Here is a 57,671-nt window from a genome sequence, read left to right as displayed (position 1 = left end):
GCGATCCTGAGGATGAGTTCACGCAGGGTGGGGTCGTCGGGGGCGTCGGCCTGGGCACGCACAATCTGTGTGGAGGTGATCATCGCATGCGCAAGATGCTTGTGCCGCAACAAGTTCCGGCACGCCGCCACCATCAGCGCGGCGATGTCACCGACCGGGTCACCGGTCGGCGGGGGTGGACGGAAGCGGGCCACCTGCTCGAAGAGCACTGCCGCGAACACATGGTGCTTCGAGGGGTAGTAGCGGTACAGGGTGCGCAGCGCCACACCGGCGTCAGCGGCGATCTCCTGGGCCTGGATGCGGTCGATTTCCTTGGCTGCCCCCAGCCGCGACGCCGCGGTCAGGATGGCGCCACGACGATTCTCCTGATCATCGGTCGCCGGGCGGGCCGGCGCCCTTGGCTCTCCGATCCGCGGCACGGTTCCCAGTATCGGGCATCGGTCACGCCACCGCGCTGCTGTACCGATCAGCGGGACCATCCTCACCGGCCCCGTCTCGACGGGTCACGATCGGTGCGTGTCGTATGCCAAGTACGGGCCGTGGGCCGTGATCGCGGGCGGATCCGAAGGTGTAGGTGCCGAATTCGCCCGGCTGCTCGCGCAAGCCGGCGTCAATCTTGTACTGGTGGCCCGCAAGCCCGAACCACTGGCCGCGACGGCGGCGAAGTGCCGGCAGCTCGGCGTCGAAGTCCGCACGCTCACAGCCGATCTCGTCGATCCGGCAGCGGTGGAGGCGTTGACGTCGGCGACCGACGGGCTCGACGTCGGGTTATTCGTCTACAACGCCGGCGCCAACACCTGCAGCGCCGAATTCCTCGACGCCGACCTGGCCGACTTCCAGCGGGTGATCGATCTCAACATCACCACGATGATGGCGTGCGCGCAGCATTACGGCCGATTGATGCGCGAGCGCCGCCGCGGCGGGATCCTGCTGGTCGGCTCGATGTCGGGTTATCTGGGCTCGGTACGCCACACCGTGTATGGCGGCGTGAAGGCCTACGGCCGGATCTTCGCCGAGGGGTTGTGGCTGGAGTTGCGCGACCACGGCGTCGACGTCCTGGAACTGGTCCTCGGGGTGACACGGACTCCGGCGATGGAGCGGGTGGGACTGAACTTCGACGTTCCGGGCATGCGGGTGGCCGATCCGGCCGAGGTGGCCAGGGAGGGTCTGGAGCAGTTGCCCCACGGCCCGGTCTATGTGGCCGGGGGCAACGCCGAAGACGTTGCGCGCCGCAATGATCCGGACCGCGCCAAGGTGGTGGCCGGTGCGCATCGGATGATGCAGCGGCTGATGGGATTGACCTGACGTTGCGACCGCGGCAGGCCGGCTCGGCGGACTAGCGCGAGCCGCCCGCCAACGCTCGGGCGACCTGGGCCGCCGCGGCCGAGACCACCGGCTGACAGCGCTGGGCGAGGACCCGGTCGGAGGTGACGATGCCGATGGCCGCGCGTGAACCCACCGTGGCGGCAACCGACACCGTCGAATGGGTGTAGTCGCCATGGCGCACGACGACCCGCCGGCGGACCTGGTGCAACTCGCCCCACCAGGCCGGGTCGGGCTCCCAGCCCTGGACGTGATCCAACTCGGCGACCACGTCCTCGGGCGAGAGCCCGGCCAGCGCGGCCACGCCGAGCGCCACCCGGTGGGCGGGAAGCCGCACACCGACCGAGGTGGGCACCTGCCGCGCCGAAGGCCCGCCGAGCTTGTCCAGGTGCACGATCTCGCCGCGGTCGAGCAGTCCCAGGTGTACGACGGCACCGGTCCGCAGCTGCAACTCGTGCAACACCGGCGCGGCGACCGAACGCAGCCGCACGTCGGCGGACTCGCCCGAACCCCACGCCGCGGTGCGCGCGCCGAGCCGATAGCCACGGCCGGAGTGGGTCAGCCACTCCAGTCGCACCAGCTGATCCAGGATGCGGTGCGTCGTGGAGCGCGGCAGATGGGCCCGCGCGGCGATCTGATCCAGCGTCAGCCCCGCGGACACGTCCTCGAAGGCGTCGATGATCGCCGTGAAGCGGTCGAGCATCGAGGCGGGAGCAGCGTCGCTCAGCGCCGCGGTCATAGGCACTCCTGTCCGGCAGACGAGAATTCGTTCTACCGCACCGTAGCGGTCTCGATCACCGAGACGCAAGCATTCCGGCGGTGTGGCGGCCGATAGAACAGCACTGTGCGGATCGGACTATCGACGCCGATGGTGATGCAGTTGCCCGGGGTGTCGTCGTCCTGGAAGGAAGCCGTCCGCATAGTGCCCACCGGTTGTGCCAGCTCCACTATGAGCGGCTATGGTCCGGGCAGTCGGTCGCCGCATCGCAAGCCAAATGGCTGGACACTTCGCCGGCTCGCCTCGCAGTTCGGCGCCAGCGATCACTCCGTGCGCGCAATCCTGCCGACCGCACGCGGAAACACCTGGCCTGAGGGAGCGCCAGGGTCGGTAGTGCGGCCCGGGGAACAACTCGACTGATCCGATGTCGTCGGCAGCCTCCGTGCAACCGCCCGCTCGCTGCGGCGATGACAAGGGTTAGAGCCGATCCGGCGGCCACCGCGCGGTCAACACTGGTGGAGTCCACTGCGGCCAGCTGGGGACGCGACATCGAGTGCAGCACGCACAATGCTGTCGGTGTCCAGGCCGTGGTAGCGGTATACATCCTCGAGCGAGCCCGCCTGCCCGAACTTTGACACACCCAACGCGGTGGCGTTCACTTGCTGGACGTTGCCTAGGAACGCCAAGGTATGGGGATGCCCGTCGAGTACGGTCACCATTGGTTTCGCCCGGTCGGCGGGAAACAGCTGATCGAGGACCCACGGGTTGCCACTCGCGCTACGACCTTGACGGGTCTGCCACGCGTCGAACAGCAACCCTGGGCTGGTCACGCAGATGACGTCTGCCGGCAATCCTTGACATTCGAGACGGTCCGCTGCGGCAAGTGCCTCGGTTGTGACCGCACCCATCGTGGCGATCGTGACTCGTGCATTCTGGCTCAGCCGCAGCGAATATCCGCCGGCGACGGCCTGGCGGCGTCGACGTTCGCGGGCGGCAGGGTCGGTCGGCACGTCGGCGAGCGACTGGTCAACGGGACGTGTCGACAACCTCAGGTAGGCAGAACTCCCGTCGGGGCGTCCCAGTCGCGCGATACTGGCCAACAGGGTCCATTCGACATCGATAGCGAATGCCGGTTCGTAACTAATGCAGCCGGGTTGTTCGATGCCGATCGATGGTGTCTTGATCGACTGGTGGGCCCCGCCCTCGCCAGACAGCGTGACACCCGACGGAGTACCAATGAGAATCGATTGCCCCCCGGCATAGATACCGAACGACCACGGCTCCAAGGCCCGTTCCACGAACGGGTCATACAGCACACCAAGGGGGAACAGCGGTTGTCCCCATCGACTCCAGGTTGCACCGAGCTCTCCCAGCAACCCCACCAGGTTCGTCTCGGCGATGCCGAGTTCGATGTGCTGTCCGTTAGGGCGCTCGTTCCAGTGCATGATGGTCTCGGAATCATCGGCGAACCAGTTCCGGCGTTCAGCGAGTGACCACACACCCACTTTGTTGACCCAGCCTCCGAGATTGGTGGTTGAACTGACGTCAGGGCTCACAGTCACCACCCGTTTGGCGGCCTCGGGCGCTTCGCGGATCAAATCGAGTAGGACACGGCCGAGCGCAGCCTGCGTCGTCGCCGTGCCCTTCGGGGTGCGCCCAATATCCGTGGGCACCGCAGGGGGTATGGCACCGTCGACGGGACCACGTTCCAGCCGCGCGGCAGTCTGCGTGCACAGGCGCCCTGGTTCGCTGTCTAGGGCGAACCGGCTCCACGGCTTCTGCGCATCCATACCTAAACGTTCTGCAAAGGAGTCGAATTCGTCGCGTGACAGTAGTGCGGAATGATTCTGGGGATGCCCTTCGGTGGGCAATCCGTATCCCTTGATGGTGTAGGCGATAATCACCGTTGGCCGAGTGTCATCGATCTCCCGGTACGCATCAGTAAGCGCGGCAAGATCGTGACCCCCAAGGTTACGGATCGCAGCGACGAGGGCAGCATCATCGAGGTCGGCTATCAGCGAGGCGATCTCGACGGCGCGGTCGTCGTCGCCGGGTAGCCGAACCCGGATCTCGGCGGCGCTGCATCGCAACAACCGCTGATACTCCGGATTGGGCATATCGAGTATCCGCGACCGCAACGCGTCCCCCCCGCGCCGGCCGAACAGTTCCTCGAGGACTCGCCCAAACTTGACCATGATGACCTGCCAGCCCGCTGCCCCGAACATCTTCTCCAACCGACCCGCAGCGATATTGGGCACCACCCGGTCCAGCGACTGCCGGTTGAGATCGACAATCCATACCACTTCACCCAGTTCGGCAATGCTGGGATCGAGAATGGCCTCCCATACCGCACCTTCATCCAACTCGGCGTCGCCGACGAGGGAATACTGGCGACCGCTGCCTCCGGAACCGAACTGTGCATCAACGAAGCGTCGAGCCACCGCGCCCCAAATTGGTGCTGTCGCCCCGATACCCACCGATCCTGTCGAATAGTCCACCGGGTCCGGGTCTTTGGCGCGACTCGGGTAGGACTGGAGGCCTCCGAACTGACGCAGGGTCGTCAAATACTTCTCGTCGAGCCGGCCCAGCAGATAGTTCAGACTGTGCAGCACGGGCGAGGCGTGCGGTTTCACCGATACCCGATCACCGGAGTTCAGCTGTTCGAACCACAGCGCAGTCATGATCGTAGCGATGGAGGCGCTCGATGCCTGGTGACCACCGACCTTCAGGCCGGATACGTTTGGCCGCACTCGGTTCGCGTGATGAACGATCGCTGTCGACAACCACAGCACCCGTTGCTCAATGGTTCGCAAAACGCTGAGCCGAGTATTCCCAACTGCATCTTCCAACGCCACGGTGTACATCGCGTCCTGCCTAACTTGCTATAGCGGATTGATACACAGCTCGCGCACGAGCTGTTGCCAATGGGGGAAGGCTGGCGCAAACCAACCACCGAACTACCATTGCGGGCACGTATACATCACCCGTTTGCGCACAATGCGGTCCCTGGCGCGGGTTACTTCGCAGAACGTGAGCACTGCGCCTACACCACGGTACCTGTTCGACGACATCGAGCTGCGGATCCATGGCGCGCTTCCCACCGCGCCGCGGGCGATCGTCGTAGTCCCTCTCACGTAACAGATCTCGCGGGGAACATGATCCATACGCGTCTGGCCTGACTCGGAATCGATGCTGTCGTCCTCAGATCGTTCGACCGCAGAATAGATCCTGCCGCGCCGGGCTCTCCGCTGACCGCCTGCGTCATGGCCGTCGTCACCCAGCGCAGACTGCCCAACATCGCGTGAGCGCTTGGCGACGTTCCGGAAGTGATTGAGGTGCAGGGACTCAGCCGAGCCAGCGACCGGGGCTTGGCCGACTACCGCATCAACCGCGTGTTTGACTCCAAACCGTCGTGATATCACCTGTGCCCGTCCAATTCTGCGGCGCGACGGAATATCTGCGTGTGTGACTCTTCGCGCGTTCGCGGTACGCGATCGAGAAGTGCCTCCGCAGCTCTGCTACGTGCTGTTCCCTGGTAGCCACTCAGCCACGTGCGCACCACCACCGACAGCGGGGCCGACAATTCGACGCCATGTTGTGCATGAGAGGCAAGCAGGTCCACGATCGCGTCTTCAACATCGCCGGCGCCGATTTGCATCCATAGCCACGATCGCTCCCCTGACAGGAGGATTGGCTTCGCGGAGTCGGTCAACTCCCACGCTAGCCGGATGACCGCAGACCGGATCATCGGCGCTTGCATTGTTCGATATTCCGGCGTCGAGCCAATGCTGGTCCTCTCACTTTTGATCGGTCGACGGCGCCTCTACGGCCTTGCGGTCGTCAGGCTGCGGACTGCTGGTGGACCACCAATCTCAGTTCATTGAAATGCCGGAAGAACCCCGGTGCATAGGTCGGCTCTTCGACGACCTCGATGGTGGTGAGACGTTCGGCGAGCACATCCAATGCGATTAGAATCTCAGCCTGTGCCAACGGAGCGCCAACGCAGCGGTGAATGCCGACGCCGAATGACAACTGCTTTTTGGCATTCGTCCGGAACATGTCGAATTCCTCCGGGCTCTCGAAGATCCTCGGATCGTGGTTCGCCGAAGCAATATTGAGGTTGAGGAAGGTTCCTGCGCGCAGGTGGACCCCGTGGATCAACGTGTCCTCGGCAAGGACCCGCGGCATGCTCTCAACCGGGGCGTCCCATCGCAGGATCTCCTCGGCTGTGTTCGCCAGACCGTCGCGGGCGCTGCGGACTCGCTCCCAGCGCTCAGGACGTTCGAGCAGCGTGTACAGGCCCGTAGCCAGTGCGCCAGAAGTTGTCTCGTGGCCGGCCAAAATGAGGGTTTGTATGGTCGCCCAGAGTTCATCCTGGGTGAGGTCGCCACCGTTCTGTAGCTCGATCAGCTCACTAACGACATCGCCGTCCAACGGGCGACCGCGGCGATCGTCGATCAGCCTCTCGATGTAGGTGCGGAATTGCTGGTTGGCGCAGTTGGATGCCTCGATCGCGTCTGGTCCAACGGGAAGCGTCTTGGGCGACCACTCCCCGATAACACCTTCGTCCTCCCCAGGCATGTTGAGCAGCGCCATGATCACTCTCACGGGAAGCTTGAACGCGAACTCGCGACTGAAGTCGATCTCCCCTTTGACAGGGAAAGCGTCGATGAGGCGATGACACTGCTCGCGGATCATGGGATGGAGGCGCCGCGCGAGGCGTGCATTGAAGTGCCGCAAGGAATTCCGTAACCGCGTGTGTCGGGGTGGATTCATGTTGATCAGCGTGTTCCGCTGCCAATCAACCAGCGGGCCTTCACCGCCTCCAATAGCCTCGGCGACGCTCGCCTCGCCTGAGAGATACCGGTTATTGTCGACAAACGCAGCCCGGACGTCCTCGTAGCGAAGGAGGTTCACGCGCATGAACTGGTCAACTGCCAAGGGGATGCGGTTCTCACGGAGTTTCGCGAGAAACTGATAGCGCCCCTCCCCCTGATAATCACGATCAAAGTAGTTGAAGACCGGAACGGAGTCGGGGATGTCGTAGGTGATAGTTGGCAGATTCATCATCGATCTCTCTGTTCTCGACGCGTACGAGCGGTCGGCAGTGATGACCAGCTCCGTATTCTGTTCGTCACGAATCCTGCTCAATCCCGCCATGGCGGCAACGCGGCCGACCAATCAACCGCCTGCCGATAGGCAAGGACTCGGGCAGCGATGTCGCCAGATGGCACCGCAGGCGCGGGACCGTAGGCGGTCCATAACGTCTGGTAAAGGCCGTCGTAGAAGGCAATCGAATCGTGTAAATTCTGGTGGTCGTCGGGTCGCAGGACCGTCATCGCCTCGGAGAAGGCTGCCAGGGACACCGCGAGATGGAGCTGGTTGGTATCCACTGCCGGCACTTGCCTGTTCTGTGCGATCGCAATCCCGGCCTCGACAACCTCGGCCATCCGCTCGAGTTCCGCGACATTCAGCGAGTATCTCCGCAGGATCTTGCGGAAGGTGCTCCCTTCCCCGTCATGTTGCCCGAGCTCGGCACCGGGTAGCGCGAACGGCACAGCATCCGCGGGCAACTCATCTTCGGGAGCATGGAAGCCGAATGTCGCCTCGCGGTCAACGAATCTGCGGATGAGCCATGGCGACGCAACTCTGTCCAAGTGGATGTGGTTCCTAGTCACCCAAAGCATTTCGTCTACTCCTTGATGAACGCTGACGGACCACCGGGGCGCTTGGCGAAGGTGTGCCGCATCTCGCCGATGCCCTCTACATAGGTCACCAGTTCGTCGCCCGGCTTCAACAGAACCTGCGGGGACCGGGTGAAGCCGACCCCGCTAGGCGTTCCCGTGAAGATGATGTCTCCAGGCAGCATGGGGACGACGCTTGATATGTACTCGATAAGAACGGGAACGGCGAAGATCATCTCGCTAGTTCTGGCCTGCTGCATCGTCGCCCCGTTCACGCTGCACCCTAGTGCGATGTCATCAGGGTTGACGAACTCGTCTGGGGTCACAACGCACGGACCGAGCGGGCTGAATCCCGGAAAGGACTTGCCCAGCCCCATCTGTTGCGGGGGCGAGCCTTTCCACTGGGTATATCTCTCCGACAGATCCTGTCCGACAGTTAGTCCGGCGACGTGTCCCCACGCATCGTGCTCCGTCACCTGATCCGCCCCGGCACCGATGACGATGACGAGCTCCACCTCGAAGTCGACGGCGCCCTCCGGCAGGGCGATGGAGTCGTACGGACCGGCGATCGAAGCAGGGAATTTTGCGAATACCATAGGTGTAGTGGGCGTTTCGAGCCCCGACTCTTCGACATGAGAAGCGTAATTGATGCCAATGGCGAATATCTGTCGCGGCCGCGGAACGGGGCTGCAGATCGGGGTGTCAGTCGGAATCGGTCTGGCCGTCACGCCGCGCAGATCCGCCGCCCAGCGACGTAGTTGGTCCCATCGGCCGTAGAGGGCTTGCGGGTCCGAACCGAATTCGCCGCCACTGGCATCCTCGATGTCGATGACGCCACCGGCTATGCCGAGGGTGGCGCGTCCGGCAATATTATAGATACGCATGGTCTCCTTTGCGATTTCATCGGGTCGTCATGCGGCTCAGACCGCGTGGACGTCGTCCAGGAAGCGCCCGATCTCACGTGCACACACCGTCGGTGCGTCTGAGTTCATGTGATGTCCAGCGTGTGCGACCGTGATGAGTCGAGCCGCAGGCATTGCGGCAATCATGCGCGGACCCCAGAACGCCCGTGGGTCTTCCTCGCCCCACATGATCAATGCGGGACAGGTGATTTGGCTGAGCCTCTCCTCAATGCTGGTGTACGTCCCGGGCACCTGGGTCGCTAGCGCGACAGCCTGGCGGTCGTGACTCAGCATCACTGAAATCTCCTGCGCTGCCTCCTGCGGATGCTCCTGCACCCACCCCGACGCGTGGAACGCCGACTGTAGGCCTGCCGCGGCGGCGCGTCGCTGGTCGTCATCGGCTGTTTCCAAGACGCGGCCGAACGCCGCCATCGCCGCGACGGCATCGGGTGCTGGCCCGTCCGGTCCTGCTCCTTGGATGACCAGGGCATCTACCAGGTTTGGGTAGGAGGCGGCCACCCGCATCGCGACGGCTCCTCCTTGCGAGAGGCCGACCAACGTCGCCGGAGCCCCGCCGAGAATCGCTATGAGCTGCCCGACACCCTCGACAACGTCGTTGGCGGTCCAGCCCTGAGGGTTGAACCCACTGCGGCCATGACCCGGCAGGTCAACGGCCACGCACCGGTATCGTCCAGACAGCGTGGCGATCACGTCGCGGTACATTGCCGAGCTCGCTAACGTGCCGTGCAGGAACACCACGAGCGGTCCTGACCCGTAATCCGTGTACGCCCATCGGACTCCACCGATTTCCACCGCGCGGTCTGAGATGTGATCTGCGGCCGCGCTCATGAGCGCTCCACCACCGGGCTTGCACCGGCTCCTCGTACGGTGTCCAGCACCCAGCCAATGTCAGTGGGTGTGCCGTCGCCCCGCCATGCGACATGCTGGTCGGGGCGGATCAACACGAGCTCGGCCCCATAGGCTTCACGGATCGACGGCTCAGTCAGCGCAAGGACATCCAGTGGCATCCCGCGTTCCTTTGCTGCGGTCTCGAATGACGACGTGTCGACCGGTTGGTCACCGGTCACAAGCAGTGTGAATCCGATGCCGAACCGATCGTAGAGCGACGTGTCGCCGTCAAGCCAAACATGCGGTGCTCGGCATCCGGGCACAGCGGCGGGCACGTAGCTTCCCTGGTTCAGAGTCGGCGGCGTCGTACCGTCCGAGACGATGATTGGCGACCCGTGATAGTGCGACCCAAGCTGCGCTCCGAAGCTCTGGAACTCGGCGACCTTGACCGCCCTGACTTCCTTGCCGATCGCCTCGCGCAGCGCGGCTCCCTCCGGTGTGCTCGCCGACATGCCCTCTCTCACGAACGAATCTGGGCTGCGTTCAGTGTTACCAAGACACGCGTCTTGGATCCACGAGATGACGGGACGGCGTTCCTGGGCGTAGGAGTCCAGCAACGCCGGACCTCCCCAGCCCTGCAGTACGGCCGCCAACTTCCAGCCCAGGTCGGCCGCATCCCCAACGCCGAGATTCATCCCGAACCCACCCATGGGGGAGATGAGATGGGCTGCGTCGCCGGCAAGCAGCACTCTTCCGTACTGAAACTCTGGTGCAAGCAGGGAGTGTATCTTGACCGCCCCACCAGATACCGGGTTCACTTCGAACTCGAACCCTACGTTGCGGAAAAGCCCTTCGCGGGCGAAATCCCAACTCGAGGCGTCGCCTTCTCTTGAAGCGAAACCGAATTCGTAGTGGTCATCGCCTTGCGGGATCAGCATCGCGTAGTCGCGATGCTCGTTCATGAAGATGACGAACGAAGACCGACCGACTTCGATCAGGTTCCTGAGCGCGGGGGAATGGACGTTCCAGATGGTGAATTCCGCGAGGTCCGGATAGCCTTCCATCTGCACCCCGAGTGCTTTGCGAATGAAACTGCGGCTGCCATCGGCGGCAACGAGGTAACTGGCCGAAGTCGTAGCGGCCGCACCGTGGCCGTCGGTGTAGGTCACCCCGACCTTGTCATACGATTCTTCGAATCCCGTTACTGTGCAGCCGAACCGGATGTCGACGAGTGAATTGCGCACCGCGGCTTCCTGGACCGTCATCTCGATCGCGTCGTTGGGAGCCCACTCCGGGCGATCCGATGCAAACGGAATCGGCCAGTCGAACGCGAGCATCCCCGCCAGGTCGACAACGACGTGACCATTGAGCGCAGTCACGTAGGTGATGCTACGGGCGAACTCCTCGCTCACCGGATCATTCCGCCTCAGGTCGTCGGCGATGCCCCATCGGCGGAAGTGCTCCATTGACCGCAGGTTGGTCAGGTTTGTACGGGCTCGGTTGTAATCACCGCGATTACGCGCTTCCAGTACCAATGTGGGCACGCCGTGACGGGCCAGTTCCAGGGCTGTGCAGATGCCGACTGGGCCTCCGCCTGCGATGACGACCGAGTCCGTCTGCGCGCAATCGCTACCAGTCACGATGCACCTTTCTTGTATACGTTGTGTCAGTTCTGAGGCTCAAGATGGGCAAGCACCACCGACGGATGCGGAAGCCCAGGGCCTGCCAGGGCCCATGCCCGGTCGGTAAGTTCGGCAACACTGGCTCCATTGGCCCGTGCCGCTACCATGCTGTCCACGTCGAACTGTGGCCCCCACGAATCAGCTTGGAATTCCGGCCCTTGCAAGAACGCTGTGGCTGCCTCAGGCGTGTCGAAGTTGTCGATCTGCAGTTCCACGAAGTTGCCGTCCGGATCGCGGTAGTACAGCGATGTCGTCACGCCATGTTGAACCGGTACCGCGGGGCGAATGCCCTCTTTGGCCAGCCGCACGTAGTTGTCGAGAAGGTCATCGAGTGATTCGAAGGTGAAGGCCATATGGTTCATCCCCGTGGCATGCGGATTCTTCGGCTCCGCATCAGCAACCTGAGCAATCGCGATGCGATGATGTTCGTCGTCGCAGGTGAGAAATGTCAGTCCACTGCCAGAGAACACGACATGTCCGTTGAGGACTTTCACGTAGAAATTGGTCATCTCATCGGGCTGGTTGGACTGCAGCACGACGTGGGCAAGGCGAGGGCCTGTGATTGACATTTGTGGACTCCTTATCCGAAATCGAGCACTTTGTTAAAACGGGTTATGGCTATGGGGAACAAGGGATTCCCGTCCAGGTCACCGCGTAGCGATCGAGGATTTCCGCGACTGCCGATTCTTCGGCCATCTCCCCTAGCTCAACGGTCGACACGATGGCGCCGTCGCAAATCGTCGTATCGACCGTTCCAACTCCGGGCACGCCGGCGAGCACGTCGACCAGCACCCGGCGGACTGCGTGAGCCCTAAGCAGCGGTTTGTAGGGCTTCCCCACGGCGGTGAGGGGCAGTGCATCCAGTACCGTGACTACCTTCGGCGTGGCGACCCGCTCCGGCACCCGGTCTGCCACCCAGGCCAGAATGTCTGCCTCCGAGATGGATTCGCCTGGCCGCAACGTGACGTAGGCCACCGGGACCTCTCCGGCATGAGCGTCAGGCTGCCCCACCGCGGCCGCAGCGGCGACACCCGGGCACCTTAACAGGGTCTCCTCGATGACCGCAGGGTCGATGTTGTGTCCACCGCGAATGATCAGATCCTTCGCCCGGCCATGAAGATAGACGAATTCATCCGCGTCGAGATGCGCCAAATCGCCGGTGTCTAGCCATCCATCCACCAGTGCGTTCAGCCCGTCGAGTTGGTAGCCATCCGCGTCCCGCCCCACCACGTACCCGGCGAACACCGTTACTCCTTGCAGCACAAGCACACCGGTCGCACCGGTCGGCAATTCCTCCCACCGCCCGTCCTCGGCGATACGGACGGTCTTGGCGCTCTGGTACGGGATACGCTGACCGACCGAACCGGCACGCAGCATGCCAGGGAAACTGAGTGCGCTGACGCACGTCGCCTCGGTCAGCCCGTAGCCTTCGACCAGCGTGAGGCCGATGCCGCGCTCGAAGCGCTCCCGGACGGCTCGCGGCAACGGGGAGGCACCCACGATCCCAAAACGCAAGCAGCTGATGTCGGCGTCGACCGGATGTTCGGCGAGTGCCGCATATACGGTCGGGACCGCGCTCATGACCGAGATCTGGTAGTGCGACACGATATTCCAGAACGAGGAGTACAGCAATGGGTCTCGATAACCCTGCGGGCCAGCCCACACGACGCAGTGCCCCTTGAACAGTGGCGTGAGCACGCCGACCACGAGAGCGTTTGCATGGAACAGCGGCAGTGCCGAGAACATCGTGGTGCGTTCCGGCAGGAGCGGAGCAGCAGCGATCATCCAGGCATTGGCGACCTGACCTGAGTGCCGATGCGCCGCCAGCTTCGGAACCCCGGTGGTTCCACCGGTATGAAGCAAAGCAGCCAGGTCCGGTCCCGTCGGCGCGATCCCGATGAAGGCGGACGAATCATGTCCGGCCGCAGCCTCATGCAGATAGCCGACCCGAACTCCGTCGACGAATGGCATCGATTCGGACATCCGTTCGCCCGGGGTGTGACGCAGCGCCAACACGGCATCCACCACACCAGCCCGGGACAGATCGACCGCGATCTGCCACGTCGACGCGGATAGCTCCGGACCGGCGGCGATCAGAACTCGTGCTCCCGATCGGCGCAATAGTTCCTCGATGTGAGACCGAGACAGGCCTCCATTGATGGGTGCTGCGATGCCAGCCAACTGTGCGGCCAAAGTTGCCACGATCAATTCGGCGCAATTCGGCGCGATCAGCGCTACCGCATGATGACGCCTGACACCGAACGAGTGCAAGAGGTTGGCGTAACGATGGACGTCGGCAAGTAGCTGAGAGTAGCTTCGCCGCAGCGGTTCTCGCCACCGTTTGGCGTCGGGCATGACCGCCAGCGCGGTTCGGTACGGCCACAGTTCGGCCGCTCGCACCAGCAGCGAATAGGTCGAGTCCGGCAAACCCCGCGCGGCCAGCGGAACAGCCTCTACGTCGACCAGGTCAGCGGAGCCTTCATACTTCGGCCACAACGCGCCTTCCGCGATCTCACGACCCTGGGCACTGCTGGTCCTTTCCGACATCGCTAGGCTCCTTCACCTGACCGGTCTTGGTGCAGCTGTGTCGAACAACACCTGTTGTTATTAGTGAAGCACAACACATGTTGTTGGGCAAGCCCCTGCCAGAGCGGACGCTCGACCCCGAGGCTCGTTGGTGGTGACGGCTTGTTTTGGACCCGTCTGCGCAACAGCGCTCGGGATATGACGACGGGTTGGAAGTAGTTGGTACTTTCGCAGATCTGGGTGATCTTGGCGTCGCGCATCATGCGTCCCACCGGGAAGTCCACCGTGTGGCTCGCGCCGCCGAAAGGCTGCACGGCATCGGTGGTCACTTCAACGGCGGCATCGGAGGCGAAGCACTTCGACGCGCCTTAAGTCGCGCCGTCCCCGTCTACCTTGGGGACCCTTGTCCGACACCCTTCCGCGCCAACGGTGTCCTTGACCAAGGCCCCGGAGGCCACACTGTCACCGTGTTCGCCTGGAAGCCATTGCGTCGGCGGTCAGACGCCGACGACGCGCCCGGGTATGCGTGTAGCTGCAGTCTCAGCCGTAGTCGTGCCAACCGCACTCCCGTAAGCGAAAGTCGCACGACCAGGCGCCCGCCTAAACCTGGAAGCGTAGGCGGACTAGCTGATGTCGTCATCGCATAACGGCTCCACCGTCGATGACGAGGACCTGCCCCGTCAGCGCTTCCGCCAGGTCAGATGCAAGGAACGCGACCGCATGGGCAGCATCGTCGGGGGACAGCGGGCGTTTCATCGCTTGCCCGGCGACCGCTGCCTCGATCTGCCCGACCGCGGCGACGCTGCGTGAGGCAGGCGTATCGGTGAGTCCCGGCGCGATCGCTGTCACGGCGATGCCGTCTGGGCCCAACGTGGCAGCGAGAGTGCGCATCACACCGAGCATGGCTCCTTTGCTAGCGATATAGGGCAAGAATGCCGGGGCCGGAGGTGACCAAAGCGTGTCCGAGGCAACGAAAATGATCCGGCCGAACCTGCGATCGGCCATCCCGGGACTGAAGGCCTGTGCCAGGAGGAGCGCTGACTCGACGTTTACGGCCTGGACGTCTCGCCACCGCGCTACATCGAAATCAGACAACGGCATGGGCTCGAACACCGCCGCGCAATGGACAAGAATGTCGCAGTGTCCGTACCTTGCCAGCACGGAGGCCGCAGCCTCCCGGGTCGACAACTCGGACGCGAGATCGCACACAACGTCTCCGACACGGTCGAGAACGACAGTCCGGTGATTCGCTGCATTAAGGGCAGCGACGATTGCTGTCCCGATGGCTCCAGCGCCTCCAGTTACCACCGCAATTCGCTGCACGGGTTCTGATGCGGACGAAGTGTACTGCGCCGCTTGGTCATCCATAATTCCGCTCCTCAAAGAGTTGCCTAATACTCGTCGCACGGTTTGGGTGACCTCCGTTGATGCAACCGGGCCACCAGCTAGCACAGCTGCTCCTCGACGCCGGATGCCGCAGCCTCATCGCCGTTGTCCCAGTACGCTTTGTGCCTGCCCGCGACCACATTCGGCAGCAGTTGCCTTGCGTCCCTCAAAGCGGTGAAGGATCGACACCCATGGAACCAGCGTGTTTCACTGCCGACACCAGAACGCGGACGCACACACCTGGGACATCTCCGTGAGGACGGTGCACACGCCAGCCGTCAGCGCCATGCCCGGCACGTGCATCGGGAACACCAACGCTATGTATAACCGGCTACCGTCAGGGCGAGCAGCGCCTTATCCGGCAAACGGGCTGCGGGTCGTCACCGCGAAAGACTCACTCCCCCTTTCACTGAGGGCGCGCAGCACCGCGCGTGACGCCAAGCGCTCGTCGGGCAGCCATAAGGCATCGAACGCTTGCTCCGAGACTCTGTGCAGTTCATGGCGTCTCCTCAAAGTGATTGAAGCGCTAGCCCAACTCTGCCCTGCATCGAAGGCTCAGTATCAGGCTAAGCAAAAAGCCTGGCCTCCACAACAGATGTTGTGGCCCACTCCGCCCAGGCTGGCGCCACCGACCTAGCACTGCGCGAGGAGCCGCCCGACTTGCAGAGTGAGCCACCCGGTATCGATTGGCCGCTCCGAGTAGAGGAGCTGGTCGATTAGCAGACCGTCCAGCATCGCGACCATCCCGGGTGCATGCGCTTCCGGATCCCCGCAGCCGACAGCGGTGAGGATTCGCGCAACAACATCGACGAAACGCTTTCGGGCAGCGCCGATTTCGCGCCGCAGGTGGTGATCGCGCGCCGATTGCAGCAACACTTCATGGTGGGCGATGTAATGGTTGCGCGCCTCGGGTTGCAACGAGTCCACCAGGTTTTCAGCAAGCAGGATGACAGCGCGGTCCTTGCTCAGCTTCCGGTCGGGTATCAGCTCGAGGGAGACTATGTCAAGTTCGAGCAATCGCTCGTTCACCGCACGCAGCAGCGCGGTGCGCGTGCTGAAGTGATTGGCCGTCGATCCCAGCGGTAGATCGAGTCGGCGATCGATTGCCCGATGCGTCAGGCCACGGCCGCCCTCAGTCGCCAGGACTTCGATCGCGGCATCAAGGATCGCAGTGCGGCGAGCTACCGGGGCGGGGGTTTCCACGTCCATGCGGGGGAATTATGCACCATCCGCTTGCCAGAACAACAGACGTTGTGCTCCAATCGCAACAACAGATGTTGTTGTGCTTCACGTCACGCCGTCATGGTGCGGCATTGAGTAGGAGAGGAAGCCTGTAGGTGTCTCTGGCTGACCCAACACTCACGCGGCCGCTTCGGGCGGTTGGCGGCTTCTTTGCGATGGCCATTGATACCCTCATCTTGATCCCGCAACGTCCGTTCGCCTACGGAGAGTTTTTCCTGCAGGCGTGGTTTATCGCACGGGTGTCGCTGCTACCCACCGTGCTGTTGGCGGTGCCGTTCGCTGTGCTCACCGAGTTCACCTTGAACATCCTGCTCGTCGAGTTCGGAGCCGCAGATTTTTCCGGCGCGGGCGCGGCATACGGCACCGTGACGCAGATCGGGCCAATGGTCACCGTGTTGGTCGTAGCTGGTGCCGGTGCCACCGCGATGTGCGCCGATCTCGGTGCACGCACCATCCGGGACGAGATCGACGCGCTGCGTGTGATGGGCATCAACCCAATGCAGGCGCTCGTCGTGCCACGAGTACTGGCTGCCACCTGTGTCGCTATCCTGCTGTCCTCACTGGTGATCCTGGTCGGTTTGGTTGGCAGTTTCTTCTTCTCGGTATACGTCCAGCACGTCACCCCCGGCGCATTCGCCGGGGGCATCACACTGCTCACGGGGATCGGGTCGGTGATGATCGCGCTGATCAAGGCGGCGTTGTTCGGCCTCAGCGCGGGACTGATCGCCTGCTACAAGGGCATGTCGGTTGGCGGCGGCGCCGCGGGAGTCGGGCAGGCCGTCAACGAGACGGTGGTGTACACCTTCATGGCACTGTTCGCCATCAACATCGTCGTCTCGGCAATCGGTATGAAGGCGATTTCGTGAGCGCGCAGCGCGCGGCGCAGCCATCGCGCCTGCACTCGCGGCTGCACGACTGGGGTATTGCGCTCGACCGGGTCGGACTGCAGACCGCGTTCTACGGCCGGACATTGCTTTCCGTAAAGGACGCGGTGGTCCGCTACCGGATCGAAACGTTGCGGCTGATCGCTGAGATGGGTCTAGGCGTGGGCGCGCTGGCGGTCATCGGTGGAACCGTCGTGATTGTTGCATTCCTAACGTTGTCGGTCGGTGCGCTCGTTGCCGTCATCGGCTATAACCAATTCTCCCAAGTTGGCGTCGAAGCTCTGACGGGATTCGCTTCCGCTTATTTCAACGTTAGGCTGCTCGCCCCGCTAATCGCCGGGGTGGCACTGGCTTCCACCATCGGTGCCGGTGCAACCGCGCAGTTGGGGGCGATGCGGATCAACGAAGAGATCGATGCGCTCGAGGTAATGGGGATCAGAGCGGTCGCCTTCTTGGCCTCCACCCGTCTGATCGCCGGCATCATCGTCGTGATTCCGCTGTACTGCGTGGCGATCCTCAGTTCGTTCTTAGCTGCGCGTGTCGGAACGACCGTCGGCTACGGCCAATCGAGCGGCGTCTACGACCACTACTTCACGACATTCTTGAATCCGGGAGATGTGTTGAGGTCGTTCGTGTTAGCAATCACGATGTCGATCGTCATCATGCTGGTTCACACCTACTACGGGTTCAACGCATCCGGCGGACCGGCAGGTGTCGGCGAGGCGGTCGGACGCGCGGTACGCACCTCGTTGGTCGCCGCGACTCTGATGACGATGTTCGTCTCCCTTGCACTGTATGGGCAATCCGGTGATTTCAACTTCGCGGGATGACGCATGAACAGTCTTAGCGGACACCGCATTAGGCCAGCGTGGTGGTCGCTGTTGCTGGGTCTGGCCATCGCCGCGATTGTGACCATCTGCTCGGCGATGTTCCAGGGCAGCTTCACCCCATACGTCCCGGTAACCCTTACGTCGAATCGCTCCGGGCTAATCATGGAATCCGGCGCCAAGGTAAAGATGCGAGGGGTACAGGTCGGTCGGGTCGCCGGTGTCGGAGGTGGTGAGAATTCAGTCAGCCTGCGGTTACAGATGTTTCCCGACCAGATCAGTCATATCCCCGCCAACGTAGGCGCACAGATTCGCTCTACGACAATCTTCGGCGCCAAGTACGTCGACCTGATTTATCCGAGTGATCCGAGTCCGGCTCAGTTGCGCGCCGGCGCGGTGCTCACCTCATCCAATGTCAGTACCGAAGTCAACACCGTGTTCGACAACGTCGTTGGCCTTCTGAAGCGGATCGATCCGGCAAAACTCAACGCCGTTCTCAGTGCCTTGGCGCAAGGAGTGCGCGGCCAGGGCCAGCGTATCGGTGAGGCGATTACCGCCGCTAATTCTGTACTGCGCGAGGTCAATCCGCGAATGTCCGCGGTGCAGCAGGACTGGCGGGCTCTCGATGCGGCCAGCGCTACATACGCCGACTCAGCGACAAACATATTGGCCACCCTGGACGCAGCGAGCACGATCAGCTCCACCATCACGGCCCACCGCGCCGATCTCGACGCGCTGCTGCTCAGCACGCTCGGCTTCGCCGGCAGCGGAGCTGACCTGCTGGCAGCCTCGCAAAGGTCGCTGGTGGACGCCGTCAACATCCTCGAGCCGACTACCGCGTTGCTGATGAAATACCAACCCGAATACACCTGCCTGCTCGTCGGTACGAAACTTCTGCTGGACAACACCCTTTACCAGAGCGTCGGCGGCAACGGGAAGTCGGTGATCCTCGATGCGGCGACCCTGCTCGGCAGCGATAGCTACGTCTATCCCGACAACCTCCCCATCGTGGCGGCCAAAGGCGGCCCGGGTGGCAAGCCGGGCTGCGGGTCGCTGCCCGACGCATCCAAGAACTACCCGGTTCGTCAGCTGGTCACAAACACCGGTTGGGGCACCGGCCTCGACTTGCGACCCAATCCCGGCATCGGCCACCCGTGGTACATGGATCTACTGCCGGTCACCCGCGCGGTTCCACAACCGCCGAGCATCCGGGGTATGGGCCCGCCGGCTATCGGCCCGGTTCCCTACCCCGGCGCTCCCCCTTACGGTGCAGCGCAATACGGCCCTGGCGGGTTGCCGTTGTATCCGCTGGCACCAACCCCCTGACACCATGGCCGAAGATCGGGATCATCATTGAACAGCATTCTGCGACAATCGCTTTGGCGCCTAGGCGCATTCACGACCGTGTGCGTGGCGGGCACCTTCGCCGTGGTCATGGTGTTCGCGCAACTTCGCTTCGCGGCTCAGCACTCCTATCAGGCGGCCTTCAGCAACGTCTCCGGTCTCAGAAGTGGTCAGTTCGTCCGAATCGCAGGTGTCGAGGTCGGGAAGGTCACCAGAATTTCGGTCAATGACAACAACACTGCCACCGTTGTCTTCTCAGCCGACGACTCCGTCGTGCTCAACGACGGATCCCGGGCGCTGATTCGCTATGAAAACATCATCGGTGACCGATATCTCGAGCTGCGTGATGGCCCCGGATCGTCGCACAGACTCCCAGCCGGAGCGACGATTCCCATCGAGCGAACCCAGCCGGCGCTGGACCTCGACGCGCTCATCGGTGGCTTTCGCCCCTTGTTCCGGGCGCTCAACCCTGAACAGGTAAACCTGCTCAGCAGCCAACTAGTCAAGGTCTTCCAGGACGAGGGAGCCACGATCAACACGTTCCTCGCCGAGACAGCCACGCTCACCTCCGCGTTGGCCGATCGAGACCGGCTGATAGGTGACCTCATCACCAACCTCAACTCGGTGCTGGGCTCGTTGAACGGGCAAGGCGCCAAGTTCGGAGAAGCCGTGACCGCCCTGTCCAGGTTGGTGGAGAGCCTATCGGCACGTCGAGTCGACATCTCCGACGCTGTGGCCCACACCGATGCTGCGACACAATCGATCGCTGGCCTGCTACAAGCAATCCGACCCGCCGTCGCCGAGACGGTGATGCAGACCGATCGCGCCGCTGGCATCGCCGTCGCCGATCACGACTACCTCGACGATCTGCTGAACACCTTGCCCGACTCTTATCGCATTCTGTCGCGCCAAGGGCTCTACGGAGACTACTTCTCCTTCTATCTTTGCGATCTGCTGCTGAAGATCAACGGCAAAGGCGGCCAGCCCGTTTACGTCAAGCTGGCCGGGCAGGACACGGGAAGGTGCACTCCGAAATGAAGTCGCTGATCGAAAGAAATCACACGATCACCGGTGCCGTCGGTGTCGGCGTGGTCGCGGTCCTCGTCGCCGCGGGCTTCTTCTACGACCAGGTGGCCTTCGTCGTCGGAGACCGTCCGCATTCAGCCTATTTCAGTGATGCCAGCGGACTGCAAGAAGGTGCTGACGTCCAGGTCGCCGGCGCGGCGATCGGAAAGGTGACCCACATCGACCTCGACGGAGCACGGGTTCGTGTGCAGTTCAACGTGGACAAACATGTGCGCCTCGGCGAGCGGTCGGAGGCGGCGATCAAGACGTCCAGCTTGCTCGGAGTGAAAGTTCTGCAAATCGTATCGGCAGGCGATGGGCAACTATCACAACCGATTCCACTAGATCGGACCAAACCGGCCTACGAGCTTAACGATGCACTGTCCGATCTCTCGACAACCATCGCAGACTTGAACACACACGACGTCAACGCATCGTTGACCACGATCGCCCAAGAATTTTCCTCGACTCCGCCCCATCTGCAGGCGGCCTTGGCCGGTATCACGGAGTTCTCCCAGACGCTCAATGCCCGTGACCAACAGCTGCGCGAGATGCTGTCGAACGCTCAGAATTCGACACAGGTTCTAGCTTCGAGAACAGACGAAGTGGTGAGCCTCATAGTCAACACCGATGCGCTGCTGGGGCAACTGGGATCCCAAAGTGCGGCGTTGGACACCATCTCCGCCGATATCTCCGCGCTGGCTCACCAGCTGTCAGCGTTCCTCGGCGAGAACCGCGCCCAACTTCGTCCAGCGCTCGACAAGCTGAACGGGGTCCTGGCCATCGTGGACAATCGTAAGGAGAAGGTCCAGGAATCGCTCAAACTGCTCAACCCATACCTGATGTCGTTGGGTGAGGCGGTGTCCGGTGGCCCATTCTTCAAGCCCTATCTGGCCAATCTGCTTCCGGGGCAGTTCATCCAACCCTTTGTCGATGCAGCGTTCTCGGACCTCGGTCTGGACCCCAATGTTCTGCTGCCCTCGCAACGCAACGACCCGCAGGCCGGCCAGCCTGGGACGCCTGCGCTACCCGTACCATATCCGCGCACCGGACAGGGCGGCGAACCGAAGTTGACTCTGCCTGACGCCATCACCGGATCTCCCGGTGACCCTAGGTATCCGTATCACGAGCCACCGCCGGCCCCGGCACCTGGAGGTCCACCGCCGGGCCCCCCCGCTCCCGCTCCACGTGTCGAACCGGACCAGCCCGGAGCGAACCGATGACTCGCCGCGGCCGAACCGTCGGTGTCCTGTCGATCGTCTTGATCACGGTCCTGCTCGGCGGCGTCGGCATCGTCCTGCGCCCTGCGTTCTGGTCGGCGGCCCGAACCCACATCACCGCATACTTCGACAACACCAATGGGCTTTATCCCGGAGACGACATATTGATTCTCGGCGTCCGAGTCGGTGCCGTCGACACTATCGAGCCGCAGCCCACGCACGCGCGGGTGACGTTCTGGGTCTACAGTAGCTACAAGATCCCGACAGATGTTCGGGCCGCCATCATCTCCCCGCGGCTGGTGACGGCTCGCTCCATTCAGCTCGCTCCGGCGTATACGTCCGGACCCGCCCTCTCCAGCGACGCCGTGATCCCGCAGGAACGCACCGCAGTTCCGGTCGAATGGGACGAGCTTCGTAAGCAACTCCAAAAGCTCAGCGACAGTCTGCAACCCGTCGGACCGGATGGAATCAGCCCACTCAGTGCATTCATAACTACGTCCGCGGCAAACCTACGCGGGCAAGGTGTGGCGATCCGCACCGCTATCCTCGAACTGGCGCAAGCGGTGTCGGCTGTCGGCGACCACAGCGACGACATCTTCTCCACGACGAAGAATCTCGCCAAACTTGTCTCGGCGCTGCAGTCGAGCACAGACCTCATGCGCCAGTTGAACCGGAACTTAGGGTCCGTGACCGAGTTGCTCGCCAATGATGACAATGAAGTCGGTCAGGCCGTGAGCGATATCGACAAGGTCGCTGGCGAGGTCCGATCCTTTGTCGCCGACAACCGGGAAGTCATTGGGACGACATCGGACAAACTGGCGTCTACCACCTCCGCACTGGTAGCAAGCCTCGACGACCTGAAGCAGGCATTACATGTCGCACCCAACACACTTGCCAACTTCAACAACATCTACGCGCCGGCACACGCGTCCCAGACCGGTGTGCTGGCCCTCAACCAGTTCGCCAATCCCATTCAATTTCTCTGCGGCGCCATCGAAGCGGCATCGCGATTGGGCGCAGAACAGGCCGCCAAGCTCTGCGTCCAATACCTGGCACCCATCGTAAAGAATCGCCAGTACAACTTTCCGCCGATCGGCCTCAATCCTGTGATCGGAGCGATCGCACGTCCCAACGAAGTCACCTACAGTGAGGACTGGATGCGTCCTGACTACAACCCGGCAGATGCAGTGGCGAGACCAGCGCCTGACGCAAGCCCCGCGGCCGTGACGGATCCGTCCGAAGGGCTGGCGGGTCTCATGGTTCCTACGGAACCAGCACCATGATCGGAGCGCTGCGGACTTGCCTTGCCGCCCTGGCGATTACGGCACTAACGGCGGGTCTCGCCGGATGTGACTGGCACGGTGTGAACTCGTTGCCACTACCGGGAACCGCCGGCCGCGGCGATGGCGCCTACACCGTCTCCGCGCAGCTACCCGACGTCACCAACATCCAGCCGAACTCACGAGTCCGCGTGGGTGATGTGACAGTCGGCAATGTCGTGAAGATCGACCGGCAAGGCTGGCACGCGTTGGTCACCATGAGGATCGACGGCGATGTCGACTTGCCCGCCAACGCGACCGCAACTATTGGACAGACCAGTCTGCTGGGCACTCTGCACATCGAGCTAGCCGCACCCACGAGTCAGCCACCCCAGGGCCGGCTGCATGACGGATCAGTGATTCCCTTGGACAACTCCGGTACATATCCGACCACCGAACAGACGTTGGCAGCTGTATCCCTATTGCTCAACGGAGGTGGAATCGGTCAGATCCAGGACATCACCGAGGCGTTCAGCACGGCGCTGAGGGGCCGTGAGAGTGACCTGCGCGACTTTCTCAGCCAGATAAGGCAATTCACGGCGGCACTCAACGCCCAGCGTGACGATATCATCACAGCTTCGTCAAGCCTCAACCGCCTTGTAGCACAGTTCGCCGAACAGAAGCCTGTGATGGATAACGCGTTGCACACCATTCCCGATGCGCTCGCCACCCTCGCCGATCGACGGGAACAGTTGACCAACGCCCTCGCTTCGCTCGGCAGGTTCAGCGCACTAACCAACGACACGGTAGGCAAGACGAAGGAGAGCCTTGTCGAGGAGTTGAAAAACATAGGCCCGGTGCTCAAGTCACTTGCTGATGCTGGTCCTGCGTTGACACGATCGCTGAGCATGCTCGCGACCTATCCCTGGCCCAAGGAGAACATCGCTAAGTGGATGCGCGGCGACTACGCCAATCTCACACTCGTGGTGGACGTTACGCTGAGCCGACTCGACGCGACATTGTTGACCGGAACCCGGTTTGAGGGCAATCTGACTGAACTGGAATTGCAATGGGGCCGCACAATCGGTCAGATCCCCAGTCCTTACAGCGCAGGTAACCCACTGACCGCTCCCTACCATCTCGACCAAGGTCGCTGATATGCGGCTACACAGACGGCTACGGATCCAGCTGGCGATCTTCGGCATCGTCGCGTTGACCAGCGCGGGTATCTTGCTATTCGGCTATCTGAAAGTGCCCGCGGTCTATTTCGGCGTCGGCCGCTACACCGTCGGCGCAGACCTTCCCGAGGCAGGAGGTCTCTACGCGAACGCCAACGTCGTCTACCGGGGTAGCACGATCGGTCGAGTGAAAGACATCGAGCTCACCGGCGACGGAGTGCGGGCCGTGTTGTCGTTGGACTCGAGTGTCAGCATTCCCGCTGACATCGCCGCCGCCGTACATAGCGTGACCGCCGCGGGCGAGCAGTATGTATCGCTGACCCCCCGAACCGACGGGGGCCCGGCACTCCAAAACGGGGATGTCATCACCGCCGACCGCACATCGATTCAGCCCGATGTCAACGAACTCCTGGATGCCACCAACCGCGGGCTGACGGCAATCCCGCACGAGAGTCTGAGCACGGTTATCGACGAGAGCTATACCGCCTTTGCCGGCCTGGGTCCCGAGCTGTCGCGCATCGTCAACGGGTCCACCAAGCTCGCGATCGACGCCGGCAAGAACCTCGAACCGCTTGTCATGCTGATTGACCAATCAAAGCCTGTTCTGGACAGTCAATCCGACTCCGCTGACAGCATAGGCGCGTGGGCGGCACACCTGGCGGACATCACCCGTCAAGTCCAGACCCACGACTCACAACTGTCCGGGATGCTGCACAAGGCAGCACCGGCACTCGACGAAGGCAAGGCGCTCTTCGACAGGATGCGAGCGACTTTGCCTATCCTGACCGCCAACTTGGCCAGCGTCGGTCAGGTCGCCGTCGCTCAACAGCCCGCCCTGGAGCAACTCCTTGTGCTGCTGCCCGCCAATATCGCCGAGGCGCAAGGGATAGGCGTCGCCAACCTGACCGACCACGGCCCGTACAAAGGCATCTACCTCGACCTCGCGTTGAACCTCAACCTTCCGCCGGTATGCAACACCGGATTCCTTCCGCCACAACAACGGCGTGCCCCTGCGATGCAAGACTCCCCACCGCGGCCGCCGGGGGATCTTTACTGTCGTATCCCGCAGGACTCCCCCTTCAATGTGCGCGGTGCGCGCAACTATCCGTGTTTAACAGTTCCCGGCAAGCGTGCCCCAACGGTGAAGATGTGCGAAGCCAATGAGACATACACTCCGCTCAACGACGGATACAACTGGAAAGGCGACCCCAACGCCACATCGTCGGGACAGGATTTGCCTCAGTTGGCGCCGGCAGAAGCGGTACCGGCTCCCCCGCAACCGGTGGCACCCGCCGCGGCCGGCGGTGACCAGGTGACTGGCGAGTATGTTGGCCCGGACGGATCGGTATACCGACAGAGCGACATTTCACAATCCCCTCAGGAAAAGACCTGGCAATCGATGCTCACGCCGTCGCCCTGAGAGCGGGCCCGCGCGGCGAACTGATCCAGCGTCAAGCGCCGCGGTCATAGGCACTCCTGTCCGGCAGACGAGAATTCGTTCTACCGCACCGTAGCGGTCTCGATCACCGAGACGCAAGCATTCCGGCGGTGTGGCGGCCGATAGAACAGCACTGTGCGGATCGGACTATCGACGCCGATGGTGATGCAGTTGCCCGGGGTGTCGTCGTCCTGGGAGGAAGCCGCCGGAGTCGCCGACCTGGCGACGGTCGCGCACACCGCCGATGAATTGGGCTTCGACCACCTCACCTGCGCCGAACACATCGCCGTGCCCGTCGGCGACGGCGACCAGCGCGGCCTGACCTACTGGGATCCGCTCTCGACGTTCGGGTTCCTCGCGGCCCATACCAGCCGGATTCGGCTGACGACGTCGGTGCTTGTGCTGGGCTATCACCATCCGCTGGAGATCGCCAAGCGGTTCGGCACGCTGGACCGGCTCAGCGAAGGACGGCTGGTGCTGGGCGTCGGCGTCGGATCCCTGGCCGAGGAGTTTGACCTGCTGGGGGCGACCTTCGACGGGCGCGGCGAGCGGGCCGACGACGCGATCGCGGCCCTGCGCGCGGCACTGTCGACCACCAGGCCCGTCTACCACGGCAGCCATTACCGGTTCGAGGGTTTCGCGGTGCAGCCCTGCGCCGTCCAGTCCCGGGTGCCGATCTGGGTGGGCGGGCGCACACGGCGTTCGCTGCGCCGGGCGGTGCGCCTGGCCGACGGCTGGATGCCGTTCGGGCTGCGGCCCGCCGACATCGCGGACATGCTGGGCACGGTCGACGCCCCGCCCGGCTTCGACGTCGTACTGGCTACCGGCAGTGCCCTTGACCCGATCGGCGACCGATCCGGAAGCACCAAGCGCCTCAACGCCTTACGCGCCGCCGGGGCCACCGCGATCACCTGTTCGGTGGCCGCCGAGTCGCCCGGACACTACTGCGATCAGCTTGCCGCACTGCGGGAGCTGGCCGACCAGCTCTGAAAGGAGAGCGCCGTGAGCGACCTACTCGAGGGTCTCGAGAGACGCCTGAAACTACTGGAAGACGAACGGGATATCGCTCGCCTGATCGCGTCCTACGGCCCACTGGTCGACTCCGGCGACGCTGACGCCGTCGCCGCACTGTGGGCACCCGATGGCAGCTACGACACCGGCGACTGGACGATGTCCAGCCGCGACGACGTCGCCGCCATGGTGCGCTCCGGGCCGCACCAGGGACTGATCGCCCGGGGCTGCTGCCACTTCTTCGGGCCGCCCGCGGTCACCGTCGACGGTGACGAGGCCGTCGCCGTGTGCCAGTCGATGCTGCTGGTGCGCCGGGAGGCGGGCGGCTACAACGTCGGCCGCGCCGGTGTGCACCTCATCCGGCTGCACCGGGCCGGGCAGGGCTGGGCGATCGTCAGCCGCACCGCCCGCCAGCTCGACGGCAGCGGCGAAGCCGCCGCATTGACCGCGGCGGGCCTGCCCGGTGCTGACCGATGAGCGGCGCACTGAACGGCCGGGTCGCCCTGGTGACCGGCGCCGGAGCCGGGATCGGTGCCGGGATAGCCCGCCGGTTCGCCGACGAGGGTGCCCGGGTGGTGGTGGCCGAATTCGACCCGAAATCCGGGGCGGCAATGGCCGAAGAGATCGGCGGGTTGTTCGTCCAGACCGATGTCTCGAAGCGCGATGAGGTCGAAAACGCGGTCGCTGCAGCAGTTTCCGAATACGGGACGATCGAGATCCTGGTCAACAACGCCTGGGGCGGCGGCGGGGTCGGACGGGTGGAGAACAAGACCGACGCGGAGTTGGCACACGGTATCGCGGTGGGCTACTACGGTCCGTTCTGGGCGATGCGCGCCGCCTACGGATACATGAAGGCCGGCGGCTGGGGCCGGGTGATCAACATGTGCAGTCTCAACGGGGTCAACGCCCATATCGGCTCGCTGGAGTACAACGCCGCCAAGGAAGCCCTGCGCACCCTCACCCGCACGGCCGCGCGGGAGTGGGCACCGACCGGGGTGACCGTCAACGCGATCTGCCCGGCCGCCAAGAGCCAGGCCTTCCTGACGGTCGCGGCCCAGCATCCCGAGATCGAGGCGATCGCCGATGCCGCCAATCCGATGGGCCGGATGGGCGACCCGTACGACGACATCGCCCCGGTCGCGGTCTTCCTGGCCAGCGCCGGCTCGCGCTACCTGACCGGCAACACGTTGTTCGTCGACGGCGGCAGCCACATCAACGGCGTCGCGTGGGCGCCGGACCTGGGGCCCTAACTAGCGCAACGGCAGGCCGGTGAGAGCGCGGGCGATCACCAGCCGCTGGATCTCACTGGTGCCCTCGAAGATCGTGAAGATCTTCGAGTCGCGGTGCATCCGCTCCACGGGGTACTCGCGGGTGTAGCCGTTGCCGCCGAGGATCTGGATCGCCTCGTCAGTGACGTACACCGCGGTCTCGCTAGCAAACAGCTTGGCCATCGACCCCTCCGCCGAGGCGAACGGCTTGTTGTTGCGCTGCATCCAGCCCGCCCGCCAGACCAGCAGCCGGGATGCGTCGACCCGGCTCTTCATATCGGCCAGCTTGAATCCGATGCCCTGGAAGTCCCCGATCTTGCGGCCGAATTGCTCACGCTGGCAGGCGTATTCGAGTGCGTATTCGTAGGCGGCCCGAGCCACACCTAGCGCCATCGCGCCCACCACGGGGCGAGTCCGCTCGAAGGTTGCCATCGCGGCCTGGGTGGAGGTACGCCGCCCTTCGCGGGCCCGGGCGATGCGCTGCTCGAAGCGCTCCATCCCGCCCAGGATCAAATTGCCCGGCAGGCGCACGTTGTCCAGCACCACCTCGGCGGTGTGTGAGGCGCGGATGCCGTGCTTCTTGAACTTCTGGCCCTGCGACAGGCCGGGGGTATTCGGCGGAATGATGAACGTGGCCTGGCCGCGGGTGCCCAGCTCAGGGTGAACCGAGGCAACGACGATGTGGACGTTGGCGATGCCGCCGTTGGTGGCCCACGTCTTCGTCCCGTCCAGCACCCACTCGTCGGCGGCCGCGTCGTAGCGCGCCCGGGTGCGCACCGCCCCGACGTCCGAACCGGCGCCCGGCTCCGAGGAACAGAACGCCGCCAGATGCGGATCGCCGGGCGTGCCGAACATCTCGGGCAGCCAGTGCCCCAGCTGTTCGGGCGTGCCGTTGGCGGCCAGTGCCGCCGCCGCCAGGCCGGTGGCCAGGATCGACAGCGCGATGCCGGCGTCACCCCAGAACATCTCCTCGAACACCACGAGCAGCCCGACGCCGGAGGGCTCGGCTGCCATCTCGGCGAACAGTTCTGGGGTGTAGAGCCCGACCTTGGCAGCCTCCTGGATCAGCGGCCAGGGCGTCTCCTCGCGCTCGTCCCATTCGGCGGCGGCGGGGCGCACCACATCGGCAGCGAACTGGTGCACCCAGTCGCGGACGTGAACGACTTCTTCGGGAAGTTCGAGGGAGAAAGTCATGGCGTGCAGGCTCCGGGTCAAGTCGTACCGCGTCGGCCGGGGTGACGACAGACTGCAGTCGGCGGGAAAGCTCGTACAGTGAACGACTGTACACCGAAGGCGGCGGGTCGATCCTGCGAGGTTCATCACAGTCCGACGCCGGTCAGCGGCCCGTCAGGCGAGCCACCGCGTCGGCGACCACGTGGTCTTCCGGCCGGGTCGAGTTGCGCAGACCCTCGACGACGCCCACACGATTGCGCTCGGGTTGGTTCTGGGACATCTTGGATTTGCCTTCGACCCGGTCGATGACCACTTCGATGCCGACCACGCCGCGTACCTGTGCGGTGACATAGTCCCCTGGCGCATCGGTGACCTTCCAGGGTGAATCCTGCTGGTGTTCATGGTGATCGGTCAGATCGGTGACCACGGTGCGCACCCACCCCGGATCGTCGTGGGACAGCAGGCGGCCATGGACGGTGAGCACCTCGTAGTTCCAGGTGGGCACCACCTTGCCGGTCTCGGCTTTGGTGGCGTAGAACCCCGGAGAGATGTAGGCCTGGGGTCCCGGGATGATCGCCACCACCGGCGCGCCGGCGGCCTTCCAGTGCGGGTTGGCGCGGCCGACATGCCCGACCAGGGAATGACTCTCGGCCCGGTAGAGCAGGGGTACCGGCGTCACCAAATAGCCGTGCTCCTCGCCGCCGTAGGTGACCAGGTGTGCCAGCACTCCGGCGGCCAGGACCGCGCGCGCCTCCTCGGGCGATATGGCGAACGCCGCCGGTATGTACATGAACCTCAGTATGTCGCCGGGGCGTCAGGCCGGCTGCGTCACGAAGTCGATCAGCTCTTCAACACGCCCGATCAGCGCCGGCTCCAGATCGGTCCAATCCCGCACCGTGGCCCGGATGCGCTGCCACGCCCGGGCGATGTCGGCCTGATCCCGGTGCGGCCACCCCAGCGCCGCGCAGATCCCGTGTTTCCATTCGACGCTGCGCGGCACCGACGGCCACGCCGCCAGGCCCACTCGCTCGGGCTTGACCGCCTGCCAGATGTCGACATAGGGATGGCCGACGACGAGGGTGTGTGCACCGCCGGGGCCGCGACGCACCGCGTCGGCGATGCGGGCTTCCTTGGATCCCGCGACCAGATGGTCGACGAGGACCCCCAGCCGGCGGCCCGGCCCTGGCTGGAACGTCGCGACGATGTCGGCGAGGTCGTCGACTCCCCCGAGGTACTCCACCACGACACCCTCGACCCGCAGGTCCTCCCCCCACACCTGCTCGACGAGTTCGGCGTCGTGGCGGCCCTCGACGTAGATCCGGCTGGCCAGCGCCACCTTGGCTCGGGCGTCGGCGACCTTCACCGATCCCGACTTGGTGCGCTGGGCCGCGGCCGGCGCCGACCGGCGCGGGGCGGTCAGGATCACCGGCTTGCCTTCCAGCAGAAAGCCGGGTCCCAGCGGGAACACCCGGCGTCGGCCCCGCCGGTCCTCCAGCTCCACCCGGCCGCCCTCGACGCCCATCACCGCGCCGACGAATCCCGACTGGGGATCTTCGACCACCATCCCCAGCTCCACCGCCTGCTCGGCGGAGCGAAGCTTGTGCGCGTTGTGCGGATTGTTGGACAAAATGTCGGCGCCATAGCGATCAGCCACCCGGCGATCGTAGGGAGGCTCGGACCGATTCCGGCCGCAGCGGCCCGGCGCGTCCGATGCGTGTCGGCATTTCGCCCCGAAACCCCGGCCGCGGCAGGACCGTGGGGCATACGCTGCCACCAGCCGGAAGGGGGCTGATGGTACTCAAGGTTGCGGTGCCGCCCGACCTGATGGGCGGCGGCGTCTCCGAGGGGTACGGCAAGGTCGCCGATGCCTTCCGGACGAATCTGGCGGCCGGGCGCGAAATCGGTGCGGCCGTGGCGGTGTACCGCGACGGGGTCCAGGTCGTCGACCTGTGGGGCGGCTACCGCAACGGCACGACCCGCACGCCGTGGCAGGCCGACACGATGGTGAACATGTTCTCGACGACCAAGGGTGTCACCGCCCTGGTCTTCGCCGTCGCGGTGTCCAAGGGGCTGCTGTCCTATGACGCGAAGGTCGCCGACTACTGGCCGGAGTTCGGCCAGGCCGGCAAGGGCGGGGTCACGGTTCGTCAGCTGCTGGCTCACCAGGCGGGCCTGCCCGCGTTGACCCCGAAGCCCACCTTGCGCGATGTCGCCGACCCTGCCCGGCTGGCACCGATGCTCGCCGCGCAGGCACCGGCGTGGCGGCCCGGTAGCCGGCACGGTTACCACGCCATCACGCTGGGCTGGTATCAGTCCGAACTGATTCGCCGCACCGACCCCGCCGCCCGGACGGTGGGCCGGTTCCTCGCCGAGGAGATCGCCGCGCCGCTCGGCCTGGACCTGCACATCGGGCTACCCGACCACATCGACCGCGACCGGATCGCGCAGCTGCACAGCTGGAAGCGCGCCGAAACGCTGCTGCACCTGCGGGAGATGCCGGCCGGGTTCGTCGCCGCGGCGCTCAACCCGGTCGGGCTGGCCGCGCGCAGCACCGCGATACCCCACGGCGTCGACCCGTTCGCCGGCGACTACAACCGCGACGACGTGCGCGCCGTCGAAATGCCGTCGAGCAACGGCATCGGCACCGCCAGCGCGGTCGCTCGGTTCTATGGCAGCGCGGCCACCGGCGGCGCCGAGATCGGGCTGCACCCGACGACGCTCGAAGAAATCGCCGCACCACCGATCCCGCCCAGCGGGGGCCTGCGCGACAAGGTGCTAAACGTCGACACGGTGTTCACGTTGGGATTCAGCAAACCGCTGCCCGGCCTCCACTTCGGATCATCCGACAAGGCTTTCGGCACACCAGGTTTCGGAGGGTCCTTCGGTTTCGCCGATCCCGACACCGGTGTCGGCTTCGGCTATGTCATGAACCGGCTGGGTTTCCATCTCTACAGCGATCCTCGCGAACTGGCGCTGCGCCAGGCCGTGTTCCGTGACGTACTGGGCGCCCGGCCGCAAACCTAACCCGCAGGCTCAGTGCGCTGCGGCCTCGGCGGCGACCTCGTCGATCACGATGTGGACGAAACGCATCTTCTCCAGCACGGGCACCGGCAGCACGAACGGGTACAGATCGTCCTTGCCCATCGACCGGTTCACCATGTTCAGCGACCACGCCAGCGGCAGCCACATCTCCAGCATGTTGTCGAAACCGCTGGGTCCCAACACGCGTCGCTCGAAGGTGGCGTTCGCCGGTGCGATCCCGAACCCGGCGGCGGTGTCCAGGGTGTCGCGGATGTGCAGGTAGTGCGCGAAGGTCTCGGCCCAGTCCTCGGCGGGATGCATAGTGGCGTAGGAGGATACGTATTCTTTTTCCCAGCCGGCCGGCGGACCCTGGCTGTAATGGCGATCCAGCGCGGCCTGGTAGTCGGCCTCCGGATCGCCGAACAACTCGTTGAACCTTTCGAGATAGTCCGGCGAGGTGCCGACCAGCCGGTAGAAGTAGTAATGGCCGATCTCGTGGCGGAAGTGGCCGAGCAGGGTGCGATAGGGCTCGTCCATCGCGGTGCGCAACTGCTCGCGGTGCACGTCATCACCCTCGGCCAGATCCAGCGTGATCACGCCGTTGTCGTGACCGGTGAACACCTTCTCCTTGGCGCTGGACAGCAAGTCGAACGCCAGCCCGTACTCCGGGTCCTCGTCGCGGCCGACGATCGGCAGCTTGAGCTCGTGCAGTTCGGCGATCAGCCGGCGTTTGGCCCGCTCGGCCAGCGCGAACGCCGCCAGGGCCGGGGCGTCGGAGTCATCTGGCCTGGTGCGGGTCAGCCGGCAGGACTCGCACAGCTGCCGGAGGGGCTGCACCTTCACCAGCCAATTACATTCGGCCAGATGAAGATTGGCGCACAACTGGTATTCAGCGGCATCCACCGCACCGCCGTGCTCGCTGTCCTCGCCGGAGGCGATCACCAGGAACGCCATGTCGTCGAGGGAGAATCCGACCGAGCTGCCGCAGGACAGGCAGACCGAGTTCTCGAAGGCCAGATGCTGCCCACAGTTCGGGCAGATGAAGTCACGCATGAAGCACACCCCCTTCAAACGGGGCCACATCGACCGAAACGTCGATGACGCTGCGCTCGGAGTCGGTGTAGATGATGCCGCGCAGCGGCGGTACATCGGCATAGTCCCGGCCCCAGCCGACCGTGATGTAGCGCTCGTCGACGAGCGCGTCGTTGGTGGGATCCAAGCCGAGCCACTGGTTTTGCGGGGTCCATACCGCGGCCCAAGCATGGGTCGCATCGACGCCGAACATTCGTTCCTTTCCCGGCGGCGGGTCAGTGGCCAGGTATCCCGACACGTAACTCGCGGCCAATCCATTGGCGCGCAGGCAGGCGATCGCCAGCCGAGCGAAGTCCTGGCATACCCCTTCTCGCGCAACCAAAACCTGGCTCACCTGTGTCGAAACCGTGGTCGAACCTGAACGGTAGGTGAATTCGGAAAATATCCGTGCGTTGAGATCGCGGAGGACCTCGACGAGCGGGCGACCCGGCTCGAAGCTGGGGGCGGCGTATTCTCGCACCGCTTCGGTGATCTCCGGTGGCCGCAGATCGAGGGTGAACTCCGAGGCCAGCACCCCATCGCGGCCGACCGGTCGGGCAGCTTCCCACGGGGCAAGCGCCGAGCCCGCGCCGTACAGGGCGGCAGGCGGCGGGTCGACCTCGACGACCGAGCGGCTGGTGACCGTCAGCGCGCGGTGGCGTTCGGTGACGTGGAAGTAGGAGCTGAGGTTGCCGTACACATCGCGGCTGGTGGACCGGTCGGCGGGCTCGGGGTCGATCTCCAGCTCGTGGCTCAGGCAGCGCTGCCGGGTGGTGTCCCGCGGCGTAAGGTGTCCACGGCCATAGGAGCTGGTCACCACGTCGGAGTAGCGATACTCGGTGCGATGGGTGATCCGGTAGCTGCGGCTGCCGATGGCCGGGGTGGGGCCGTCCGGGAACGACTCCCCGGTCATGGCACCACCCGCCGCTGGTCGGGGCCCCACAGCGGCTGCATGCCGCCGGGCAGCGAAAGCTGGGTGGCGGTGATGACGTTGGACAGATCGCGCAACGCGCGGTGCATCCCCCCCAGCAGCCCGTCGAGCTCAACCCGACGACCCTCGTCGTCGGCCTCCTCCAGATCGGCCGGGTCCAGGCGACGCAGCCGGGTGCTGATCTCGTCAACCAGGCGTTCTGGCCGCGACGAGCCCGAGGCTCCGGGCAGGGCACGCAGGTTGGTGCGCAGCCGTTCCAGCTGGTACACCAGCGATCTGGGGTTCTCCCCGTCGAACAGCACGAGGTCGGCCACGGCCGCCACACTAACCTTGCCCAGGTTGCGTCTGCGGTAGATCACCGCCGATTCGCAGACCACCAGCGCAGATTCGGTGATGGTCTGCTCGGCTCCCGGGCTGCGCTCGGTAATCAGCGTGGCACGCAACAGCGCGGTCAGCGCCAGGCCGCGTTCGATGCGCTTGCCGATGTCCATCATCGTCCAGCCGGCATCGTGCACCATCGACTCGGCGGCCACCCCGGACAGTGCCAGCATTCCGGCCAGCGTCTGTTGCTGCGCGGCGGCCAGGTGCGTGTCGTCGGCCACCCGGGACCCGCGCTGCGCACTGGGCGCCACCTCCGCCTGGTCGGCCAGGGCCCGTTCGACGGCGCCGAGCACCATCCAGGTGTCGTTGGACATCTGGTCGCGCACCGAGCGGGCGGCCAGGCCGAGCCGTTCGATCGACTGCGCCAGCGACCCGGCGCGCTGGCGATCGACCGTCAGCGACCACAGCGTGCGCTGCGCGGCGGCCACCGCGTCGGCGTAGGACCCGGCCGCACCGGTGTCGCTGCCGGTGATCGCGCCCAGCGCCGACAGCAGCACGGGCACGCACTCGCTGCCCTCCATGTCCTGGCGGTACCGGTATTCGTGGTAGCGCTCGCGGGTGACGATCAGCAGCCGGGCCAGGTTTTCCGCGCGTTCGCCGTACCGGCCCATCCAGAACAGATCGGACAGCACGCGCGGCGAGCTGATGAACCGGGTGCCGCTGGGCAGCTCCACGGACGGCACGGTCAGCGTCTCGGCCTTCACCCGCGTCGGCGGACGTACCCAAATATCCTTGGCGGCAATCGTTTTCAGCTTGTAAGCGGCGTTGCCCGGAGCCAGCACATACCCGAGTCCGCCGATCATCGGGGCATACCCGCCGCGCTGGGACACCGTGAACAACCGCATCCCCACGCTGGCCGCCGACAGCTGGCCCGCATAGTGGTCGGTGGGAGCCGAGGAGAACTGCGGCAGTTCCTGGCCGGCCCATTGCCAGGGCTGCGCCTCGATCCGCGCGGCCAGCTCGGCCCGCTGGGCCGCCGACAGCGCCGGGCCGACGATCGTCTCGGCACCCACGGTGGACTTGACCAGCAGGCTGCCCAGCCGGGCCAGCAGATGCGACCGCTCACGGTCGAACCCGCCCCAGAACCACTGGGGCGTCTCCAGCAGCGGCTTCTCCCCCAGCAGCGCCTCCCCGAGCTGCGGCAGGAAGCGTTGCAGCCCCGGGCTTTCCAGGATCCCGGCACCCAGGGTGTTGACGACGGTGACCGCGCCGCGGCGCTGCACCTCGACCAGGCCGACCACACCCAGCCGCGAGTCTGCCCGCAGATCCAGCGGGTCGGCGTATTCGGCGTCGACCCGGCGCAACACCACGTCGACCCGCTTCAGGGTGCCCAGCGACCGCATCCACAGCTTGCCGTCCCGGACCACCAGGTCGGCGCTCTCCACCAGCGGGAAGCCCAGCACCGAGGCCAGATAGGCCTGATCGAAGGCGGTCTCGGAATGGATGCCCGGGCTGAGCACCACCACCACCGGATCCTCGGCGGCTTCCGGGGCGGCCTCGATCAGCGCCAGTCGTAGCGCCTGCGCGAACGGCGAGGCCGGTCGCGGCCCGACCCGCTCGTAGACGTCGGGAACCGCGTGTGCGACCACCCGGCGGTCAGCCAGCGCGTAGCCCGCGCCAGACGGGGCCTGCGTCCAGTCGGCGTTGACCAGGAACCGGCCGTCGGCGGCCCGGCTGACGTCGCAACCGAGCATGAACAGCTGATGGCGCCCCGGATTCTCGATGCCGCGGGCCGCGCGGATGTAGCCGGGATGGCCGAACAGCAACTGCGGCGGCAGGACGCCGCTGGTGATCGCACGGCGCTGGCCGTAGAGGTCGGTCAACACGGCATCGAGCAGGCGGGACCGTTGCAGCACACCGGCTTCCAGCGTTTCCCAGTCCGCCGCCGAGAGCAGCAACGGTATCCCGTCAAGGTGCCACGGGCCGGGCATCGCGATGCCCTCGCCATTGGTGACGGCCTCACCGTGCCGGTCGATCTCGATGTAGGTGATGCCGTCGTTGTCGACGAGCCCACGCACGACGCCGCGCAGGCGCTCCAGCCCGGCCCGGCCCCGTTCGCCGATAAGGTCGCCGAGTTCCTGCCAGGACGGCCGGATGGCGCCGGTGGCGTCGACGAACTCGTCGTATCCAGTGCCGCCGAAGGTGCCCGAACCGGACCCACCGCTGCGCAGGTCGAACAGGGTGTCCTGGGCTCGGGCGGCCCGGTAGCCGGCGAGTAGACGATCGGGGTCATGGCTGGGCCGGCTGAGGTCAGAACCGGCAGCCGACAGCGACAACGGCCCACCTCCTGACTGAAGTACTCCTGCAAACCTACGAGAACGGACCGTCCCGACCACGTTCGGGTCGGCGGTCCATCAGTTCTGCAGCACGGTACGCACCCGGCGTAGGTCGAGGATCCCCGGCGCGCCGACGTCGATGGACTGCCGTGCCTGCTTCTCCCGGATGTCGGCGATGTCGACCTTGCCGGGGGTGAACCCGGTGGCTTCGAAGCGCCGGCCCCGACGGGATTCCGCCTCGACCGCATTCACCGGCGGGGTGTCGTAGGCCCGCCCGCCGGGATGGGAGACGTGGTAAGTGCAACCGCCGCGGGAGTTGCCGGTGGTGATGTCCACCAGTTCGAAACGCAACGGACCGTCGACGGTGATCGTCGGGTGCAGCGCGCTGGGCGGCTGCCAGGCGCGGTAGCGCACCCCGCCGACCTGGATGTCGGGGTTGTCGGTGGCCAACATCGGGATCGGGTAGCCGTTGCAGGTGACGATGTGGCGTTGCCGGTCGGCGCCGATCGTGCGGACCTGGATGCGCTCCACCGACGAGTCGACGTAGCGCGCGGTGCCCGTGCCGGTGGATTCCTCGCCGAGGGTGTTCCACGGCTCGATCGCGCCGCGCAACTCGATCTCGACGTGGTCGAACACCGCGGTGCCGATCCGCGGGAAGCGGAACTCGGTGAACGGGTCCAGCCAGCTGGTGTCGAAGTTGATGTCGTGCGCCCGCAGATCGGCACACACATCGGCGATGTCATGGATCACAAAGTGCGGCAACAGGTATCGGCCGTGCAGGTTGAGCTCGTGGCGGATCAGCGGCGCCCGGAGCGGTTCGTCCCAGAACCAGGCCACCAACGCGCGCACCAACAGCGACTGCACCATCGCCATCTGGAAGTGCGGCGGCATCTCGAAACCGCGCAACTCCAGCAGTCCCAGCCGGCCGCGCGGGCTGTCCGGGCTGTAGAGCTTGTCGATGCAGAACTCGGCGCGGTGGGTGTTGCCGGTGATGTCGGTGAGCAGGTGCCGCAGGGCCCGGTCGGTGACCCACGCGGCCGGGGCGCCTGAGGCCGTTAGCCGGGCGATCTCGGCGAAGGCGATCTCCAGCTCGTAGAGCGCCTCGGAACGGCCCTCGTCGACCCGCGGTGCCTGCGAGGTGGTGCCGATGAAGCGCCCGGAGAACAGGTAGGACAGCGCCGGGTGGCGCTGCCAGTAGGTCAGCAGTGACACCAGCAGGTCGGGCCGGCGCAGCAGTGGCGAGTCGGCGGGGGTGGGCCCGCCCAGTGTGATGTGGTTGCCGCCGCCGGTGCCGCCGTGGGTGCCGTCGTAGTCGAACGACTCGGTCGACAGGCGGGCCTGACGCGCCTGGTCGTAGAGCGTCTCCAGCTCGTCGCGCTGTTCGGCGAAACTCGCACTCGGCGCCACGTTGACCTCGATGACGCCCGGGTCCGGGGTGATCGACATCGACTCCAGCCGCGCGTCGGACGGCGGTCCGTAGCCCTCGACCACGACCGCGCAGCCCACCTTCGCCGCGGCGGCTTCGACCCGCGCGACCAGGTCCACGAAGTCCTCCAGCGCCTCGGTCGGCGGCAGGAACACATAGAGCACGCCGTCGCGAACTTCGGCCACCACCGCGGTGGTGGGCGCCGCCTCGGACTCCTCGGAATCCTCCACGACCGCGGCGCGGTCACTGTGGCCGACCCGCAGCGGCGCGGAGCCGCTGGAGATCGGGTCGGCGTGGAACGACGCCCGCGGGGACTGCCAGCTGATCGAGTTCAACGGCAGCCGCAGCCCGGCCGGCGAATCGCCCTCCAGCAGCACGATGCGCCCGCGGCGCAGCTGCCAGTCGGCACTGGCCCAGCCGGAGTCATCGTCGCGGCGGTGTACGGGTAGCACGTAGGCGGCCGGTTCGACGACCGACTCTTCCAACCGGGCCAGCAGCGCCGAGCGGGCGGCCGGGGTGTCGGCTTCCAGGTCCTCGTCGGGCTGCACCGGGTCGCCGGCGGGCAGCCGCACGGCGTTGGCCAACCGGGCCAGTGGGTCCTCGTATGCGGCGCGCACCTGGGTGACGGGCAGCCCGAGGCCGTCGGCGATCACGGCGAGCACCTGCTGGGCCGCCTCGGGTTCCACGTCGTGGCGTTCGGTCGCCCACGGATCGGCCAGCAGCGCGCCGTCATTCCACAGCGGCTGGCCGTCGCGGCGACGGTAGAGCCCGATCTGCCAGCGCGGCAACGGCTCTCCCGGGTACCACTTGCCCTGGCTGCGCTGGACCAGACCGTGCGGGGCCCACGTCGCCTTGAGCCGCGCGGCCAACGCCGAGGCTCGCTCCCGCTTGTGCGGCCCGTCGGCGGCGGTGTTCCATTCGTCGTCGGTCTGGTTGTCGACCGAGACGAATGTCGGCTCACCGCCGATGGTCAGCCGCACGTCGGCGTCGGTCAGCCGCCGGTCGATGCGGGCACCCAGGTCGTTGATGGCGGCCCAGGCCGTGTCGGTGTAGGGCAGTGTGACGCGCGGGTCCTCATGGACCCGGGTGACGGTGTTGGAGAAGTCCAGGGTGGCCTCGGCGACGCCGGTCGCACCGGTGATCGGCGCGGCCGAGGACGGATGCGGGGTCGCCGCCAGCGGGATGTGCCCCTCCCCGGCGAACAGTCCCGACGTCGGGTCAAGCCCGACCCACCCGGCACCGGGGATGTACACCTCGGTCCAGGCGTGCAGGTCGGTGAAGTCGGCGGCCGGGCCCGAGGGTCCGTCGAGTGCCTCCACGTCCGAGGTCAGTTGCACCAGGTAGCCCGAGACGAACCGCGCCGCCAGACCCAGCTCACGCAGGATGGACACCAGCAGCCAGGCCGAATCGCGGCAGGAACCGATCCCGCTGCGCAGGGTCAGGTCCGGAGTCTGGACGCCCGGTTCCATCCGGACGCTGTAACCGACGTCACCGTTGACCGCCCGGTTGAGGGCGACGAGAAAGTCGATGGTCCGGGTCCCGGGTGCCACGACGAAGTCCCGCACCCAGGCGGCGACCAGCTCACCGGGCCCCGAGCCTTCCTCGCCTTCATCGACCGGTCGCAGGTAGGGCTCGAGGTCGTCTTTGAGCGCCTTGGGATAGGCAAACGGGAACGTCTCGGCGTAGTCCTCGATGAAGAAGTCGAACGGATTGATCACCTTCAGGTCGGCGATCAGCCCGACCTTGATGGTCAGCTGGCGGGTGCGGGTGGGAAAGACCAGCCTGGCCAGGAAGTTTCCGAACGCGTCCTGCTGCCAGTTGACGAAGTGGTCAGCGGGCTCGACCTCCAGCGAGTAGGCCTCGATCGGCGTGCGAGAGTGCGGCGCCGGCCGCAGCCGGACAACGTGCGGGTACACCTCCACCAGCCGGTCGAAGGTGTAGCTGGTGCGGTGCTCCAGCGCCACTTTGATACCCATAGGCCGCAATCCCACCACAATCAAAAGCGACGTGCAGGCCGCAGGGCCGGGCGCGTCGCGATCAGTCGGTCATCGGAGGCGGCCGCCGTCACTGCTGGACGGTGCCGAACCGGCGTCCACCGTTGGGAAGCTCGGTGGGATTGGTGTCCCGGGCGGGCGCGGCCGGCGCGCTCGACGTCGGGGGCGCACTGGAGGTCGGCGTCGACGTGGGCACGGAGGTTTGGGTCGGAACATAGGTCGCCACGGGGGCCGGCGGCCGAGTGGAACTCGGCGGCGCAACCACCGGCGGAGCGGGTGGCGCCGGAGCGGCTGGCGTCGGCGGCGCAGCGGGAGTCGATGACGGAACCGGCACGGGCGGCCCGGGCGCAACCCAGGGCGCGGTCACCGGAACAGCCGTGCTTGTCGGCTCGGGATAGACCGATGTGTCGTCGGGCGGGCTGGGCTGATAGCGAAGCGTCGCAATGGCCAGACCGGCGACCAGAACAGCCAGGATCGTCATTACGATCCCGCGAAGTGACACGTGTTCCTTCAACTTCGCGAAATCCGTCATCCAGCCCACAGGGGCTAGACACTAGCCCACGTGCCTGCGCCCACTCTCGTGACGTCGCCGCACCGACAGGACCAGGACTCCCGCCACCGTGATACCGACCAGGTTGAGCCCCAGCTGGGCGGCCGACTCGGCGGCGATGTCCCATTCCCCCACCGAGGCGGCGACGACGGCGAAGCCGGCCGCCGGCACCGTGGTGACCGAAATGAACACCCCGACCAGGGCCGCCGATTTGGCCGAGACCAGGGAGAGCATCCCGGCCGCCCCGGCCAGTAGCGCGACGACGAACGACAGCGGGCCGACCTGGAAGATGAAGTCGACGTCGGTCAGGCTGCGGGTGCTCTGCAGCTGAATCCAGCCCAGCGCCTCACCGCCAAGCACGGCCGCCGCCGTCACGGCCATGGCCACCGGGAACCCGACGAGCAGGGCCAGCGACGCCCGGCGGGCCAGGTCGAGGCGGCGGCGCACCAACGCCACCGCGAGCGCGGCCAGCGGCCCGAACTCGGGGCCGACGACCATGGCCCCGACCACCGTGACCGGCGAGTTGGTCACCACGCCGACGGCGGCGATCATGCACGCCAGGCACAGGAACAGCAGGAAGGTGACGTTGAGCGTCGACTCCTCGCGGGTGCGGGCGACCAGTTCCTCCCAGACGATGGCATCGCCGGGGTCGCCCTCGGCCCGCTTCTCGGCGCGGTAGGCGGCGTTGGACACCACCGTGTCGACGACGTCGAGGGTGATGGCCCCGCGGCGGCGCAGGTCGAGCGCCTTGAGGTCGTCGACGACGTCGTTGGCACTTTCCCGGGCCATATCGGCGGTGATCTCGTCGCCGGGTGGATCCAGGGCCGCGCCGCGGTGCACGACGACGTGCGTGACGCCCACGTGGCGGTCCAGGACGTCGATCACCTGATCGCGGAGGTCGGCCGGGGCGATCAGGCGCAGATGCAGCACACCGGCGAGACTACTTCGATGGGGGTGCGAGAATCTCTGGTGTGGATCGGCCTAAGCCGCGCTGGGTGCCGCACTGGATGTGGCCGTTGCTGGCTACGCAGTGGTTCAAAGCTGTCCTCGTCGTCGCCGTCTTCGCCCTGCTCGCCGGGATCTTCATGCTGGTTTCCGACCGCAAGGATGGCCCCTATTGGGCCGGATACACCGACGGCCAGCGCTGGGTCGACTCAGGTGGCTACCAGGCCCACGAGGAGTCGATCAGCGCGTACTGCCAGGGCCAGGCCGCCCGCCAGCCCGCGAGCTACCAGCGCGGCTGTGTCGACGGCGCCCACAACGCCATGCGCTAGCCGGGCGACGCCGGGGACCCGGAATCGACCGCGATCGGCTGGGTGTTCTCTGCCCTGACCGACGGCCACGGCTGTGGTGCCGGGTGGCGGCGCACCCGCTGCGGCCACCAGAACCAGCGGCCCAGCAGCGCCGCGATCGAGGGTGTCATGAACGACCGGATCACCAGCGTGTCGACCAGTAGGCCCATGCCGATGGTGGTGCCCACCTGCGCCAGGATTGTCAGCTCGCTGAACGCCATTGCCGCCATGGTCACGGCGAACACCAGGCCCGCCGAGGTGACGACCGAGCCGCTGCCGCCCATCGCGCGGATGATGCCGGTGCTGATGCCGGCACCGACCTCTTCCTTGAGCCGGGCCACCAGCAGCAGGTTGTAGTCCGAACCGACCGCCAACAGGATGATCACCGACATCACCAGCACCATCCAGTGCAGGGGACGGCCGATCAGGTCCTGCCAGATCAGCACCGACAGGCCGAACGACGTTCCCAGCGACAGCAATACGGTGCCCACGATCACCGCGGCGGCCACCACGGCCCGGGTGATGATCAACATGATGATGAAGATCAGGCACAGCGCGGCGATACCAGCGATCAGCAGGTCGTAATTGGCGCTGTCCTGCATGTCCTTATAGCTGGCCGCGGTGCCGGCCAGGTAGATCTTGGACCCTTCCAGCGGGGTGCCCTTGATCGCCTCGAACGCCGCGTTCTTGATCGGGTCGACGTGGCTGAGTCCTTCCGGCGACATCGGATCACCCTCGTGGGAGATGATGAACCGCACCGCTTTTCCGTCCGGCGACAAGAACATCTTCATGCCGCGCTTGAAGTCCGGATTGTCGAACGCCTCCGGCGGGAGGTAGAACGAGTCGTCGTTCTTGGAGTCGTCGAAGGCCTTGCCCATCGCGCTCTGGTTGTCCTGCATGGCCTGGATCTGGTCGTACATGCCGGACTGCGTGCTTTCCATGGTCAGCTGCATGCCCTGCATGGACTTCATCGTCGCGATCATCGGCGGCATCAGGGTGCGCATCGAGGCCGTCAGCACGTCCAGTTTGTGCAGTTCGGGGACCAGGGTCTGGAAGTCGTCGGTCATCGTGTCGATGCCGTCGAGGGTGTCGAACACCGACCGGATCGACCAGCACATCGGGATGTCGTAGCAGTGCGGTTCCCAGTACAGGTAGTTGCGGATGGGACGCAGGAAGTCGTCGAAGTCGGCGATGTGGTTGCGCAGGGTCTGGATGTCGGCCAGCGTGATGTCCATCTTGCCGACCATGCTGTGGGTGACCGCGTTGAGATCACCCATCAGGTCGTACATCTGCGTCATGGTGTTGATGGACACCTGCATGTCGTCGCCCATTTTGAGCATGTCCTTCATGCGGTCCTGCAGGTAGGACTGGTTGAGCGTCTGCGTGGTGCCCTGCATGCCGAGAAGGAACGGGATCGAGCTGTGCTCGATCGGGGTGCCCAGTGGCCGGGTGATGGTCTGCACTCGCCCGATGCCCGGGGTGTGGAACATCGCCTTGGCGACCCGGTCGATGACCAGGAAGTCCGCCGAGTTCCGTAGATCGTGGTCGCTCTGCAGCATCAGCAGCTCGGGGCTCAGGCGCGACTCCGGGAAGTGCCGCTCGGCGGCGGCGAACCCTTCGCTGGCCGGAATGTCCGCGGGCAGGTAGTGCCGGTCGTTGTAGTCGGTGCGGTAGCCGGGCAGCGCGAGCAGACCGATCAGGCAGATGAACGTCGTCGCGACCAGGATGGGTCCGGGCCAACGCACGACGGCGGTGCCGATGCGCCGCCAGAACCGCTCCCGCGAGGCACGCTTGGGCTCGAGCATGTTGAAGTGGCTGGCGACGGTGACGACGGCCGGACCCAGCGTCAGCGCCGCGGCCACCATCACGAGCATGCCGACGAACAGCGGGACGCCCATTGAGTTGAACATCGGGCTGCGGGTGAAGTGCAGGCAGAACAGCGCGCCGGCGATGGTCAGGCCGGAGCCCAGGATCACGTGGCCGGTGCCGTGATACATCTCGTAGTAGGCGGATTCCTTGTCCGCCCCCTTGCTCCGGGCCTCCTGGTATCGCCCGAACAGGAAGATCACATAGTCGGTGCCGGCCGCGATGGCCACCATGACGAGCAGGTTGACCGCGAATGTCGACAGCCCGATCAGGTGGTGGTGCCCCAGGAAGGCGACCACACCGCGGGCCGCGGCGAGTTCGAGGAACACCATGAACAGCGCCAGCAGCACCGTGACGATGGAGCGGTAGACGAACAGCAGCATGACGGTGATCACGCCGAACGTCAGTCCGGTGATCATCTTGAGGCTGCGGTCGCCGGCAATGTGCGTGTCGGCGATCAGGGCGGAGGGCCCGGTGACGTAGGCCTTCACCCCCGGCGGCGCGGGCACGCTCTCGACGATCTTCTTTGCCGCCTCGACCGATTCGTTGGCCAGCCCCTCGCCCATGTTGCCGGCCAGGTAGGCCTGGACGTAGGCGGATTTCCCGTCGGCGCTCTGGGACCCCGCGGCGGTCAGCGGGTCGCTCCAGAAGTCCTGAATGTGCTCGACGTGCGTCTTGTCGGCGTTGAGCTTCTTGATGATCTCGTCGTAGTACTTATGGGCGGCGTCGCCGAGGGGCTGGTCGCCCTCGAGCACGATCATCACCGAGGTGTTGGAGTCGAACTCCTGAAAGGTCTTGCCGATCGTGTTCATCGCGATCGTCGATGGTGCATCGGGCGCCGTCATCGGCACCGACTGCGCCTGCCCGACCACCTCGACCTGCGGAACGATGGTGTTGGTGATCACCGTCAGGGCCAACCAGCCCAGGATGATCGGCACCGAGAGCCAACGAATCCAGTGCGCCAGGTGCGGCCGGTTACCGTGCTCGTCGGCCTGCGGCTTCTCGCCCTTGTTCAGGGTGATCATGCGGACTTGACCAGACAGAAGGTCTGAGCATTCACTCCGGTCGACGTCTTTTCGTCCTTGAGCTCACCGTTGACGGTGATCCGGCAGCCGATGGTGTCACTGTCGCCCTGGGCGACGATATTGGCCGAGGCCGCCGGCGCGGTGGTGGTCAAGGTCAGCGTCCACGGCAGCGTCACATCCCGAGCGATCTGCGGGGTGGCGTCCAGGTCGAGGTAGTTGATCGTCGCGACCGTCCCCGGGGGTCCGTAGATCTCGTAGACGACCGTCTTCGGGTTGAACGGCTTGGTGTCGTTGGCCAGACCGCTGCCCTCGCGGGTGAGTTCGGTCTTGCCGAACACACCGTGCAGGCGGTAGACGCCGAACGCGGCGATGACGACCACGATGATGATGACCAGGGGCAGCCACGCTCGCCGCAGCAGGCCCAACGGCCCCCGCCGCTTGGCCGCCTTCACCGGCGTGGACGCCGGGTGCTCGGGCGACTGGTCAGCCGCGGCCTCGGGCGTGCCAGAAGAGGCATAGGTCTGGCTGTCCAGTGTCACGACCTGTCCCCCATCTCGCGCTGCAGTTCAGCCCGTCGCTCCGCCGCCGCTGCATTTAGCACCGCTACATAGTAGAACTAACGGACTTCTGATCCTAACCCGTGTGACAAGCGTCATGAGCCCGGATAGGAGTCCGCGGCGGTCACAGCCGATCGACCCTATTCGATGGTCCCGGTCAACTCGAACTCCCCCAGGACCCGCTCGACCCAGACTTTCAGCTGGTCCTTGCTGTTCGACTGGCCGGGCTGCCACGCCGACACCGTCACCACGACGGTGCCGTTCACCTGACCGGAGGCCAGGAACAGGGTCCCCCCCAGCCGCTCCAGGATCTCGGCGGTGATCCTGGATTCGACTTGGCGCAGGATGAGAAACTCGGCGTCGGTGCCGTCGGGCCGATTGACCTGCTCATCCAGCTTCCCGAGATTGGAGCACCCGATCGGGGCACCCACCCCCAGCGCCATCGCTTCCAGGCGACGCGCCAGTGCGGTCGGGATCAGCGGGGCCAGCGCCACCGGCCCGAGCAATTCGAAGCGGGTGTCAGCCAGCGCAGCCAGATTCCTCTTGAGCTCGGCCCGGACCTCGCGCAGCCCCGCCGTGACCGTGCGCGGGTCGATGGTCAGCGTCATCCCGGTCAGGGCATTGGCCCGGGTATCCCCCTCGGTTCGCTCACTGACCGGGAAAGACAAAGTCACCATGCCCTGCCCGTCCACTCGTCCGAGCAGCTGGCCGAGCCGGGCCGCAATCCCGGCGAACAGCGAATTGCTCGTTCCACCAAGGCTTTCGGTCCGCCGAGCCCATTGTTCTTCGTCGATGTAGACGGCCAACGCCGGCACCGTCACCAGCGCCGCACCATCCAGCGTGGCCGACGGCGGGGCGGAGCGGCCGGCCGAGGATGCCAGCTCGCCGCGGTTGTTGCCGGCCAGCCGCACCGCAGCGACGACGGCCTTGGCGAAATCGGGAACCGCCCGCGCGAGCTGCACCGCGTCCTGGCGCAGCGCCTGGCCGCGGGTGCGCAAACGCGGTGGCGGATAGCCCAGATCCCAAGTCTCGCCCCGAGCCGCCCGGGCGATCGACTGGGTCAGCGCCAGTCCGTCACAGATCGTGTGCGAGGCCACCAGGGTGACCGCGGCTCCCCCCTCGGTAAACGGCTGGACCGCCAGCCGCCAGGACGGCCCCCACTCCGGGTCGACGGGGACGCGCAACTGCTCGTCGAACCAGTCCATCGCCTCGACGCGCAGCCGGGTCGTGGTAGCCAGGTCGATATCGTCCGGTCCGGTCCAGGCGACCCAGTGGTCACGACCGAACGGCAGTGGCGACCTCTCGACACGACGCCCCAGCAGCCCCCGCCCCAGGTTGTGGTGAAACCTACGCAGCGCCTCGAGATCCACGGGGTGCTCGTAGATCCAGCCGTACTGCGTGAGCGGTCCGCGACCGAGCGCCCGCAGGCCGAGGAACGAACCCTGGTCGATATACGCCAACGTGTTGTCCACACGCGTATGTTAGGCGGCCACCCGACTACTCTCGGGTCGGCGCGATGGCGCCGGTGGGCCTGATCTCCACCCCGAGTTCCGCGGGTGGTACGAGATGGCCTTGCGCGCAACGAATTTCAACACTCGCCTCGGCGCCGCAACCGAGATGGGTCAACCGAAGCCGTGAGTCGCCGGCCAGGTGCCTGCGACCCCATTCGAACATCGACCACACCACCGGCATCAGGTCGGTGCCCGCTTCGGTCAGCACGTATTCGTCGCGCACGCGCTGGCCGGGCTCGCGGTAGGGCTGCCTGGTCAGCAGTCCCGCGGCGACGAGTTCGGCCAGCCGCGCCGACGTCGCCGCCTTGGTGATGCCCACCCGGCGGGCGAAGTCGTCGAAGCGGGCGGTGCCGTAATAGGCCTCGCGCAGGATCAGCATCGCGGACTTGGTACCGATGACCGCCATGGTCTTCTCGATGGGGCATTTGCCGACGGCAGACCAGGTGTCGCGGTCGACGAGGGGGCCCTGCAGCACTGTCACGGACATCACTCCAATTCTGAGTTGTTTCGAGTATACTCAGGTGTTATAGCTGGGTATAGAGAGCTTTACTCAGCGACGAGATTCAGGAGGACGACATGGCCGGTTACTCAGGGCGTGACGCCGTCATCGTGGGTGCGGTCCGCACCCCGATCGGCAAGGGCAAGCCCGGCGGGGCGCTGCACGAGGTGCTGCCGGCCGACCTGCTGGCCCACAGCCTCGCGGAGTTGGTGGCTCGCACCGGCGTCGACCCCGCCGAGATCGATGACGTCATCGCCGGTGCGGTGACCCAGGTCGGGGATCAGGCCCTCAACATCGCCCGCAGCGCACTGCTCGGCGCCGGGTTTCCGGAATCGGTTCCCGGCACCACGGTCGATCGCCAGTGCGGCAGCAGCCAGCAGGCGATCTCCTTCGCCGCGCAGGGCGTCATCGCCGGTGCCTATGACATCGCGATCGCCGGCGGTGTGGAGTCGATGAGCCGGGTGCCGATGGGGGCGTCGGTACTCCCGGGCAGCGATCCCTTCGGCGCGCGGTTCGCCGAGCGGTACTCCGAAGGGCTGGTACCGCAGGGCATCAGCGCCGAGCTGATCGCCGCACGCTGGGGGCTTTCCCGTACCGAACTCGACGAGTTCTCCGCGGCTAGCCACGAGAAGGCGGCCCGGGCCACCAAGGATGGCTTGTTCGACACGGAGCTGGCGCCGATCGCGGGCCTGCACACCGACGAGATCATCCGCCCCGGCACAGGTGTCGACACGCTGGCCGGACTCAAGCCGGCGTTCTACAACGAGGCCGTCGCGGCACGTTTTCCGCAGATCAACTGGGACATCACCCCGGGGAACTCCTCGCCGCTGTCCGACGGCAGCGCCGCGGTCCTGATCACGTCGTCGGAGGTGGCCCGCAAGCACGGCTGGCGGCCGCTGGCCCGCATCCACACCACCACCGTGGTGGGCTCGGATCCGCTCTACATGCTCACCGGCGTGATCTCGGCGACGGAGAAGGTACTCCGAAAGGCTGGACTGACACTCGCCGATATCGACCTGTTCGAGGTTAACGAAGCCTTCGCGCCGGTGGTGCTGGCCTGGGCCCGGGACACCGGGGCTGACCTGGCCAGGACCAACGTCAACGGCGGCGCCATCGCGATCGGCCACCCCCTCGGGGCGAGCGGAGCCCGGATCATGACCACGCTGGTGAATGCGCTGGAGCAGCGCGGAGCCCGCTACGGCCTGCAGACCATGTGTGAGGGCGGCGGCATGGCCAACGCCACCATCATCGAGCGGCTCTAACGAGCGTGATTTCGGCGCGTTTACCGCCGCGTAGGGGCGGTAAACGCGCCGAAGTCTTGGACTAGGCCCGGGTGAGTTCGAACAGCGGGATGGCCCGGCTCGTCTTGGCCTGGTACTCGCCGAATCCGGGGGCCGCCGCAACGATTTTCGGATACGTCTGGTCGCGTTCGTCGGCGGGCAGCTCCCGGGCCGCTACGTCGTAGGACTCGGTGCCGATCTCCACATGCGCGCGCGGGTTGGCCCTCAGGTTGTGCACCCATGCCGGGTCTTTCGGCGCGCCGCCATAGGAGCCGACGATCAGGATGCGCCCGTCGATCGTCAGATATGCCAGCGGCGAGAGCCGGGGCTGGCCCGACTTGGCGCCGGTGGTGGTCAGCAGCACGAGGTCGGCCTCCTCGAACGGCGGGCCGACCTTGCCGCCGTTGGCCCGGAAGTCCGCGACAAGCTGGTCGTTGAAAGCCTTGAGCGCGTCAGGATTGTTCCGCAGTTGGTCTGCGTCGAATTCGGTCACGCCTGCTTAAGCTGCTCGGGCTTGGCATCTATTCCGGACTCTTTGCGCTGCTGGGCGGTGATGGGCGCCGGCGCGTCGGTCAGCGGGTCGATGCCGCCACCGGACTTCGGGAACGCGATCACCTCGCGGATCGAGTCGGCGCCGAAGAGCAGCGCGGTGATGCGGTCCCAGCCGAACGCGATTCCGCCATGCGGAGGCGCACCAAAGGTGAAGGCGTCCAATAGGAATCCGAACTTCTCGCTCGCCTCGTCGTGGTCGATACCCATGATCGCGAACACCTGCTCCTGGATGTCGCGCCGGTGGATACGAATGGAGCCGCCGCCGATCTCGTGCCCGTTACAGACGATGTCGTAGGCGTCGGCCAGCACCACGCCCGGATCGGTGGTGATGGCGCCGTCGTATTCGGGCTTGGGTGCGGTGAACGCGTGGTGCACCGCCGTCCATGCCCCCGAGCCGACCGCGACGTCACCGGCGGCGGTGGCATCACCGGCCGGCTCGAACAGCGGCGGGTCGACGATCCAGGTGAACGCCCAGGCGCCCGGGTCGATCAGGTTCAAGCGCTTGGCGATCTCACCACGCGCCGCACCCAACAGCGCCCGCGCGGTCTTGGCCGCACCGGCGGCGAAGAACACACAGTCCCCCGGCTTCGCGGCGACGTGGGCGGCCAGGCCTTCGCGCTCCGCCTCGGAGAGGTTCTTGGCCACCGGGCCGGAGAGCTCCCCGTCCTCACCGATCAGCACGTAGGCCAGTCCCTTGGCGCCGCGCTGCTTGGCCCATTCCTGCCAGCCATCCAGGGTGCGCCGCGGCTGCGATGCGCCGCCGGGCATCACCACCGCGCCGACGTAGGGCGCCTGGAAGACCCGGAACGGGGTGTCGGCGAAGTACTGCGTGCATTCGACCAGTTCCAGGCCGAACCGCAGATCCGGCTTGTCGGACCCGAATCGGCGCATCGCGTCGGCGTAGGTCATCCGCGGAATCGGCCGCGGCAGTTCGTATCCGATCAACGCCCACAACGCCGCCAGGATCTCCTCGGCGACGGCGATGATGTCGTCGGAGTCCACGAAGCTCATCTCCATGTCGAGCTGGGTGAACTCCGGCTGGCGGTCGGCGCGGAAATCCTCGTCGCGGTAGCAGCGCGCGATCTGGTAGTAGCGCTCCATGCCGGCCACCATGAGCAGCTGCTTAAACAGCTGCGGGCTCTGCGGCAACGCGTAAAACGAGCCGGGCTGCAGTCGGGCGGGTACCAGGAAGTCGCGGGCCCCCTCGGGAGTGGACCGGGTCAGGGTGGGCGTCTCGATCTCGACGAAGTCGTGGGCGGCCAGCACCGAGCGAGCCGCCGCGTTGGCCTTCGACCGCAGCCGGATCGCGTCCCCTGGACCGCCCTCACGTCGCATATCCAAGTAGCGGTACTTCAGCCGGGCTTCTTCGCCGGCCTGCTCGTCGAGCTGGAACGGCAGCGGGGCGCTCTCCCCCAGGACCGTCAACGATGTCGCGTTGACCTCGATCTCACCGGTGGCGATGTCGGCGTTGGCGTTCCCCTCGGGTCGGACCTCCACCACGCCGTCGATCGCGATGCAGAACTCAGCGCGCAACCGGTGCGCCGCAGCCAGCACCTCAGCGTCGCGGAAGACCACCTGGGCGACGCTCTGCCCATTCCCCGTGCCGCTGCGCTCCTGCCCGCCGGCACCATCACGCAGATCGATGAAGATGACGCCACCGTGATCACGGCGGCGGGCGACCCAGCCGGCCAGGGTGACCCGCGCTCCGGCGTCGGTGGCCCGCAACGTACCGGCGGCGTGACTGCGCAGCACTGAAACTCCCTTGGGGATCTGAAGAGGATGAGGAACCGACTGCTCAGTCTATGAGGTGGACCGGACCGGACAGTCGAGGCCTCGGTGTATGGTCTCCCGCGGAGGTAGCCCGATGACCACGATGTATCCCTGTGAGCGCGTCGACCTGAACTTCATCCAGACCGCGCCGTTCCGCTTCTCGAACAGCGTGGACCTCGCGATCACCCCCGAGCAGCTCTTCGATGTCCTCGCCGACGCCGAGTCCTGGCCGCAGTGGGCCAAGGTGATCACGCGGGTCACCTGGACCAGCCCGAAGCCCTACGGCGTCGGCACCACCCGCACCGTCGACATGCTCGGCGGGCTGGTCGGTGACGAGGAATTCCTGGCCTGGGAGCCCCACACCTACCTGGCCTTCCGGTTCAACACCTGCTCGAACAAGGTGGTGGCGGCGTTCGCCGAGGAGTACCGGGTGGTGCAGACCCCCGGCGGTTGCCGGCTGACCTGGACGCTGGCGCAGAAGGCCAACGGACCGGCGCGGTTCGGCCTGATCGTCGGCGGTCCGCTGATGAACCTGTCGTTCAAGTGGTTCCTGGCCAACCTGCGCCGCTACACCGACAAGCGGTACCGGTAAGTCAGTACAGCCCCGCCCAGGCGTCCCGGCGCACCGCGTCGGGGTCGTTGACGGTGATGTCCCGATTGGACCGGATGACCCGGGTTCGCCGCTCCGCCATGTCGTAGCGCGGCCAGTCCTCCATCGCCACGGCGGTGGCGAAGTTCAGCCAGGTGCGCTGCATCCGCCTGCCTACCGCGGGCTGCACGTGCCGGCCCAACGGATGCAGCTTGCGGCCCAGGAAGGAGCCGTAGCTGTGCTGGATGTGCACGATCTCGCTGCCATGCGTGGCGCCCAGGCCCAGCATTCGCAGCGTCCAGGTGGTGTGGTCGAACCGGTAGACGTGGGTCAGCGCATGGGCGCTGTAGGCGTCGGCGAACGCCCATGTCGGTGCACCGAACATCACGTCGGACCCCACCGCGATCTGGGCGCGCCGACGCGGGTAGTCCGGATAGGAGCCCAGGATCCGGTCCCGCGCACCAGGGGCGACCCGGTCGAAGTATGCATCGATACCGGCCGGGGTGGTCGGCAGCATCGGCGGCTTGGACCAGGCGAACATCGACGCCTCGTGGCTGTTGGTCCCGACGATCAGCGGCACCGCATTGACTGCACCGGACCGGGCTGCGTCGATCGGATGCCGGGGCAGTAGGTCCACCCCGAAGGTCAGGCCGTAGGCCAGCGTTGGCGTGGCCTCGGCGCTGCGGCGCTGCAGTTCACCCGCTGCCCGGCGCAACACCCGCTGCGGCAATACCGTGAACGTGGCGGGGTCGGCGCCGACGAGGTCGACGAACTCATGCGCCCGGCGCGCCCGGGTTTCGCGGTCAGCGATCAGCGGCAGCGCCGGGCTCTGCGCGATGGCCCGCGCGAACAACCCCGCACCGGCCGGGCTGGCCAGCAGGGCAAGCACCGACGTGGCCCCGGCCGATTCGCCGAAGATCGTGACCCGCCGCGGATCTCCGCCGAAGGCGGCAATGTTGTCCTGCACCCACTGCAGGGCCGCGATCTGGTCGCGCAGGCACAGGTTGTCGGCGAAACCGGGGCCCAGATCGCCGAGGTCGAACCCGCCGAACACGCCGAGCCGGTAGGTCACGTTTACCACCACGACGTTGCCGTTGGCCGCCAGGCGCGAGCCGTTGTAGAGCTGCAACTGCCCGGCCCCGTAAACGAAGGCACCACCGGGGATCCAGACCATGACGGGCAGCGGATCGCTGGTCTCCGGCGCCCAGACCGTCAGCGTCAGGCAGGCCTCGTCGCGCACCTTCGGGTCGTCACGGCCACCCCCGACAAAGGAACGGCCCTGCGGCGGCACGGGTCCGTGTTCGACGGCGTCACGCACCCCCGACCAGGGCAGGACGGGAGCGGGCGCGCGGAACCGGCGCTCCCCGATGGGTTGCTCGGCATAGGGAATGCCGCGCCAGACCCGGACCCCACCTTCAGTGGTGCCCTGCAGGGCACCCAGCGACGTGTACGCGAGGGTCGACGGATCGGCGACGACGGCCACCACTGAATCGTAGAGTGGCAAGCTGAACGCGGCTGGCTGCCAGCCCCGAGGGGTCAACCTCAAGGAGCGACGATGACCTTCAACGAAGGCATGCAGATCGACACCAGCACCACCTCGACCGGTGGCGGCGGAGTCGGTCGCGGCATCGCCGTCGGTGGCGGTCTGGGCGGTCTGGTCATCGTGTTGCTGGCACTGTTCCTGGGGGTGGACCCCGGCCAGGTGATCAGCCAGCAGCCGGCCCTGCCGCCCGGCGCCGAGCAATCCGGCTACGACCTGAGCAAGTGCAAGACCGGTGCCGACGCCAACGCCTACGTCGAATGCCGCGTGGTGGCCACCGGCAACTCCGTCGACGGCGTGTGGGAGCAGCTGCTCAAGGGCTACACCCGGCCCAAGATGATGTTGTTCAAGGGCCAGGTGCAGACCGGCTGTGGCCCGGCCACCAGCGATGTCGGTCCGTTCTACTGCCCGGTGGACCAGACGGCGTATTTCGACACCGATTTCTTCCAGGTCCTCAAGGACCAATTCGGTTCCAGCGGTGGACCATTGGCGCAGGAGTATGTGGTGGCGCACGAGTACGGCCACCACGTGCAGAACCTGCTCGGGGTGCTGGGGCGGGCCCAGCAGGGCGCCCAGGGCTCCGGCGGCAACGGGGTGCGCACCGAGCTGCAGGCCGACTGCTACGCCGGGGTGTGGGCGCACTACGCGGCGATCACCAAACAGCCCGGCACCGACGTGACGTATCTGGAACCGTTGAGCGACAAGGACATCGCCGACGCGTTGTCGGCGGCGGCTTCGGTGGGCGACGACCGGATCCAGAAGCAGGCGACCGGGCGGGTCAATCCCGAGCAGTGGACCCATGGCTCCTCGGCCGAGCGACAAAAGTGGTTCACCATCGGCTATCAGACCGGTGACCCCAAGGCGTGCGACACGTTCGCTTCACGCGACTTGGGCTAGCCGACCTCCACAGCTGCCGAATGTGGTTGTTGTGTACCGATTTTGCGGCTTTCGGTGCATAACCCTCACACTCGGCCGAATCAAGGGCGCGCCCGGCACCCCCGCCAGACGGTAACGTCATTCTCGAAATCGCCAACCGACCGTTAAGCTGGATTCATGGCCGAGGCCACCGAACGATCGCCGGAGACACTGCGCGCCGATCCCGACTCCCGAGTGAGCCGGTTCATGCGGTCGGCGCTGTCCATCCTGGCCGAGACCGGCCGCACCGATTTCACGGTGCTGGAGGTCGTCGAACGTTCGAAAACCTCGCTGCGTTCCTTTTATCAGCACTTCTCCACCAAGGATGAGCTGCTGCTGGCGCTGATCGACAGCATCATGGCCGAATCGACACAACAGTGGCGCGCTCTGACCGAGCCCTTACCGGCCGTCGAGGCCTTGCGAGTGCTCATCGACCGGATCTGCACACCCGCCGAAACGACCAAGCAAGACAGCATCGCGCGCGGCCTGACGTACTACAACGACCGCCTCGCCGAGACGCTTCCGCGGGAGTACTCCCGGGTGCTCTCCCCGCTGCACGAACTGATCGGCGAGATCCTGGAGCGCGGCATCGACGAGCAGAGCTTCCGGCCCGACATAGAGGTCGAGACGACTGCCGCGCTGATCATGCAGGCGGTCCTCGGCTCGATGCGGTTGCGCAGCTTGGGAGCCGAACTCAACGGCGTGCCCATCGACGGCGAGCACATCTACGACTTCTGCGTGCGCGGACTGCTCCCCCGCTAATCCCACGACCTAGAACAGCGTCGGCTGCGATTCGGCAGCGGCCGGCGCCGGGGCCGACCCGGTGAACGGCCGATGGTCGCCAGCCAGGCCGTACTTGGCCACCAGCGGCGCCACCCGGTGCCGCAACACGTCGCGGTAATCGGCCGGCAGATAAGCCCCCCGCCGGTACAGCTGCCGATAGGTCGCGACGAGTTCGGGATGCGAGCGTGCCAGCCAGGTCATGAACCAGCCCCGCGTGGAACTACGCAGGTGCAGACCGAACACGGTCACCCCGGTCGCGCCCGCGGCAGCGATCTGGCCGAGCAGGAAGTCCAGATGATCGGCCGAGTCGGTCAGGTGCGGCAGCACCGGTGCGACCATCACGTGGCAGTCCAACCCGATGTCGCGTACCGCGGTGATCAGCTCGAGCCGGGCCTGAGGCGAGGGTGTTCCCGGCTCGACATCGCGGTGCAGTACGGGGTCGGCGACCGCCAGCGAGATCGCGACCGACAGCCGAACCTGTTGTGCCGCATCGGCGATCAGCGACAGGTCACGGCGCAGCAGGGTGCCCTTGGTGAGGATGGACATCGGCGTACCGGAGGCGGCCAGCGCACCGATGATGCCCGGCATCAGTGCGTACCGCCCTTCGGCCCGCTGGTAGGGATCGGTGTTGGTGCCCAGCGCCACCGCGTCGCGGAGCCAGGAGGGGCGGGCCAGTTCGCGGCGCAGCACGTCGACAATGTTGGTCTTGACCACAATCTGGCTGTCGAAGTCGCCCCCCGGGTCGAAGTCCAGATATTCGTGGGTCGGCCGGGCGAAGCAGTACCGGCAGGCATGGGCACACCCGCGATATCCGTTGACCGTGAACCGGAACGGCAGCATCGCGGCGGCGGGGATCTTGTTCAGCGCCGACTTGCACACCACCTCGTGAAAGGTGATCCCCTCGAACTGCGGGGTGCGCACGGTGCGCATGAGCCCAATGCGCTGCAGACCGGGCAACGCACCGTCATCGACCGCTATCGCCTGGCCGGACCATCGCATCACACCATTCGAACTTACGTTCGATCATCTGTCAATGTCTCAGGTGTCCAGCTCCCCGGCGATGCCGCGCTCGATCCCGGCCCGGGTCCGGTCGGGCAGCACGAGGAGCCCCTCGAGCTCACCGCGGGCCAGTACGTAGGCGTGCTCGCGTTCCTGTGGTGTGGCGCCCTCGTCGGCAGCCACCCGCAATAAGCTCTGTGCGCGGGTCATCCGCTGCTGCTCCGCGCGGGAGAAGTCGCTGCGACGACGCCGAACGGCCTCGTTCTCGGCGGCGTTGAACGCCGTCACATAAGCCTCGACGGCGTCGAGGTACTGCCCAGCCGCCTCGGGGTCGTCGAGCAGGTCCTCAGCCTTACCCGGCCGCAGCAGCTCCGCGTGCAGCTTGGCTCGATGGAAGCCCACCGTCAGCGGATCACGCATATCGGTCATTACCGGGAAGTCAAGCAGCTTGGCGGCGTCGAGTTCGTAGTCCAGCCAGCGTTCGTCGGTTCGGCGATGCTCCTCGAGCACTCGGATAATCGTACGCCATTGCGCTGCTTGGCTTTTCGATGCTTCACGGTGGTCAACAGGCTCCTCCACCGCCTCGTCACGTCGGCGATTCAGGGCCGAAACTCCGCGCACGGCAGCATAGATCGCACCCGCGAGCGGCACGAGGACGAGCAGCAGCTCGACCAACCGGAAAATCAGGCCCACTTGGCCAGGATGCCATCTACGTCGCCGGGCCCGTCGTAGGCCGCGGAACGCAGCCGACACAGTCAGCGCTATCGAGGTGCCCGTCGCTCCCGAGGTCCCTAGGCTGCAAGGATGGCCGAACCTTCGTTGCGCCGGGCGAACTCGTCGGATGCGCACGCCATCGCGGCGCTCGTCGAACGGGCCTATGACAAGTACATCGCTCGGATCGGGCGCAGGCCTGCCCCCATGGACGCCGACCACGCGGGGCTCATCGACACCGCCAACGTGTGGGTGTTGACCCGCGACGACGAGTTGCTCGCCAGCATGGTCACCTGCGTGATGGACGACCATCTCCTGCTGGAGTCGATCGCCGTCGCACCGGAGGCCCAGGGCCGCGGATATGGCGCGCTGCTGCTGCGCCGCGCCGAGGATGACGCCCACGACGCCGGCCTGCCGGAGGTTCGCCTCTACACCAATGCCGCGATGACCGAGAACATCGCGTTGTATCCGCGGTTCGGCTACGTGGAGACACACCGCGCCGGTCAGGACGGCTTTCGCCGGGTGTTCTTCAGCAAGCGGTTAGCAAGCGACTAGGACGTCCACTGCGCCAAGTAGCACTGCGGGCTATACGGCGCGTCCTGGGCGACGGCAACCTGACCGTCGATGGTGACCTCGCAGTGCGCGTTGGGCGCAGCCTGACCGCCGTGGGTGGTGCTGGCCACCTGCAGGAACGCCCATTGCGGATCCTCGAGGGTGGTCTGGAACACCCACGGCGCATCCGGCGACACCGTGACCGTCTCGCGCTTCATGAACCCGTCGGAGTTGGCGTTGAACGCGGCCTTGCTCGGCGGCTGGGCGGTCAGGTAGGTGATGGTGAAGTCGTATGTACCGCCGGTCGCGAGCGTGTAAGTCACCTGATGCCCGGGCGCTGGATCGGCACTCGACACCGCGTGAGTGGCCGCAACACCGGCGACCGCCAACACCAGCGCCGCCCCGACCCTTGCTGTCACTTTTCGCATAACGGCCATATCGACCACGCTACCGACACCGTTACGGATTGCCGCCTGGGTACCCGTCCAGCGAATGAAGGGGAGGTTAACAAATTCGTCACACACAGATATCTCACAGAAACTTATGCGCTCTAACGTCCGGGTTCTACACCGCCGCGGGTCCCGACGTCCGTCATGTCGTC

The 57,671-nt window shown here is 65.8% G+C and carries 50 protein-coding genes and 1 pseudogene (1 of these 51 running past the window's edge); 19 read left to right on the top strand and 32 right to left on the bottom strand.

Annotated features, from left to right (window positions below):
* Positions 1 to 419, bottom strand: the 5' portion of a protein-coding gene (locus tag ADBZ9K_RS01970; RefSeq protein ID WP_526618139.1) for a TetR/AcrR family transcriptional regulator. 163 nt of this gene lie to the left of the window's left edge; the window shows 419 of its 582 coding nt (coding positions 1-419); its start codon is at positions 417 to 419; the stop codon falls past the left edge of the window.
* 97 nt (positions 420 to 516) lie between these two features.
* On the opposite strand from ADBZ9K_RS01970, the gene ADBZ9K_RS01965 reads away from it, so the two are divergent.
* Complete coding sequence (locus ADBZ9K_RS01965) at positions 517 to 1,305, top strand: SDR family NAD(P)-dependent oxidoreductase (protein WP_526618137.1); 789 nt, start codon at positions 517 to 519, stop codon at positions 1,303 to 1,305.
* A 31-nt stretch (positions 1,306 to 1,336) separates the two neighbouring features.
* Here ADBZ9K_RS01965 and ADBZ9K_RS01960 read toward each other — a convergent pair whose 3' ends face one another.
* From ADBZ9K_RS01960 to ADBZ9K_RS01905, 12 genes and pseudogenes are all read right to left on the bottom strand, one after another.
* Entirely contained in the window at positions 1,337 to 2,062 is a 726-nt protein-coding gene (locus tag ADBZ9K_RS01960; protein WP_526618135.1) for an IclR family transcriptional regulator, read from the bottom strand.
* Between the two features lie 485 nt (positions 2,063 to 2,547).
* Positions 2,548 to 4,905: a thiamine pyrophosphate-binding protein gene (locus ADBZ9K_RS01955; RefSeq protein ID WP_526618134.1), complete on the bottom strand. Its 2,358-nt coding sequence runs from the start codon at positions 4,903 to 4,905 to the stop codon at positions 2,548 to 2,550.
* A 976-nt stretch (positions 4,906 to 5,881) separates the two neighbouring features.
* Entirely contained in the window at positions 5,882 to 7,201 is a 1,320-nt protein-coding gene (locus ADBZ9K_RS01950; protein WP_526618133.1) for a cytochrome P450, read from the bottom strand.
* Positions 7,189 to 7,728 (bottom strand): chromate resistance protein ChrB domain-containing protein, encoded by a 540-nt coding sequence (locus tag ADBZ9K_RS01945; protein ID WP_526618131.1) that lies wholly within the window; start codon positions 7,726 to 7,728, stop codon positions 7,189 to 7,191. Before ADBZ9K_RS01945 ends, ADBZ9K_RS01950 begins: the two co-directional genes overlap by 13 nt.
* A gap of 5 nt (positions 7,729 to 7,733) precedes the next feature.
* A complete protein-coding gene (locus ADBZ9K_RS01940) occupies positions 7,734 to 8,609 on the bottom strand; it encodes a fumarylacetoacetate hydrolase family protein (protein WP_526618130.1) in 876 nt (291 codons plus the stop codon).
* A 36-nt stretch (positions 8,610 to 8,645) separates the two neighbouring features.
* A complete protein-coding gene (locus tag ADBZ9K_RS01935; protein ID WP_526618129.1) occupies positions 8,646 to 9,386 on the bottom strand; it encodes an alpha/beta fold hydrolase in 741 nt (246 codons plus the stop codon).
* Positions 9,387 to 9,472: 86 nt separating this feature from the next.
* Positions 9,473 to 11,116 (bottom strand): FAD-dependent oxidoreductase, encoded by a 1,644-nt coding sequence (locus ADBZ9K_RS01930; protein WP_526618128.1) that lies wholly within the window; start codon positions 11,114 to 11,116, stop codon positions 9,473 to 9,475.
* A 26-nt stretch (positions 11,117 to 11,142) separates the two neighbouring features.
* The gene (locus ADBZ9K_RS01925; RefSeq protein ID WP_526618126.1) at positions 11,143 to 11,727 is read right to left on the bottom strand and encodes a VOC family protein; all 585 of its coding nucleotides are present in this window, start codon (positions 11,725 to 11,727) and stop codon (positions 11,143 to 11,145) included.
* Between the two features lie 49 nt (positions 11,728 to 11,776).
* Positions 11,777 to 13,705, bottom strand: a complete 1,929-nt coding sequence (locus tag ADBZ9K_RS01920) for an acyl-CoA synthetase (protein ID WP_526618124.1) — start codon at positions 13,703 to 13,705, stop codon at positions 11,777 to 11,779.
* Positions 13,706 to 13,863: 158 nt separating this feature from the next.
* Positions 13,864 to 14,049, bottom strand: a pseudogene (locus ADBZ9K_RS01915) (acyl-CoA dehydrogenase family protein); the annotation flags it as partial.
* Positions 14,050 to 14,320: 271 nt separating this feature from the next.
* Positions 14,321 to 15,052 carry an SDR family NAD(P)-dependent oxidoreductase gene (locus tag ADBZ9K_RS01910; RefSeq protein ID WP_526618123.1) on the bottom strand — a complete coding sequence of 244 codons (732 nt, stop codon included), beginning with the start codon at positions 15,050 to 15,052 and terminating at the stop codon, positions 14,321 to 14,323.
* A 651-nt stretch (positions 15,053 to 15,703) separates the two neighbouring features.
* Positions 15,704 to 16,279, bottom strand: a complete 576-nt coding sequence (locus tag ADBZ9K_RS01905; protein ID WP_526618121.1) for a TetR/AcrR family transcriptional regulator — start codon at positions 16,277 to 16,279, stop codon at positions 15,704 to 15,706.
* Positions 16,280 to 16,467: 188 nt separating this feature from the next.
* On the opposite strand from ADBZ9K_RS01905, the gene ADBZ9K_RS01900 reads away from it, so the two are divergent.
* The 11 genes from ADBZ9K_RS01900 to ADBZ9K_RS01850 all read left to right on the top strand — a co-directional run bounded on the left by ADBZ9K_RS01900 (position 16,468) and on the right by ADBZ9K_RS01850 (position 27,788).
* The gene (locus tag ADBZ9K_RS01900; protein ID WP_526618120.1) at positions 16,468 to 17,178 is read left to right on the top strand and encodes an MlaE family ABC transporter permease; all 711 of its coding nucleotides are present in this window, start codon (positions 16,468 to 16,470) and stop codon (positions 17,176 to 17,178) included.
* Positions 17,175 to 18,026 (top strand): MlaE family ABC transporter permease, encoded by an 852-nt coding sequence (locus tag ADBZ9K_RS01895; RefSeq protein ID WP_526618119.1) that lies wholly within the window; start codon positions 17,175 to 17,177, stop codon positions 18,024 to 18,026. The genes ADBZ9K_RS01900 and ADBZ9K_RS01895 overlap by 4 nt, the downstream gene beginning before the upstream one ends.
* 3 nt (positions 18,027 to 18,029) lie before the next feature.
* Positions 18,030 to 19,349, top strand: coding sequence for an MCE family protein (locus ADBZ9K_RS01890; RefSeq protein WP_526618118.1), 1,320 nt, complete (start codon positions 18,030 to 18,032; stop codon positions 19,347 to 19,349).
* A 27-nt stretch (positions 19,350 to 19,376) separates the two neighbouring features.
* Positions 19,377 to 20,405: an MCE family protein gene (locus ADBZ9K_RS01885; RefSeq protein ID WP_526618116.1), complete on the top strand. Its 1,029-nt coding sequence runs from the start codon at positions 19,377 to 19,379 to the stop codon at positions 20,403 to 20,405.
* On the top strand, positions 20,402 to 21,655 hold the full coding sequence (locus ADBZ9K_RS01880) for an MCE family protein (protein WP_526618114.1): 1,254 nt from the start codon (positions 20,402 to 20,404) through the stop codon (positions 21,653 to 21,655). The genes ADBZ9K_RS01885 and ADBZ9K_RS01880 overlap by 4 nt, the downstream gene beginning before the upstream one ends.
* A complete protein-coding gene (locus ADBZ9K_RS01875) occupies positions 21,652 to 22,935 on the top strand; it encodes an MCE family protein (protein ID WP_526618112.1) in 1,284 nt (427 codons plus the stop codon). The genes ADBZ9K_RS01880 and ADBZ9K_RS01875 overlap by 4 nt, the downstream gene beginning before the upstream one ends.
* On the top strand, positions 22,932 to 24,068 hold the full coding sequence (locus ADBZ9K_RS01870) for a virulence factor Mce family protein (RefSeq protein ID WP_526618111.1): 1,137 nt from the start codon (positions 22,932 to 22,934) through the stop codon (positions 24,066 to 24,068). Before ADBZ9K_RS01875 ends, ADBZ9K_RS01870 begins: the two co-directional genes overlap by 4 nt.
* A gap of 1 nt (position 24,069) precedes the next feature.
* Complete coding sequence (locus ADBZ9K_RS01865; RefSeq protein WP_526618110.1) at positions 24,070 to 25,509, top strand: MCE family protein; 1,440 nt, start codon at positions 24,070 to 24,072, stop codon at positions 25,507 to 25,509.
* Between the two features lie 153 nt (positions 25,510 to 25,662).
* On the top strand, positions 25,663 to 26,517 hold the full coding sequence (locus ADBZ9K_RS01860; RefSeq protein ID WP_526618109.1) for an LLM class F420-dependent oxidoreductase: 855 nt from the start codon (positions 25,663 to 25,665) through the stop codon (positions 26,515 to 26,517).
* 12 nt (positions 26,518 to 26,529) lie between these two features.
* Positions 26,530 to 27,015, top strand: a complete 486-nt coding sequence (locus tag ADBZ9K_RS01855) for a nuclear transport factor 2 family protein (RefSeq protein WP_526618107.1) — start codon at positions 26,530 to 26,532, stop codon at positions 27,013 to 27,015.
* The gene (locus ADBZ9K_RS01850) at positions 27,012 to 27,788 is read left to right on the top strand and encodes an SDR family NAD(P)-dependent oxidoreductase (protein ID WP_526618105.1); all 777 of its coding nucleotides are present in this window, start codon (positions 27,012 to 27,014) and stop codon (positions 27,786 to 27,788) included. The genes ADBZ9K_RS01855 and ADBZ9K_RS01850 overlap by 4 nt, the downstream gene beginning before the upstream one ends.
* Here ADBZ9K_RS01850 and ADBZ9K_RS01845 read toward each other — a convergent pair whose 3' ends face one another.
* From ADBZ9K_RS01845 to ADBZ9K_RS01835, 3 genes are all read right to left on the bottom strand, one after another.
* On the bottom strand, positions 27,789 to 29,000 hold the full coding sequence (locus ADBZ9K_RS01845) for an acyl-CoA dehydrogenase family protein (protein WP_526618103.1): 1,212 nt from the start codon (positions 28,998 to 29,000) through the stop codon (positions 27,789 to 27,791). It lies immediately after the preceding gene.
* A gap of 142 nt (positions 29,001 to 29,142) precedes the next feature.
* Entirely contained in the window at positions 29,143 to 29,769 is a 627-nt protein-coding gene (locus tag ADBZ9K_RS01840; RefSeq protein WP_526618102.1) for an FMN-binding negative transcriptional regulator, read from the bottom strand.
* Positions 29,770 to 29,793: 24 nt separating this feature from the next.
* A complete protein-coding gene (locus ADBZ9K_RS01835) occupies positions 29,794 to 30,633 on the bottom strand; it encodes a DUF3097 family protein (protein ID WP_526618101.1) in 840 nt (279 codons plus the stop codon).
* A 137-nt stretch (positions 30,634 to 30,770) separates the two neighbouring features.
* On the opposite strand from ADBZ9K_RS01835, the gene ADBZ9K_RS01830 reads away from it, so the two are divergent.
* Positions 30,771 to 32,003 carry a serine hydrolase domain-containing protein gene (locus ADBZ9K_RS01830; RefSeq protein WP_526618100.1) on the top strand — a complete coding sequence of 411 codons (1,233 nt, stop codon included), beginning with the start codon at positions 30,771 to 30,773 and terminating at the stop codon, positions 32,001 to 32,003.
* A 9-nt stretch (positions 32,004 to 32,012) separates the two neighbouring features.
* On the opposite strand, the gene ADBZ9K_RS01825 is transcribed toward ADBZ9K_RS01830, so the two are convergent.
* The 6 genes from ADBZ9K_RS01825 to ADBZ9K_RS01800 form a co-directional block, all read right to left on the bottom strand.
* A complete protein-coding gene (locus ADBZ9K_RS01825) occupies positions 32,013 to 33,053 on the bottom strand; it encodes a zinc-binding metallopeptidase family protein (protein ID WP_526618099.1) in 1,041 nt (346 codons plus the stop codon).
* Positions 33,046 to 33,984, bottom strand: a complete 939-nt coding sequence (locus tag ADBZ9K_RS01820; RefSeq protein WP_526618097.1) for a transglutaminase-like domain-containing protein — start codon at positions 33,982 to 33,984, stop codon at positions 33,046 to 33,048. Before ADBZ9K_RS01820 ends, ADBZ9K_RS01825 begins: the two co-directional genes overlap by 8 nt.
* Positions 33,981 to 36,659: a circularly permuted type 2 ATP-grasp protein gene (locus ADBZ9K_RS01815; RefSeq protein WP_526618096.1), complete on the bottom strand. Its 2,679-nt coding sequence runs from the start codon at positions 36,657 to 36,659 to the stop codon at positions 33,981 to 33,983. The genes ADBZ9K_RS01820 and ADBZ9K_RS01815 overlap by 4 nt, the downstream gene beginning before the upstream one ends.
* A gap of 78 nt (positions 36,660 to 36,737) precedes the next feature.
* On the bottom strand, positions 36,738 to 40,061 hold the full coding sequence (locus tag ADBZ9K_RS01810) for a transglutaminase family protein (RefSeq protein ID WP_526618095.1): 3,324 nt from the start codon (positions 40,059 to 40,061) through the stop codon (positions 36,738 to 36,740).
* 88 nt (positions 40,062 to 40,149) lie between these two features.
* A complete protein-coding gene (locus ADBZ9K_RS01805) occupies positions 40,150 to 40,560 on the bottom strand; it encodes a hypothetical protein (RefSeq protein WP_526618094.1) in 411 nt (136 codons plus the stop codon).
* Positions 40,561 to 40,632: 72 nt separating this feature from the next.
* Entirely contained in the window at positions 40,633 to 41,559 is a 927-nt protein-coding gene (locus tag ADBZ9K_RS01800) for a DUF389 domain-containing protein (RefSeq protein ID WP_526618093.1), read from the bottom strand.
* A 41-nt stretch (positions 41,560 to 41,600) separates the two neighbouring features.
* Between ADBZ9K_RS01800 and ADBZ9K_RS01795 the strand changes: the two genes are divergently transcribed.
* Positions 41,601 to 41,903: a hypothetical protein gene (locus tag ADBZ9K_RS01795; protein WP_526618091.1), complete on the top strand. Its 303-nt coding sequence runs from the start codon at positions 41,601 to 41,603 to the stop codon at positions 41,901 to 41,903.
* On the opposite strand, the gene ADBZ9K_RS01790 is transcribed toward ADBZ9K_RS01795, so the two are convergent.
* The 4 genes from ADBZ9K_RS01790 to ADBZ9K_RS01775 form a co-directional block, all read right to left on the bottom strand.
* Positions 41,900 to 44,812, bottom strand: a complete 2,913-nt coding sequence (locus ADBZ9K_RS01790) for an MMPL/RND family transporter (protein WP_526618089.1) — start codon at positions 44,810 to 44,812, stop codon at positions 41,900 to 41,902. The two genes, ADBZ9K_RS01795 and ADBZ9K_RS01790, sit on opposite strands and share 4 nt — an antisense overlap.
* Positions 44,809 to 45,237, bottom strand: a complete 429-nt coding sequence (locus ADBZ9K_RS01785) for an MmpS family transport accessory protein (protein ID WP_526618234.1) — start codon at positions 45,235 to 45,237, stop codon at positions 44,809 to 44,811. Before ADBZ9K_RS01785 ends, ADBZ9K_RS01790 begins: the two co-directional genes overlap by 4 nt.
* 272 nt (positions 45,238 to 45,509) lie before the next feature.
* Entirely contained in the window at positions 45,510 to 46,841 is a 1,332-nt protein-coding gene (locus ADBZ9K_RS01780; RefSeq protein ID WP_526618088.1) for a condensation domain-containing protein, read from the bottom strand.
* A 25-nt stretch (positions 46,842 to 46,866) separates the two neighbouring features.
* Entirely contained in the window at positions 46,867 to 47,361 is a 495-nt protein-coding gene (locus ADBZ9K_RS01775) for a winged helix-turn-helix transcriptional regulator (protein WP_526618233.1), read from the bottom strand.
* A 95-nt stretch (positions 47,362 to 47,456) separates the two neighbouring features.
* Between ADBZ9K_RS01775 and ADBZ9K_RS01770 the strand changes: the two genes are divergently transcribed.
* Entirely contained in the window at positions 47,457 to 48,641 is a 1,185-nt protein-coding gene (locus tag ADBZ9K_RS01770) for a thiolase family protein (RefSeq protein WP_526618087.1), read from the top strand.
* Positions 48,642 to 48,702: 61 nt separating this feature from the next.
* On the opposite strand, the gene ADBZ9K_RS01765 is transcribed toward ADBZ9K_RS01770, so the two are convergent.
* Entirely contained in the window at positions 48,703 to 49,152 is a 450-nt protein-coding gene (locus ADBZ9K_RS01765) for a nitroreductase family deazaflavin-dependent oxidoreductase (RefSeq protein WP_526618086.1), read from the bottom strand.
* Complete coding sequence (gene aspS, locus ADBZ9K_RS01760) at positions 49,149 to 50,963, bottom strand: aspartate--tRNA ligase (protein WP_526618085.1); 1,815 nt, start codon at positions 50,961 to 50,963, stop codon at positions 49,149 to 49,151. The genes ADBZ9K_RS01765 and aspS overlap by 4 nt, the downstream gene beginning before the upstream one ends.
* Before the next feature lie 121 nt (positions 50,964 to 51,084).
* Between aspS and ADBZ9K_RS01755 the strand changes: the two genes are divergently transcribed.
* On the top strand, positions 51,085 to 51,573 hold the full coding sequence (locus ADBZ9K_RS01755) for an SRPBCC family protein (protein ID WP_526618232.1): 489 nt from the start codon (positions 51,085 to 51,087) through the stop codon (positions 51,571 to 51,573).
* A 1-nt stretch (position 51,574) separates the two neighbouring features.
* Here the strand turns inward: ADBZ9K_RS01755 and ADBZ9K_RS01750 are convergent, their stop codons facing one another.
* Complete coding sequence (locus tag ADBZ9K_RS01750) at positions 51,575 to 53,053, bottom strand: carboxylesterase/lipase family protein (RefSeq protein WP_526618084.1); 1,479 nt, start codon at positions 53,051 to 53,053, stop codon at positions 51,575 to 51,577.
* A gap of 72 nt (positions 53,054 to 53,125) precedes the next feature.
* Between ADBZ9K_RS01750 and ypfJ the strand changes: the two genes are divergently transcribed.
* Together ypfJ and ADBZ9K_RS01740 are read left to right on the top strand one after the other, a co-directional pair.
* Complete coding sequence (gene ypfJ, locus ADBZ9K_RS01745; RefSeq protein ID WP_526618083.1) at positions 53,126 to 54,007, top strand: KPN_02809 family neutral zinc metallopeptidase; 882 nt, start codon at positions 53,126 to 53,128, stop codon at positions 54,005 to 54,007.
* Positions 54,008 to 54,163: 156 nt separating this feature from the next.
* A complete protein-coding gene (locus ADBZ9K_RS01740) occupies positions 54,164 to 54,787 on the top strand; it encodes a TetR/AcrR family transcriptional regulator (protein WP_526618082.1) in 624 nt (207 codons plus the stop codon).
* A 9-nt stretch (positions 54,788 to 54,796) separates the two neighbouring features.
* Here ADBZ9K_RS01740 and ADBZ9K_RS01735 read toward each other — a convergent pair whose 3' ends face one another.
* Together ADBZ9K_RS01735 and ADBZ9K_RS01730 are read right to left on the bottom strand one after the other, a co-directional pair.
* Complete coding sequence (locus ADBZ9K_RS01735) at positions 54,797 to 55,807, bottom strand: Rv2578c family radical SAM protein (RefSeq protein ID WP_526618231.1); 1,011 nt, start codon at positions 55,805 to 55,807, stop codon at positions 54,797 to 54,799.
* A 39-nt stretch (positions 55,808 to 55,846) separates the two neighbouring features.
* The gene (locus tag ADBZ9K_RS01730) at positions 55,847 to 56,500 is read right to left on the bottom strand and encodes a hypothetical protein (protein ID WP_526618080.1); all 654 of its coding nucleotides are present in this window, start codon (positions 56,498 to 56,500) and stop codon (positions 55,847 to 55,849) included.
* 111 nt (positions 56,501 to 56,611) lie between these two features.
* Between ADBZ9K_RS01730 and ADBZ9K_RS01725 the strand changes: the two genes are divergently transcribed.
* Complete coding sequence (locus ADBZ9K_RS01725; RefSeq protein WP_526618079.1) at positions 56,612 to 57,073, top strand: GNAT family N-acetyltransferase; 462 nt, start codon at positions 56,612 to 56,614, stop codon at positions 57,071 to 57,073.
* Here ADBZ9K_RS01725 and ADBZ9K_RS01720 read toward each other — a convergent pair.
* Positions 57,070 to 57,507, bottom strand: coding sequence for an Rv2576c family protein (locus tag ADBZ9K_RS01720; protein ID WP_526618077.1), 438 nt, complete (start codon positions 57,505 to 57,507; stop codon positions 57,070 to 57,072). The two genes, ADBZ9K_RS01725 and ADBZ9K_RS01720, sit on opposite strands and share 4 nt — an antisense overlap.
* Positions 57,508 to 57,671: the final 164 nt, after the last annotated feature.

The organism is Mycobacterium sp., from assembly GCF_965229265.1.
In the GTDB taxonomy this organism is placed as follows: domain Bacteria; phylum Actinomycetota; class Actinomycetes; order Mycobacteriales; family Mycobacteriaceae; genus Mycobacterium.
Note: the sequence above shows the minus strand (reverse complement) of the source record. Positions and strands in the feature narration are given on the sequence as shown.

What these genes read in the sequence shown, in the direction of transcription:
- ADBZ9K_RS01960 (WP_526618135.1), bottom strand. Translation starts at nt 2,062, where the DNA reads ATGACCGCGGCGCTGAGCGACGCTGCTCCCGCCTCGATGCTCGACCGC.
- ADBZ9K_RS01955 (WP_526618134.1), bottom strand. Translation starts at nt 4,905, where the DNA reads ATGTACACCGTGGCGTTGGAAGATGCAGTTGGGAATACTCGGCTCAGC.
- ADBZ9K_RS01950 (WP_526618133.1), bottom strand. Translation starts at nt 7,201, where the DNA reads ATGGCGGGATTGAGCAGGATTCGTGACGAACAGAATACGGAGCTGGTC.
- ADBZ9K_RS01945 (WP_526618131.1), bottom strand. Translation starts at nt 7,728, where the DNA reads ATGCTTTGGGTGACTAGGAACCACATCCACTTGGACAGAGTTGCGTCG.
- ADBZ9K_RS01940 (WP_526618130.1), bottom strand. Translation starts at nt 8,609, where the DNA reads ATGCGTATCTATAATATTGCCGGACGCGCCACCCTCGGCATAGCCGGT.
- ADBZ9K_RS01925 (WP_526618126.1), bottom strand. Translation starts at nt 11,727, where the DNA reads ATGTCAATCACAGGCCCTCGCCTTGCCCACGTCGTGCTGCAGTCCAAC.
- ADBZ9K_RS01920 (WP_526618124.1), bottom strand. Translation starts at nt 13,705, where the DNA reads ATGTCGGAAAGGACCAGCAGTGCCCAGGGTCGTGAGATCGCGGAAGGC.
- ADBZ9K_RS01910 (WP_526618123.1), bottom strand. Translation starts at nt 15,052, where the DNA reads ATGGATGACCAAGCGGCGCAGTACACTTCGTCCGCATCAGAACCCGTG.
- ADBZ9K_RS01905 (WP_526618121.1), bottom strand. Translation starts at nt 16,279, where the DNA reads ATGGACGTGGAAACCCCCGCCCCGGTAGCTCGCCGCACTGCGATCCTT.
- ADBZ9K_RS01900 (WP_526618120.1), top strand. Translation starts at nt 16,468, where the DNA reads ATGGCCATTGATACCCTCATCTTGATCCCGCAACGTCCGTTCGCCTAC.
- ADBZ9K_RS01890 (WP_526618118.1), top strand. Translation starts at nt 18,030, where the DNA reads ATGAACAGTCTTAGCGGACACCGCATTAGGCCAGCGTGGTGGTCGCTG.
- ADBZ9K_RS01880 (WP_526618114.1), top strand. Translation starts at nt 20,402, where the DNA reads ATGAAGTCGCTGATCGAAAGAAATCACACGATCACCGGTGCCGTCGGT.
- ADBZ9K_RS01875 (WP_526618112.1), top strand. Translation starts at nt 21,652, where the DNA reads ATGACTCGCCGCGGCCGAACCGTCGGTGTCCTGTCGATCGTCTTGATC.
- ADBZ9K_RS01870 (WP_526618111.1), top strand. Translation starts at nt 22,932, where the DNA reads ATGATCGGAGCGCTGCGGACTTGCCTTGCCGCCCTGGCGATTACGGCA.
- ADBZ9K_RS01865 (WP_526618110.1), top strand. Translation starts at nt 24,070, where the DNA reads ATGCGGCTACACAGACGGCTACGGATCCAGCTGGCGATCTTCGGCATC.
- ADBZ9K_RS01850 (WP_526618105.1), top strand. Translation starts at nt 27,012, where the DNA reads ATGAGCGGCGCACTGAACGGCCGGGTCGCCCTGGTGACCGGCGCCGGA.
- ADBZ9K_RS01845 (WP_526618103.1), bottom strand. Translation starts at nt 29,000, where the DNA reads ATGACTTTCTCCCTCGAACTTCCCGAAGAAGTCGTTCACGTCCGCGAC.
- ADBZ9K_RS01840 (WP_526618102.1), bottom strand. Translation starts at nt 29,769, where the DNA reads ATGTACATACCGGCGGCGTTCGCCATATCGCCCGAGGAGGCGCGCGCG.
- ADBZ9K_RS01830 (WP_526618100.1), top strand. Translation starts at nt 30,771, where the DNA reads ATGGTACTCAAGGTTGCGGTGCCGCCCGACCTGATGGGCGGCGGCGTC.
- ADBZ9K_RS01825 (WP_526618099.1), bottom strand. Translation starts at nt 33,053, where the DNA reads ATGCGTGACTTCATCTGCCCGAACTGTGGGCAGCATCTGGCCTTCGAG.
- ADBZ9K_RS01820 (WP_526618097.1), bottom strand. Translation starts at nt 33,984, where the DNA reads ATGACCGGGGAGTCGTTCCCGGACGGCCCCACCCCGGCCATCGGCAGC.
- ADBZ9K_RS01810 (WP_526618095.1), bottom strand. Translation starts at nt 40,061, where the DNA reads ATGGGTATCAAAGTGGCGCTGGAGCACCGCACCAGCTACACCTTCGAC.
- ADBZ9K_RS01805 (WP_526618094.1), bottom strand. Translation starts at nt 40,560, where the DNA reads ATGACGATCCTGGCTGTTCTGGTCGCCGGTCTGGCCATTGCGACGCTT.
- ADBZ9K_RS01790 (WP_526618089.1), bottom strand. Translation starts at nt 44,812, where the DNA reads ATGATCACCCTGAACAAGGGCGAGAAGCCGCAGGCCGACGAGCACGGT.
- ADBZ9K_RS01770 (WP_526618087.1), top strand. Translation starts at nt 47,457, where the DNA reads ATGGCCGGTTACTCAGGGCGTGACGCCGTCATCGTGGGTGCGGTCCGC.
- ADBZ9K_RS01755 (WP_526618232.1), top strand. Translation starts at nt 51,085, where the DNA reads ATGTATCCCTGTGAGCGCGTCGACCTGAACTTCATCCAGACCGCGCCG.
- ypfJ (WP_526618083.1), top strand. Translation starts at nt 53,126, where the DNA reads ATGACCTTCAACGAAGGCATGCAGATCGACACCAGCACCACCTCGACC.
- ADBZ9K_RS01740 (WP_526618082.1), top strand. Translation starts at nt 54,164, where the DNA reads ATGGCCGAGGCCACCGAACGATCGCCGGAGACACTGCGCGCCGATCCC.
- ADBZ9K_RS01735 (WP_526618231.1), bottom strand. Translation starts at nt 55,807, where the DNA reads ATGCGATGGTCCGGCCAGGCGATAGCGGTCGATGACGGTGCGTTGCCC.
- ADBZ9K_RS01725 (WP_526618079.1), top strand. Translation starts at nt 56,612, where the DNA reads ATGGCCGAACCTTCGTTGCGCCGGGCGAACTCGTCGGATGCGCACGCC.
- ADBZ9K_RS01720 (WP_526618077.1), bottom strand. Translation starts at nt 57,507, where the DNA reads ATGGCCGTTATGCGAAAAGTGACAGCAAGGGTCGGGGCGGCGCTGGTG.